Here is a 57,671-nt window from a genome sequence, read left to right as displayed (position 1 = left end):
CCAGCCAGCGCACTACCGTTGAAGCGGCTGGCTTGCAGGCGATATTCAATTGTGGCCTGCGGCGAAGGCTCGATCTGGCCATCCGCCTTGATCATGCCGGCAATCTGCCCTGCCGGCACTGCCGCCCAGTCAGACGGATTGAAATCCTTGAATTCGGCCTCGAGGCTGAAGTCGTACTTTTTCTCGAGGGCTACGCTGCCCTTGGCATTAATCAGGCTCTTGCCCTGCTGCAGCAACAGCGAGCGGACTTCGATGCGGCGTTCGCGCTCGGGATGAATCCAGCCCAGGTCGGTTCTGGCCTCCACCTTGCGCAGGCGGTCACGGATATCCAGCTTGATGTCGGGAGCAAGCCAGGGGCCATCGAGTTGCAGTTCGCCAGACAGCGCCGCGCGCGGCTGCCGCGACCACAGGCTGGCCGGATCAAGATCCGCGATTCCCAGCGTCAGCTTCATGGCACCGGCAGTCAGTCCGGCATCACCGGTAATGCGGCCACTACCAAGGGTATCCAGATGCAGCCTTTTTAAATGAAGGGCTTCATTTGCATACTCCAGCTGGGTATTGAGGTTTTTAACCGGAATTTTTCCTGCATCCAGCGTACCGGCATCCGCATTCTTCACCGCCAGATCACCGACGGCCCTGCCAGGTCCTTGCGGTGTGAGCCGCAAATGCACATCCAGGCGAGCTGATGGGAGTGTCGCGGCAAAGGCTTGCGGATTGATGCCGCGCAGCTCGACCTGGCCCGCCTTGAGAATCTGGTAGCCATGTTCGGCAAAGGCATCGATGGTCAGCCCGGCACTGGCGCGCAGGTCTTCACCATCCACCTGTAGTGCAAGACCGAGTTTACGCAGCGGCCCGTCGGCCCGGACGTGCCCTTTTACCGCCCGACCTTCGACCTTGCCATCAAAAACAAGCCTGCTGTTCAGCTGGAAAGGTTGACGCCCATCCAGATTGGCTACACCCGTAATGTCACCTTGTGGCAGCGTCAGGTTTTTCAGATTCAGCTGATGCTGCCTTCCGCTGCTCGACAGGCTGCCCGACAAGCCGGAGAACAGCGTCTCCTTGCCGGAACGGAATTGGGCCAGCGAGAACTGGTCGATCTGCAGGGTAAAGGGCAGGGTCAGGCTTTGTGGCGGTGGTGAGGCAGGTTTTGCCGGCGGCAGGGGCTTGGCCTGATAACTGAGCGTGCCCAGCTGCAGGTTTTCAATATCCAAACGCCGCAGCAATAGCGTGTATGGCACCCATTTCATGCGGGCATGATCAACGGCCAGAGTCTCGCTGCCTGTCTCGACTCGCACGCCCGACAGATCGAACTGCGACCAGAATGAACCGTCGATCCGCTCCACCCTCAGCACGCCACTCCGATTGATCTGGCCAAGCAGCCATGCCTTGCCTGCATCCGAATCCAGCCAGGCAAGTCCCAGCGTGAGCAGCAGCACGGGGAGCAGTACCAATGCCAGTGCGCCCCACACCACCCAGCGCAGGACACGCCGCCAGCGTGCCGGCTTGAGGCGATTCACAACGGTAACCGCTGCCTCGCTCATAAGGCCAGCCCCAGTGCCAGGCTAAGCCGCCACTGTCGTGCATCGATGCCGTAGGCAATATCGGCCCCCAGCGAGCCGGCCGGACTGATCCAGCGTGCGCCGATCCCTGTTCCCGTCACCGGATCAAGGCTGCTCCAGTTTTTCTCGGCGCCGCCGTAATCGACAAAAACAGCGGCACGCCAGTCCTTGTAGACGGGCTGCTGAATTTCCAGCGATGCCGTGGCCAGCACCTGACCGGGCAAGGTTGCCCCATTCCCCTGGATGCCCAGTGTCTGGTAGCCATAACCACGTACACTGTTTGTCCCCCCCGCCCGGAAAAGCCAGTTGGTCGGCACGGTACTTTCGTTGCTGGCAAAGGTCTGCCCCAGCTCCAGGCGGCCGATGACGACGCCATTGCCGGGCATTTTCAGATATTGGATGCCCCGTCCGTATACCCGAAGAAAACTGGTGTCGGACAGCAAGGCTTCGGTGGCGCCGCCGATTTCGACCTGTGCAAGCAAACCATCGCGCGGGTCGCGGATACTGTCGATTTCCCGGCTCTTCAGGATGTAATTGAAGGTCAGCGCCTGCGGATTCTGGCTGATGCCAGTGCTGGAACGATCTTCGGTCTGGTATTCCAGCACCATGGTCCGCTCCAGTCTGAATTCCTGCTTCATCCGGCTGGTGCCGACGGTGTAACTGGTAGTTTCCAGACCCGCGATGTCATTTTTCTTCAGGTTGACATAACTCGCAAAGTCATAACCGCGCGGATCGCGCGGAAAGAGAATATTGACGTCGATTGTCTGCTCTTTCTGCTCTAGGTTGAATTTGGAAGAAAAAGTCAGACCTTCGCCGAACAGGTTCAGGTAGCGGTAATCCAGTGTCGTTCGCAGGCCGGTATTGGTTGAATAACCGGCCCCCAGGCCAACTTTGTGCAGCGGAGCCTCGACAACCCGTACTGTCACAGGCGCGTTAAAGGGAGACTCATCGGCAAAATCGGGCTCAACCAGCACGGAGGAGAATTGGGGCAGATTCTGCAGATCGGTCTGCAGGTTCAGCATCTGGCGTCTGCGATAGCTGTCGCCTTCAGCGAACTTGACATGGTTGCGGACCATCTTTTCCGGATAGCGCTGCAATCCTTCAATTCTGAGGGGGCCGTAAGTGTAGGCCGGACCGCTATCGAGCGTAAGACTCAGTTGTGCAGTGGCAGATTCGGGATCGATCAATGCCTGGCTGGCCACAATGCGGGCAGTCGGATAGTCACGGGCAAGCAGGCGGTCCAGTGCAATCCGCTTGCTCTGGTCCCACAGTGATTGCTGGAAGCGCTGACCGGTTTCCAGCGCCCATCCCGATTCGATGCGCTCGTTCAGGCGGGATTCCTGCTCGGCCTGCTCGGTAATCGCTCCCTGCAACTGCACGTCGATCTTGCTGACCAGTACGGGGCGCCCCGGCTCGACACTGAGGATGATTTCCGGTTTGTCCGGCGTACCTTGCTGATTCACCCGAATATCCGGCGTGAAATAGCCTTCGGTTGCCAGCAGGGCTGCAGCGCCTTCCGGTGCAGTGGCAATCAGGCGCTCAAGCTGTTCCTGTGTCAGTCGCGGATCACCCTGCCATTTGACCAGATCAAGATGCTTTTCAAGCAGATCACGCAGATCGCCGGGCGCGACGATCTGCACCCGGTAATGGAGAACAGTCGCTGGTGCTTCGGCAGCACAGCAGACAGCTGACAGGCAGGCCAGTCCAAGGAAAGGGTACGCGTTGAGCATCCGTGAAGCTTCAAATCCAGGCAGAACGCCACTTTACCGGATAGCTGGCAGGAACAGAACAGGCAGAATGGCTTTATTCACCGGTCAGCACGCGCACATGTTCGGCGACACTGCGCCCCAGTGCAGACAACTCGTAGCCGCCCTCCAGCATCGACACGATACGGCGCGAGGAATGGACTTCGGCCACCTTCATCAATTGGCGCGTCACCCAGGCGTAATCAGCCTCGACCAGGCCCAGCGACCCCATGTCATCTTCAAGGTGGGCATCAAATCCTGCCGAAATGAACAGCATTTCTGGAGCAAACTCATTCAGTCGTGGTAGCCATTGCTCGCAGACTGCTTCACGGAACTGCTGACCGGTGCTGGCCCTGGGCAAGGGAACATTGTGCATATTGCTACCCTTGGGGATGTCGCCGCTGTAGGGATAGAATGGGTGCTGGAAAATGCCGACCATCAGCACGCGCGGATCACCGGCCCAGATGTCTTCAGTGCCGTTGCCGTGATGAACATCGAAATCGATGATTGCGACGCGCTCCAAGCCATATGCATCCATCGCGTGCTGAGCGGCAACCGCAACATTATTGAAAAAACAGAATCCCATCGAGCGAGCTCGCTCGGCATGATGCCCTGGCGGGCGGATTGCACAGAATGCATTCTGGGCTCTGCCGCTCATAATTAGATCTACCGCCTTGATGCCGGCTCCTGCCGCATGATATGCCGCACGCAAGGTGTAGGCATTGATGGCCGTATCGGGATCAAGCTGCACTGTACCCACCGCAGGACTGCGCCTGGCCAGGTCATCAAGATAATCGGCACAGTGCACACGTTCAATCTGCTCACGCAGGGCTGGTGGCGCATCAACATGCAGCAGGTAATCCCACAGACCCGCCGCAATCAGCCTGTCCTGGATTGCAGCCAGCCGCTCCGGACACTCCGGATGCCCCTTGCCCATGTCATGCATAGAACAGGATGAATGCGAAATATAAGCGGTTGCCCCACTGGCTTGGCCAGACCATTCAGACACCATGTTCTCCTGCGGATTTGGAATTGTTTTTATTGCACTGTGTTACAAATAAGTCTACGCCCGAGCCTGCCCGACTGGCAAACCCGATTCTTGGAGTGACAAGCCAGCCAGCACATGCAATTGTTAGGGAAGGTAATAATTCAGGGACGTACAATGACCCCGCTGCAGCAGGCTTTTCAACGCACCCTGGACACTCTTGACACCATTATTCTAGGCAAGCGTGACTTATTGCAGCTGGCACAAGCATGCCTTCTTGCTCGCGGACATCTGCTGATTGAAGGGCTGCCCGGGGTTGGGAAAACCACCCTTGCCCATGCATTGGCCCAATGCTGTGGGCTGGAATTCAGGCGTGTGCAATTTACCAGCGACATGCTGCCTGCCGACCTGATCGGCGTGACAGTCTACGAGCGTAGTAGCGAACACTTCCGCTTCCATCCCGGGCCACTTTTCTCGCAACTTCTTCTGGCTGATGAAATCAACCGGGCGTCCCCAAAAACGCAATCCGCGCTACTGGAAGCAATGGAAGAACATCAGGTCAGTGTTGATGGTTCCACACATGAACTGCCACAGCCTTTTTTTGTCATCGCCACACAAAATCCGCTGCAGCAGATCGGAACATACCCGCTCCCCGAGTCCCAGCTGGATCGCTTCCTGATTCGTGTCGAACTGGGCTATCCGGATGCGGCGGCCGAACGCCAGTTACTCCAGGGCATCAGTCGACGCGAGGCACTGCATTCACTGGCATCGGTTGTATCACCGGCCGAGTTGGCAAATGCACAGCAGGCTGTCCGCCAGGTTCATGCCAGTGCAGCATTGCTGGATTACATCCAGGCGCTCGTCGCTGCAACCCGGCAGCTCCAGGACGTTGCATACGGGTTGTCGCCGCGAGCAGCTCTGGGGCTGTTGAATGTCGCACGTGCCTACGCCTGGCAGTACGGTCGCGACCTGGTATTACCCGAAGACGTTCAGCAGGTTTTCCCCGGTGTTGCCAACCATCGCATGCTTCTACGGACTACCGGGCAGCCGGCTCATGGCGTGGCTGAACAGTTATTGCAGCGCGTTGCCGTACCGTGATGCCCATGCCCGATTTTTACAATCGCCTGCGCACTTCATTACGCTGGCGGCGAGAAGGACTCAACAGCCCGGCTCCCACTGAAACGGCAATGACACTCACCCGGAAACGCATCTACATCATTCCGACCATGTACGGATTCGGAGTGGTCGTGCTGGTTCTTGCACTACTGATAGGTGCACTTAACTACCAGATCAATCTTTTTTATTTTTTGGCCTTCATGACGATGGGTATCGCACATTCGATCTTATTGCGATCATTTCTGAATCTGAACACGATACATATCGAGATATTGCCCACATCACCGGTATTCAAAGGTGAAACGGCATTTTTCAGGCTCAGGATACAAAAACACCAGAATCGTGGTTGTCTACAATTGCATGTCGGAGCCCTGGGGCAGGATGAACAGGCTGACTTGCTCGAATTGCCTGCCGGACAGACTGCCCAGTTGCTTGTGCCTGTCAAGGCTGAACGGCGAGGCACACTGCAGCTGCCTCGCTGCAAGATCAGCAGTACTGCGCCAATGGGCTGGTTTCATTGCTGGGGATATGCCGAGCTATTTGGGCAGACGCTGATCTATCCCCAACCAGAAATTGCTGCACCGCCTCTTCCAGTGCAAATCGGCGCTGAATTCAACGGAAATCAGACCATCAGAGGCAGCGAAGAAATCAGCGGTTTGCGCCCATATCAGATTGGGGACGTGGCACATCACATAGCCTGGAAACAGAGTGCTCGCAGCGAGCAACTCAGCAGCAAATTGCTCGAAGCACCTGCTGGAGAGCAGTTGATTCTGAGCTGGGACAATCTTCTGCAGCTTGACCCTGAGCTGCGACTATCCAGGCTCTGTGCCTGGATACTGGCCGCAGAACAACAGGGACTCCTGTATGCCCTGCACCTTCCCGGATGTCATCTGGGTCCGGGGGGAGGTATTGGGCATCGTGACGCCTGCCTGGCACGGCTGGCTCTGTTCAACATGGACATGTCATGACAGCAAGTCCGACGCTAACCTGCGGCCAGCGGCTTGAACTGGATATTATGGCCCTGATCGTGGTGACGCCACACCTGATCAACTTTGCAAGCTGGTTCAGCATTTTCTTGCCTGTCGTTTTGCTCTGCTATTTATGGCGGGCCTGGCAAAAGAAGCCTCTATTACCTCGTATCTGGATCTGGTTGCTGGCAGGTCTATCTGCGTGGATTGTGTATTTTGAATTCAATACCCTGCTTGGCCGCGATGGCGGGCTGGCCATTCTTATCAGTCTGTTCTGTTTCAAGCTGTTCGAATCCCGCACACGCCGTGATGGCCGGCAGTTGATACTGCTTGCCTTGTTCTGTACCGGCACACAGTTTCTGCATGATCAAAATCCACTGATGATGCTGTCGGCTCTGGCTGGCATTGCAGCCATTACCCTGTGTGGCATGAGGATTGAACATCCGTCCGGGTATTTCAGGAGTCAGGGAAAAACAGTTATCCGCATGCTGCTGGAGGCATTACCCATCGCCTTGCTGCTTTTCGTGCTTTTTCCTCGGCTGCCATCTCCACTCTGGCGGGTTCCTGCCGAATCACAGGCGTCCAGCGGTCTGTCCGACAAGGCTCTCGACCCCGGCAGCATCAGCAAGCTGGCTCTGGATGAAAGTGTGGCATTTCGTGCCGAGTTTTCTGGTAGTCCCCCCGATCGCAATGCCATGTATTGGCGTGGACCGGTTTTTGGTCAATTTGATGGCCGCCGCTGGCTGGGCGCCGAACCGGATCTGGCCAGTGCCAACAACCAGTCTCTGCAGCCGCTGAGTTACCCTGTCGATTACACGATTACCCTTGAGCCACATCAGCAACGCTGGATGCTGGCTCTTGACTTGCCCGTGACCATCCCGCAAGGTGCCCGCATTTCCAGTGCCGGCCAGATACTGTCCGAGCAGAATATTGCGGTTCGGACTGTGTATTCCCTGCGCTCCAGCTTGCAGTGGCGAACTGTCGAATTGGGCTATCCGGCGGAGCAATTGCAGTTGCCCCAGGCTGGCAATCCCCGCACAAGGGAATACGCCAGAACCTTGCAAAAACTCCCGCCTCGCCAACGTGTTCTCGCTGCATTGCAATGGCTGAAATCAGGTAATTTTCGCTACACATTGAGTCCTCCTTTACTGACGAGCCAGGATTCAATCGATGAGTTCCTTTTCGAGAGCAAGCGCGGATTTTGCGAACATTATGCGGGCAGTTTTGCCGTTCTGATGCGCGCAGCCGGGGTTCCCGCACGGATCATCACCGGTTATCAAGGTGGCGAACGCAATGAAACGGGAAATTATTACATAATCAGACAGGCGGATGCTCATGCTTGGGTCGAAGTCTGGCTGGCTGACGAAGGGTGGCAGCGGGTTGATCCAACTGCAATTATTGCTCCGGCGCGCATTGACTCAGGTCTGGCAGAAAGCTTGCCCTCCGGTACACCGCTTCCCCTCATGCTGCAAAGTGACAGTAGCTGGCTGAAAAGCCTGCGGATGCAGAATGATGCGCTGATGTATCTGTGGAATCGCTGGGTGGTCGAATATGATGCCAAACGCCAACTGGATTTGCTGCGAAGAATGCAAATACCGGATATCGTATCCTGGCAGTTTCTGCTAATCCTAGTTGGTGGCTTATCTCTATTACTCTTTTTTGCTTATGCCTCGGTCGTTTGGCAAAAGAAAGCGAATATCAAAGTCAGCCGTGAGATACTGCTGTATGTTGAATTTTGCAAGATTCTTGCCAAAAAATGCCTTGCACGACACCCTAATGAAGGTCCGGATGCGTTTGCCCAACGAGCCATCGAGACATGGCCAGAGGCGGGTAGGCATATAAGGCAATTCATTGATGGATATATAGAGTGCCGGTATGGCAAGGGAGCTGATGAAGAACTTCTGGCCAATATGGCGGAACAGCTGCGGCGGCTCCGCCGGATGCCTTACCGGCGCTGACCCGTTCCCAGACCATGCTGGCGAACACGCTCGAACATGCAGATCGCGGCGGCAGCCGCTACATTCAGTGATTCAATCCCTGCCGCCATGGGAATGCGAACTCGCAAGGTAGCCAGTGCAGCGACCTCTGGAGAAACCCCTGCCCCTTCAGAACCCATGACTAGAACGACATCTCCTTGCCAATCGGCGTCATACAGCCCCACGGCGGCATCAAGCAGTGTGGCAGCGACCCTGCCCTGAAAGGACCTGCAGCCCTCTAAGAGCTCGCATCGCTCGACCAGATCCAGAACGGCATGAGCCCCCATTCCTGCGCGCAAGACCTTCGGCGACCACACATCCGCACAAGCGGGGGACAACCATACCTGATCAACCCCGGCTGCAGCAGCCGAGCGCAGAATGCTGCCGACATTTCCGGGATCCTGTATGCCATCCAGGGCAATACAAAATCCGCGCTGCAACGCCGCATTTTTCTCGGGGATAGTGACTTGGGAAAGCACACCCGTTGCGCTGGGCAGCTCGCTCAAGGTGCTGAATAGCGTTTCATCCAGTAGGCAAAGTGGGGCCGAGCAGCGTTGCAGCAAAGTGCTGATTTCCGGATTGTTCAGACTACTTGCGGTAATGAATACCCGTACAGGCTGCTGCCCCGCATCGAGCCAGCTGGAAAGCAGGTGCGATCCATCAAGCAGGGTTTGCTGCAATTTAAGGCGTTCGCGTCGATTGCTGGCCAGTTTGAGAGCCTGCTTGTAGGTTGGATTCTGTGCCGATTGAATAAGGGTTGTCACGGTTTCAGCGCTGTGAATAATGGGTTAGCGCACGACTAGTCAGCATGCAGATTTGTTTGAAGTGGTTATAGTGATCATCACCGGGTTCCTGCTGCCCATGCCTGTCAGCATAAATCAGGCCCAAGGGCTTGCTGCCGACAAAAATCGACATAAGGAAACAATTATCAGCGGCACACGCCAGAAAGGTTTCTGGCAGATGGTTGGCAAAGCGCTTGCGGCTATCAATGTTAAGCCAAACACTTTGTGGTTTTTGCAGCAACTGCGAGAAAAGACTGGGCTGTTCCAGATTGATGCACAAGCTACGCAAACCATCATTCGCCACCACACCATGCACATAACGGGTGCGCAGTACCTGCTCAACGGGCTGTACCAGCGTAAACGCAATCCGCTGCATCCCCAATCCTTCCGCCAAGGCCCGAACAGCCAAAGCCATGATCTGATTGGTTGGTGCCCCCTGCTTGCCTGCCAAGTGCAAGGCCTGCATGCGCTCGCTCAGCACATTAGGCACCATCTTTTCAGTCAGCAGTTCGCGGGCATCTGTCTGCACCTTGGAAGGTACTGGCCAGTCACCAGGCTGCATGGCGAGCCAGGTGGCTGCTGGCACGATTTGAACATATGGCCATCGTCGCGCCTGCCGGAGCATTTGCTTGCTGACGCGATCCCAAACGTGATCCAGCCCAATGCCCAGAGCACCTGCAATGGTTTCGAGTTGCGTGGATATGTCATCCAGCCACCAGCCCTGCTCAAGTAGCGAGCACAAACGGACAATGCTGCTTTGCAAGGCAACCCGCACGCTGGGAACTTCATTTCCACCCAGCAACTGAGTCAGAGCATCAGGTAGCTGCCAGGCGGCAATCAGAGCCCCTATCGTAGTTCTATCAGCTGCCGGTGCTTTTTCCGGCAAGTGGGAGCCCAGAAGATGCAGCATGTCCGGAACCACGGCAAGCAATGCCGCAGCCTGCAATTCTTCCGGATACGCGTCATTGCGTATAGTGCTCAGATCAAGTGATAGTGCACGCGAGAACCTCGCCCTTGCCAGTAACTGCAATAGCTGCTGATAGGCTTGCGGATCAGCAGGGAGCAGATATTGCTCGACCGTCGGCAAATGACTGCATCGTTCCAGAAAAGGGGCAACCCCCATCATCATTACGATGTGCTCAATTGCAACCACATCAGACGCCATGGCCCCGCGCTTGCGCTGGTTGATAAACCGCAGCACCTGAGCTGTCAGAAGCGGATCATTCCACACCAGCGCCTCAATATCTGTCGGCCGCAAGGAGTCGGTGCGCCGCAGCATTTGCTGTAGCTGTACCTTACTTTCTTGCAGAATCGGCAAGGCATGCTGCTGCCAGTATTTGATCCAGTTAGATGTCTGCATGCCTACATCCGCCAAAGCAAGAGCTGGCCACCTTTCCAGTCGCCATAGTCAATCATTTCATCAGGCTCAACACCGGGAACCGGAAACGAATTGCTGATGAAAAGGCTGCCCGGCCGCATTTCGCGCTTGGCCTTGCTCCACAGTTCCGGCATTGGCTCGGGGGAAAGAAAAGCATAGACACAATCGTAGCAGGCGAAATCCATCTTCCGGTAATCCTGTCTGTACCATTCCCGGCACCCACGCATGCGTACACTACCTATTAGCCAAGGGAACCATGCCAGTTCCGTTCCGGCCAAGATCAGGTCCGGCCTTGAACGCGCCAGCGCCTGTAAAACAGTACCTGTCCCTGCTCCGACATCGATAAACCGGGACCCATGCGGCAGCAGCTCACACAATGCGCGCAACGCGCCCTGACCACTGGTGTATAACGGAACCCGTTGCCTGACCGCCTGTCCTGAAAAAAGCCAGAGCACGACAAGAATGATCAAATACCAATAAGCTGGAACATCCGCTTGCAGCAAGAGAAGCAATGCTGGCAAAAACAGTGCATGAATTGGAATCCACCATCGTCCGTCATGCCAGAACACTGCGGCGATCGCAGCCCCCCCTCCCGCAGCAAAGGCGGCAGGAAGTGGCTCCAGAGTGACGCTGAGTACTCTCCAGATCGCACAGGCCATAGCCAGTAGAATCAGGAAGCGTGGCACTTGCGCCATTTTGTCGGGCATGGTCAGGGAGTGGCTGTCACGGGAGCAGAAGCTTCGGCTTCAGCTTTACTTTTTCCTGCCTGCTCCTTGATATCCTGTTCGGCTTCACGATTGAGTACAACAATGCTGATGCGCCGATTGACCGGATCGTAAATATTTTCGACGTTCAGGGGTACCTTGTCGCCGAAGCCGTTAACCCGGAGAACCTTTGCATCAGCCATGCCGCCAGTGATCAATTCACGACGTGATGCATTCGCACGCTCGGCCGAGAGCTCCCAGTTACTGAAGCCTGCGGCCCCTCCGGAAAAAGGTGTGCCATCAGTATGGCCGGACAGGGAAAGCGCATTTGGCACTTCATTCAGCAAGGCTGCGACTTCGTGCAGGATCTCTCTTGCATATGGCTCAAGTTCGGAACTGCCGGATTTGAACATCGGTCGATTCTGCTCATCGACAATCTGAATGCGCAAACCTTCGGCAACCATATCGAGCTTCAACTGGCTTTTGAACTGCTTGAGCTTGGTATTGGTCTGGCTTTTGTCATCCATCATGGCCTCAAAGCGCTTTTTCAGCTCTGACAGCCGCTTCCGGTCTTTGGCGGATTCTTCCTGCGGGGGGACCTCGCCTTTCTTGACTTGTCCGGCCTGTTTGGTCAGGTCCTGCCCTCCCCCCTGGATGATCGATTCTGCATCGCCAGCTCCGGAACCGCCGGCATTAGCAACCTTCAACGGGTTGGAAAAGTAATCCGAAATCCCTTTTAAATTTCCTTTGGAGACCGACCCCAAGAGCCACATCAGCAGGAAGAAGGCCATCATGGCCGTTACAAAGTCTGCATAGGCAATTTTCCATGCGCCACCATGGTGACCATGGCCGCCTTTCTTGATTTTTTTTACAACGATAGGACGTTGGGAGTCGTCGCTCATGATGCTCTCGAAAATACTGACTAGCCGTGATTGTCGTGGGGACTTTTATTTGTTTTTTGCGCTTTTCACGAATTCTTCCAGCTCCTGGAAGCTCGGACGCTCGGATGAGTCAAGCGCCTTGCGGCCGAATTCGACCGCAATTTGAGGTGCGTAACCATTCAGACTGGCCAGCAGGGTCACTTTGATGGTTTGGAAAACCTGTGATGATTCCTTTGCCTTGGTCTCCAGCAATGTACCCAGCGGGCCGACAAAACCATAGGCGAGCCAGATACCCATGAACGTCCCTACGAGCGCCGCCCCGATCAGTTTGCCCAGCTCACTGGGTGGCAAGTGCAGCGAACCCATCGTATGCACAACGCCCATTACTGCCGCGACAATACCAAAAGCCGGCAAGCCATCCGCCAGCTTGGTAATTGCTGTTGCTGGCAACTCAGCTTCATGATGGTGGGTTTCAAGCTCCACATCCATCAGGTTCTCGATCTCGAATGCATTCAGGTTGCCACCGACCATCAGCCGCAAATAATCGGTGATGAACTCGACGACATGATGGTCTTTGGAAATACCGGGATACTTCGAGAAAATCGGGCTTGAGTGCGGGTCTTCCACGTCATTTTCTATGGACATCAGACCCTCCTTGCGAACCTTGGACAGCAGTTCGAACAAGCAGGCAAAAAGATCCATGTAGAACGCTTTGGTGTAGGCACTTCCTTTGAAGATGCTTGGCAGTGCTTTGATGGTTGCCTTCAGAGGCTTGCCCCCGTAGCCGGCAATCATCCCGCCCAGCGCACCGCCGAAAATGATGACAATTTCGCTCGGCTGCCATAGCACTCCCAAGTGACCGCCGTGCCAAGCGTACGCACCCAAAATGCAGACACACATGAAAACGTAGCCAACGATGACAAACATGTGTCCAGAATTCCTTTTCGAATATTCACGCTGAGAAAACGGAAGCGTCAGATAAAGATGGAGTCTCTACGGATAGTAGAAGCTAAGTTCACGTGCGACAACCTCTCCAGCTTACCAGAGACTGGACTGGAGCGTGTATTGCCTGACGGGACCGAAGCTGCGGCGATGATCCTCCAGCGGGCCATGCATTGCCAAGGCGGCCAAATGGCGTGCCGTAGGATACCCCTTGTGTTCATCGAAGCCGTATTCCGGGTGGCGGCTATGCAATTCGTGCATGGAACGATCTCGCGCAACCTTGGCCAGTATCGAGGCAGCCGAAATCGCTGGAATCAGGGCGTCACCTTTGACAATAGCGCGAGCTGGGGCAGACAGGCCGGAAGGAATACGGTTGCCATCGATCAGGATTTCATCCACAGGAACAGTAAGTTGCTGTACAGCTCGCTGCATGGCCAGCATGGTGGCCTGCAGAATATTAAGCCGGTCAATCTCTGCCGCACTCGCCTCACTGATGGCCCATGCCAGTGCTGTTTGCTGAATCAGTGGGAATAGCGCTTCCCGTTTTTTCTCGGTCAATTTTTTGGAGTCGGTCAACCCGGGCAGATCAAAGTGCTCGGGCAAAATGACGGCAGCAGCAAACACTGCACCAACCAGAGGCCCCCTGCCCGCCTCATCAACGCCGCAGATAGCAAGACCGTGGTTCATACGGATTGCAGCACTTTTGCAACAGCCTCTGCCGCCCGCTCGGCAGCCGAACATTGCAGGCGCTGGTGTTCGGCGGTGAACAGGCTTTCCAGATCGATTGTCAGTGACTTGTTGTTCAGGTAGTTCAATACCGCCTGACACAAGTTGATTGCTGTTGCTTCATTTTGCAAGAATTCCGGGACGACGTAGCGGCCAGCAATGATATTGGGCAGGCTGGCATATGGCAGAATGAATTTGCCACGAATCATGCGGTAGGTGAGCGGCGAGACGCGATAAGTGACTACAGCCGGGCGTTTCACCAGCATGGCTTCGAGGACTGCAGTTCCGGATGCCTGCAGGACGACATCAGCAGCGGCCATTGCTTCATGGGAATGGCCGAACATCAGGCGCCAATTCAGTGCCTGCGCATTTTGTGCCCAGATTTCTTTTTCGAAACGGGTACGGGTCTCACGGGAAATGAGGGGTACAAGGAAAATCAGGTTTGGATCATGCTTGGCCAGCAGGTGCGCGGTTTCTACCATAAGGGCAGACAAGGCCTCGAGTTCACGCATGCGGCTGCCGGGCAGGATGGCGATTACCCTTGCCGCTTCTGCGAGCTGCAATTGTTCCCGGTATGCATTCTTATTGATGACAAGCGGAATCTGATCGGCCAGCGGGTGACCCACATAGGTCGCCGGCACACCTGCCTGATCATAGATGGCCTGCTCGAAAGGCAGAATTAGCAGCATGTGGTTTACGGCTGCGCGGATGCCCTTGATGCGCTGCGGGCGCCATGCCCAAATCGAAGGGCTGACATAATGGATGGTCAGGATGCCGGCTTGCTTCAGTTTCCTTTCGATACCCAGATTGAAATCTGGCGCATCAATCCCGATGAAGACATCCGGCCGCTCATTCATGCAGAGTTTGAGCAGCGCTTTGCGGAGCTTGAGCAGGCTGGGCAAATGTCGCAGGACCTCTACAACTCCGCCTACGGCCAAGGTCGACATGGGGGCAATGGTGCGAGCTCCTGCTGCCTGCATTTTCGGGCCGGCGACACCATAAAACTCGGCATCGGGATAGCGAACCCGCAAGGCATTGATCAGGGCCGCTCCCAGCAGATCACCCGAGGCTTCGCCTGCCACAATGGCGATACGTGGACCAGTATTGGCCCGAGGCTTTTGATGCTGCATGGCTAGCGAAGGATACCCCTGGAGGACAGGGCAAAGAAATCAATAAAGGGCTGCAATGCGCTCTCACTGAGTGCCGCTTCCCGGATACTGGCTACGGCTTCGTCATAGCTCACGCCAGCACGATACAGCAGCTTATAGGCACGCTTGATGGCGAGGATCTGCTCTGCCGAGTAACCCCGCCGCTTCAAGCCTTCGCTATTAATCCCGCGCGCGATGGCCCGGTTGCCCTCGCAGATGGTAAAGGGGGGCAAATCCTGCACGATGATCGAGCCGCCGCCGGCCATTGCGTGCGCGCCAATCACACAGAATTGATGTACGGCGCTCAGACCGCCAAGAATTGCATAGTCGTGCACATGAACGTGTCCGCCCAGAGTGGCGCTATTGGCGAAAATGGTATGGCTGCCAATACGACAATCGTGCCCGATGTGTGCATAAGCCATCAGCCAGTTGTCGTCACCAATGCTGGTCAAGCCTTCATCTTGCGCTGTTCCCACTGCGACAGTGACGCTCTGGAAAAACGTGTTGCCATCCCCAATGGTCAGACGGGTCGGTTCATTGCGGTACTTTTTGTCCTGCGGCGCACAGCCGATCGAGGCGTGGGCATGGATAACATTATTCTCACCCAAGCTGGTGTGGCCATCGATAACGGCATGCGCACCGACCCGGCTGCCCGATCCGATCCGGACATGGTCGCCAATAATGGCATACGGCCCAATCTGCACATTATCACCCAGCTCTGCGCTGGAGCTGACAATGGCAGTAGGATGAATCATTGTTGTCATAGCTAAGCCGGTTATTTTTCGATGCTCATTGTGTCGATCAAGCCAGATCAACTTCCCGCTGCGCGCACATCAGATCGGCTTCTGCGGCAATGTCACCGTCCACCAGGGCTCGGGCGGTGTATTTCCAGATACCGCGTTTGCTGGCCACGATTTCAGCCTCCAGGATCAGTTGATCACCCGGCACGACCTGACGCTTGAAGCGCGCATTATCAATGCCCGCATAAAACAGGATGGTATTGGGAGAGGGCGCAGGTTCGATGCTCTTGAAGGTCAGTACCCCTGCAGCCTGAGCCAGCGCTTCAAGAATAAGCACTCCTGGCATGACCGGATAGGATGGAAAGTGTCCCTGGAAAAACGGCTCGTTGATGGTGACGTTCTTCAAGCCACGGATCGACTTGCCTACTTCGAGGTCAGTAACCCGGTCAATCAGCAAAAAAGGATAGCGATGCGGCAAATGCGCCATGATCGTGCGAATATCCATTGGTGTCATTTATTCACTCCCAGACTCATTATCGTCGTTCAACGACTTTTCAATTTTCTTCAGGCGTTTGGCAATATCATCCAGATTTCGCCAGTGCACCGTGTTGCGCAACCAGTTCGCATGCGGGATTGATGGAAGACCGCTGGCATAAACCCCGGGCTCCTTGATGTTGGAGCCGACCCCTGAGCCGCCCAGCAGGGTGACCCTGTCGGTGATTTGCAGGTGGCCGCTGATTTTGCACCCTCCACCGATCAGACAGTTCGCGCCGATTTCGGTAGACCCGGCAATACCAACGCAGGCAGCAATGGCGGTGTGCGCCCCGATCACCACATTGTGCGCAATCTGGACCAGGTTATCGATTCTGGCTCCCGCATTGATGATCGTGTCACTTGCGGCGCCGCGGTCTATGGTTGCGTTCGCACCGATCTCGACGTCATCGCCAATTACAACGCGACCGATTTGCGGGATTTTTTCCCAATGATCGCCTGCCCAAGCGTTCCCAAAACCATCCGAGCCGATAATGGCACCTGAATGGATGATGCAGCGATTGCCGATTACGCAATTTGCATAAATTACCACCCTCGGATAAAGCCGGACATTGCTTCCGATTGTGGTCCCCGGACCAATCGAGCTCCCGGAGCCAATGACACAATCGGCGCCGATGACTGCATCACGCTGGATATGCGCAAACGCTTCAATTTGCGCGGAAGGATCAATTTTTGCTCCAGGCTCGATTACTGCTGTCGGGTGGACACCTGGAACTACCGGTTCTGCGGGATGGAAAAGCTGCAATATTCTTGCAAAATAGAGCTGCGGATCCGGAAAGATGATCCTGGTGCCGTCAAATAGCCCGGAATCCTGTGCGCGCACAATCAGCAGCGAGGGTCGGCTTGATGCCAGCTGTTGTCTGTATTTGGCAGAAACCAGAAAAGTAACGTCACCCGTTGCTGCTTCAGCAAGCGGAGCACAACCGGAAACCTGAACATCTTCGCCACAGAGTTCACCGCCAAGTCTGCTGACCAGTTCATGCGCTGAGAATGATTTCGTCCCCATTACTTGTCAGCCAGCATCTTGATGATCTTGTCGGTAATATCCAGCTTTGGATTGCGATACACCGCATCCTGCAGGATGACGTCGAATTTTTCGGCTTCTGCAATCTGCCGGATCACTGCGTTGACTCGCTCCTGCATTCCCGCAAGCTCTTCGTTGCGGCGGGCATTCAAATCTTCATTGAATTCGCGCTGCATGCGCTGAAAATCCTGATTCAGCTTGATGAGGTCACGCTCTTTATTCTTGCGGTCAGCCTCGGCAAGGCCGCCTTTATCAAGAGCAGCCTGAAGTGCCTTGCCTTGGGCAGAAGCACGCTGCAACTCCTGCTTTCTGCCATCAAATTCTTTTTCAAGGCGCTTGGCGGCGCGTACCGCAGGTGACGACTCGCGCAAAACACGCTCGGTATCGACAAACCCGATTTTGACATCTGCGGCAAATGCGAAAGAGGATACCAGCAGGAAAAACGCAGAAAGCAACAAACGCATGGCTTTGTCCTATTAAAACACCTGACCCAGTTGGAACTGGAATTGTTCGGTCTTGTCACCGTCTTTCGAGTTCAGCGGGTAAGCATAAATCAGTTTGATGGGACCAATTGGCGAAACCCATGTAAAGCCGAAGCCAGTTGAGTAGCGCACTGCATTGCCATCTAGATCTTGGCCCGGCCCCCAAATACCGCCCGCATCCACAAATGCACTCAATCGCATTGACTGGTCATCTTTCATACCCGGCACAGGAATAAGGAACTCCAGGTTGTTCACAAAACGGCGATCACCCCCCATGCTGTCGCCATTGCTGTCCTGCGGCCCAAGACTGCCGGATTTGAAACCACGCACCGAGTTGACACCACCTGCGAAGAAGTTCTTATAGAATGGCAGCTCACCGTCACCATATCCATCTGCGTAGCCGAGCTCGAAATTCCACATGAATGTCAGAGATTCAAATGGCGAGTAGAAGAAACGATTCTGAAGATTAACCTTGTAGTATTCAATTTCCGACGGTGGGATGGCAATATCAGCGGCAACCTTGAACATGTTGCCTTTCTTGGGATAAATGACGGAGTCGCGCGAGTCGGATACAAAACTCAGCGAGGCTGTGTAGGTCTGATTGTCCGGCCCCCATTTTTTCACAAATTCATTGACGTGATTCGGGCTGTTCTGATTGGTCTTGATATCAAGATTTTCATAGTCGAAGCGGAATTGCAGACTGTTGTAATCGCTTACCGGCAAGCCAAAGGAAATGCCGCCACCCAAAGAGTCCGTAGTGTAATCGCCCTGCTCCAGGTCGTTCGCATTAGGGTCCGTTGACCGTTTGTAGACTCCCCATCCAAAAGAAACGCCATCCGGCGTGAAGTATGGATTAAGGACATTGAACGTATAGTTCTGGTCGGTCTGGCTGGTGTTCGCCTCGATCGTTACGCGTTTGCCGCTTCCGAGGAAGTTATTCTGGGAAAGGCTGGCCATCACAAGAAAGCCTTCGTCCTGGCCATACCCGGCACCGATGTTGAAATTGCCGGTTTTCTTTTCCGCCACCTTCACGTTCAGATCAACCTGGTCCACTGCATCAGGCACTACGGCAGTATCAAGATTGACTTCGCTGAAATAGTCAAGCTGCTGCAGACGCTCCTTGGAGCGCTTTATCTTGCCGAGGTCAAACTGTGCCGATTCAATTTGTCGCAATTCTCGCCGGATCACTTCATCCTTGGTCAGGGCGTTTCCGGAAATATTGATGTTGCGGACATAGGTTTTTTTGCCAGGATCAACGAAGAAAGTAAATCCTACCGTGTGCTTTTCCTTGTCGACATCCGGGACCGGGTTGACGTTGGCAAACGCATATCCTTGCTCGCCCAGCATCTCACTGATCCGGGCAACAGTTTTGTTGATTTTTTCACGTGAAAAGACATCGCCAGTGTTTATGGCAAGCAGAGGCTGCAGCTCTTCGTCGGGGATGGGATACTCACCCGCAAACTTCAGAGAGTTGATCGTATATCGCTCACCTTCACTGATGTTGATGGTGAGAAACATCTCGGTTTTGTCTTCAGCCAGAGAAACCTGAGTCGAGTTGATCGCGAAATCAAGATAGCCGCGATCCATATAGAAGGATTTCAGCTTTTCAAGGTCAGCAGTCATTTTCTGCTTGGAGTACTGGTCTGCTCGCGTGTACCAAGTCATCCAGCCCGAAGTTTCCAGCGACATTTTTCCGATCAGATCATCCTCGGAAAAAACCTTGCTGCCCACGATGTTGATCTGCTTGATCTGGGCAACATCGCCCTCGGAAATGTTCAGCTCGATGCCGACGCGATTGCGATCCAGCTTGGTGACGCTGGGCGTAATCAATACCGAGTAGCGCCCGCGCGCATAATATTGCTGCTTGAGTTCGTTGATTGCAGCATCAAGGGTATCCTGCTGGAAGATACGCCCTTCGGCGAGATTCTGACTTTTGAGGGCAGACTTGATCTGGTCTTTTTCCAGCAACTTGGCGCCGTTCACATTGATCTGGGCAACGGTCGGCCGCTCCTGAACCGTGATGATGATTGTATCTTTGTCAGTTTCAATGCGTACGTCATTGAAAAAGCCTGTGCCAAACAGGACTTTGATCGATTCGCGGGCCTTGGCATCGTCAAAACTCTCACCGACCTTGACCGGCAGATAATTGAAAACAGTGCCAGGGTCAGTACGCTGCAGGCCTTCAACCTTGATGTCCGCGACGGTGAACGCTTCAAATGCATGAGCAAATGGGGTACCCAGGGCTGCGACAAGCAGCATGATCATTGGTTTTAATTTCATCGTTCCGGTTCTTCTTGGCGATCAGCCAGTAATCAGGCGGTTAATGTCGTTATAAAAGGCCAGAGCCATCAGGCTGAGCAGCAGTGCCACTCCCAGACGCTGTCCCCACTCCATGCACCAAAGCGGTAGAGGACGACCTCTCAGCAACTCGGCGGTATGATACAGGAAATGCCCCCCATCAAGAACCGGCACAGGCAGCAGGTTCAGGATGGCCAGACTCAAGCTGATGAAGGCAATGAACTGTATGTAAGCAAGAAGCCCGATCGAGGCGCTTTGTCCTGCATATTCGGCAACACCAATCGGCCCGCTAACCTGCTTGAGCGACGCCTCACCGGTCAGCAACTGGCCAATCATTCGAATACTCAGCACCGACATCTGCCAGGTGTAGGCAGCCGAGCGCTGAACAGCCTCCAGCGGCCCGTTCCGGTCAACAAAGGTCAGTTTCTGATAGAGAACCGGGTCGGTACGAGGGCCTAGCCCGATACGCCCGAACTGCTTGCCGCCCTGCTGCACGCGCTCGGGTTGCAATTGCGTCGTCAGGGTTTCGCCCCGGCGTGAATAACTGATCGTCAGCGACTTTCCCGCTGATTGCTGGATCAGCTCGTGAAAAGCCTGCCAGCCTGCCAAGGGCTGCCCATCAATACTGAGAATGCGATCCCCTTCCTGCAGTCCGGCGCGATTTGCCGGGCCATCCTTGCTGACATGCCCCAGCAAGCCGGTCCAGGGCAGGATTTCAATCCCCAGGTTACGCAGCAAGCGGGCATCATAGGCAGCATCTCCCAGTCCGGCGAGATTCAGCAGCAGATTCGCCTCACCACCTGATGCGCGCTGAACTTGTACGGGCACACGCGCTTCACCAACATGGGCCAGCAATTGCATCTGCGCCATCTCCCAGCTTGCCACGGGAGTGCTTGCCACCGCCATCAGCCTGTCACCCGCACGCAAGTCGGATTGTTCCGCGACACTGCCTGCTTCAACCGCACCAACAAACGGACGCAGCGCTGTTTGCCCATGCATGAACACGCCTGCGAATAGAAGCCAGGCGAGCAGCAGGTTTGCCAGTGGTCCGGCTAATACAATCGCCATTTTCTGCAAGGGATGCTTGCTTGAAAAAGATGATGCCGGATCATGGAGTCCACCCCCTCCGTCCTCCGGCGACTCACCCTGCATCTGCACGAAGCCGCCAAGAGGAATCAGTGCAATCTGCCAGGTCGTACCGCCTCGCTGCCATTGCACTAACGGCTTGCCAAATCCGATGGAAAATTTCAGGACACGCACGCCGCAACGGCGTGCAACCCAGTAGTGGCCGTACTCGTGGAAAGTCACGAGTACGGCAATCATCAGGACGAACGCGCCCAGAGTCAGCATGTGCAGGTCGCCAACTCTTGCGAGGCAACACGCCGTGCCTCGCCATCTGCGGCAAGCAGCGACTCGATCGAGTCCGCCGGAAGGCAAGGCAATGCGCTCAGTGTTTTTTCAATCAAAACCGGAATATCCGTGAAGCGGATCTGCCCGGACAAAAAGGCTGCAACGGCGATTTCATTGGCGGCATTCAAAACGGCCGTCGCTGCGCCACCAGACTCCAGTGCGGCGAAAGCCAGTGCAAGACAGGGAAATCGCTGCAAGTCTGGTTCTTCAAAATCCAGTCGGCCAACCTCAAACAGATTAAGGGGCCTCACTCCGGTTTCGATACGGTGCGGGTATGCCAGGCCATAGGCAATCGGAATGCGCATATCGGGAGAACCCAGCTGCGCCAGAACCGAGCCATCCTGGTATTCGACCATTGAATGAACGACGCTTTGCGGATGCACTACGACCTGGATCTGTGATGCGGGGGCATTGAACAGCCAGTGCGCCTCGATCACTTCGAGCCCTTTGTTCATCATACTGGCCGAGTCGACTGAAATTTTCTGCCCCATCGACCAGTTGGGGTGGCGCACGGCCTCCTCTGGTGTAACGCGATGGAGGCTATCCAGACTGCGTGTCCGGAACGGGCCGCCAGAGGCTGTCAGCAGCAGCTTGGAGATACCTGCAGCTGCAAGTGAAGTGCGATAAGGATGCTCGCGGAATGCGATTGGCAGCACCTGGTAAATCGCATTGTGTTCGCTATCGATAGGCAGCAGTTCGGCGCCGGAATCCCGCACGGCATTCATGAACAGGCCCCCGGCCAGCACCAGCGTTTCCTTATTGGCGAGCAGTACGCGTTTTCCGGCCCTTGCCGCGGCAAGTGTCGCCGGCATGCCGGCCGAGCCGACAATCGCCGCCATGACGGTATCCACCTCGGGCAATGTTGCCACTCGTGTCAGCGCATCAGCACCGCACAGCACACAGGTGTCCGGTGCATGATCGGCAAGCATACCCTGCAAGCGATCGGCAGCCTGCTCGTCCAGCACGACGGCATAAGCAGGCTGATGGTCTATGCAGGCCTTGGCAAGCCGTTCGATTTGGCTGGAGCCGGTCAGGGCGACCACTTTGTACTGCTCCGGATGCCGGCTGATCACATCAAGGGTGCTGGTGCCAATACTGCCCGTTGCACCCAGGATGGTGATATGGCGAACTTGGACGGTCATGATTATTCTCAGTGGGAATAGGTTAGCAGCACGGAGAGTAGCTGGACGGCAGCAGCAACGGGCAGCAAGGCTAGCAGACTATCGACCCGGTCCAGAATGCCGCCATGCCCCGGCAACAGGTTGCTGCTGTCTTTCATGCCGGCCTGGCGCTTGAATAGCGACTCAAGCAGATCGCCAACCACACTGACGACCAGCAGCAGCAGGGCAAAAACAATCCAAATCAGCACCTGTACACCTTGCGATTGGGCCCACGGTAAAAAACCGAACAATAATACCTTCCCAGGTATTATGCTGATATACAAGGCTACAGCTAGGCTGGCGCCCCATACCCCCTCCCAGCTCTTCCCGGGGCTGATCAGAGGAGCCAGTTTTCTACGGCCAAATGCCTTGCCGGAAAAATAGGCCGCCGAATCGGCAACCCAGGCGATGGCGAGTATGGCCAGCAGGCTCCAGCCATTGCCGCGAAAGACAGCCAGTACCATGGTGGCTGGTGCAATCAGTGCCCAGCCGAGAAGAATGTTCAGATTACCCGCGGCACGAAGTTGCCATTTGTACCGCAACCAGAGCGGAGCCAGTACACACCAGAACGCTGTTGCCCCGATCAGCATGCCGAGCAAGGGGGCAACACCGGGACGCAGTGCGATAAATCCCGCTACCAGCAAGGCGGTTAAACCAGGATAAATCTGGCGCAGAACGCCCTTCAGGCCGGCAAGCCGTGCCCACTCCCAGGCAGCAAGGCCACTCAACAGCACACAGACAAGCGACCAAGCCGACGCCGGCAACCACAGAATGGCCGCCAGAAATACTGGCAGCAGCAGCAAAACAGTCAATATTCGGGTTTTTAGCATTGCATCAGGCCTGGTCAGGCGCCTCACTGGAAAGTTGCTCGCTGATTCGGCCGAAGCGCCGCTCGCGCCCTTGGTACCAGGACAGCGCCTGCAACAAGGCTGTGCGGTCAAAATCCGGCCAGGCCAGATCAGTAAAGTAGAGTTCGGTATAGGCCAGCTGCCAGATAAGGAAGTTGCTGATACGCTGCTCGCCGCCGGTACGTATGAAGAGATCAGGCTCGGGGGCATAAGCCATGGCGAGATAGGGAGCGAGGTCTTCTTCGGTCAGGCTGGTTGCGCAGGCAGGATTTGCCGCCAGCAGCTGCCGGGTGGCATTCATGATGTCCCAGCGGCCACCGTAATCGGCGGCCACGGTGAGCGTCAGGCCATCGTTGCCCGCCGTACCCGCTTCTGCCGCCTCGATCAGCATGACCAGTTCCGGAGAAAAACGCGCGCGGTCGCCAATAATCTTCAGGCGAATGTTGTTGCGCTTCATTTTTTCCACTTCGGTCTGCAGTGCCTGCAGGAAAAGCCCCATCAGAAAGCTGACCTCATCCGGAGGGCGCCGCCAGTTTTCACTGGAAAAGGCGAACACGGTCACGAAGCGCACACCGAGTTCGTCGCAGGCACGAACCACATCGCGCAGCGTCTCGACGCCCTTCTTGTGGCCAAATACCCGCGGCATCAGACGCTTTTTGGCCCAGCGGCCATTGCCATCCATGATGATGGCAATGTGCCTGGGTACCGGGCCGATTTCCTCAGGCACAGCCCGGGTCGTACTGGAGAACAACGCCATTGCAGTCCTAGCCTTAAACAGCCATCAATTCCTTTTCTTTTTCGGCCAGCTGCTTGTCGATTTCGGCAACGTACTTGTCTGTCAGCTTCTGGATTTCATCCTGACCACGGCGCTCGTCGTCCTCGGAAATATCCTTGTCCTTCAGGAGTCGCTTCAGTTGCTCATTGCCATCACGACGAACGTTGCGAACGGCTACACGAGCCTCTTCTGCCTCGCCACGAACCACCTTCACCAGATCACGGCGGCGTTCTTCTGTCAGCATCGGCATCGGAACGCGGATCAAATCACCGTTGGTGGCCGGATTCAGTCCGAGGTCGGCATCGCGGATGGCCTTCTCGATCTTGCCCACCATGTTTTTTTCCCACGGTTGCACAGCCAGCGTGCGAGCATCCGAAGCAGTCACGTTGGCGACCTGGCCAAGAGCGACCATGCTGCCGTAATACTCAACCTGCACCTGATCCAGAAAACCCGGATGAGCGCGGCCGGTACGAACCTTGCCAAGATTGGTTTTCAGGGTTTCGACCGATTTCTGCATTTTGTTTTCGGTATTTTGCTTGATTTCTGCAATCATTCTCTGTTCCTCGCAACAACAAAAACAGGCGGCCCTTGCCGCCTGTCAGCATACGGACACTCAAGCTCAGCAGTGTACCAGTGTGCCCTCGTCTTCCCCAAGCACTACGCGCTTTAGAGCGCCCTGCTTGAAGATGCTGAACACGCACAGATTCATTTTCTGGTCGCGGCACAGGGCAAACGCAGTGGCATCCATGACCTTCAGATTGCGACCGATTGCCTCGTCAAAAGTGAGGGTGTGGTAGCGCACCGCATCGGCGTTCTTTTTCGGATCATCGGTATAAACGCCATCAACCTTGGTGGCCTTCAGTACGATGTCTGCACCCATTTCCATGCCGCGCAGCGCCGCTGCGGTATCGGTAGTAAAGAAAGGATTGCCGGTGCCGGCACCAAAGATGACCACCTTGTTTTCTTCCAGATAGCGGATCGCCTTGCCGCGAACATAGGGCTCGGCAACCTGCTGGATGGTCAGCGCGGACTGGACACGGGAAATGATGCCGGCGTGACGCATGGCATCCTGCAAGGCCAGTGCATTCATGACGGTTGCCAGCATACCCATGTAATCAGCCGTGGCGCGGTCCATCCCCGCGGCAGCCGGAGCCACGCCACGGAAAATATTGCCGCCACCGATCACTACGGCCACCTGGACACCAAGATCAACCACCGATTTCACTTCCTGCACAATGCGCTCGATGGTGGCACGATTGATGCCGTAGCTATCATCGCCCATCAGCGCCTCACCGGAGAGTTTCAGCAAAATGCGTTGGTACTTGGGTGCTTGGCTCATGTGATTGTCCTCGTTCTAATTGGGTATATCTGATGGAATGGCGCGTACACAAACGCCGCGCGTGACCGCGCGGCGTTATCTTTACTACATATAGCTCAAAAATCAGAGCTTGGCTGCGGCAGCAACTTCGGCTGCGTAATCCACAACCTTCTTCTCGATGCCTTCACCGACAACCAGCATCGCAAACTGGTTGATCTTGGCGGACTTGGACTTGATCAGCTGTTCGATGGTTTGCTTGCCATCTTCGGCCTTCACGAAGACCTGATTCAGCAGGGTCACTTCCTTCAGGAACTTCTGTACGGTGCCCTCGGCGATCTTTTCCAGCATTTCTGCGGGCTTGCCGGCTTCCTTGGCGCGTTCGATGGCAACGCGGCGCTCGGTTTCGATCAGCTCGGCATCAACACCGGAAGCGTCCAGCGCCTTCGGCTTGCTGGCAGCGATGTGCATGGCCAGATCCTTGCCCAGCAGCTCGTCGCCGCCTTCAAGGTCAACCAGAACACCGATCTTGGCGCCGTGCAGGTAGGCAGCCAGATGGCCTTCGGTGGTGTAGCGCACGAAACGGCGCAGGGTCATGTTTTCACCCAGCTTGGCGATGATGGCCTTGCGCAGGTCTTCCACGGTTTCGCCGGAGTCGGTCTTGGCTGCAGCCAGTTCTTCGACGTTGGCCGGGTTGGCATCAACCACAGCCTTGGCTACGGTACGGGCAAAAGCTGCAAAACCTTCATCCTTGCCAACAAAGTCGGTTTCACAGTTGACTTCGACGATGGCGCCGGTTTTCTTGTCATCGGTGATGAACGCAACAACAACGCCTTCTGCGGCGGTGCGGCCAGCCATCTTGGAGGCCTTGTTGCCGGACTTGATGCGCAGCAGCTCTTCAGCCTTGGCCACGTCACCTTCGGTTTCAACCAGAGCCTTCTTGCACTCCATCATGCCCAGGCCAGTCAGCTCGCGCAGCTCGGCAACCATCTTTGCGGTGATATCCGCCATGATCCATCTCCAAAATTCGGGTTAATCAGTGTAGTCGGCAGTCATTACGATTCGACTGCACAACAAGAATTCTTACCTTGCGAAAAAGGGGCTGTTCGCCCCTTTTTCTTTACCGGCATTCAGGCCAATCAGGCTGCGGAGCCTTCTTCGCTGGCAGCAGCTGCTGCAACGATTTCCTGAACCGCCTGGTTGCGGCCTTCCAGGATCGCATCAGCGATGCCACGGGCATACAGGCGGATGGCGCGGGACGAATCGTCGTTACCCGGGATCACGTAGTCGATGCCTTCCGGATTGTTGTTGGTATCAACAACACCGATAACCGGGATGCCCAGCTTCTTGGCTTCAACGATGGTGCCCTTCTGGTAACCGGTGTCGATCACGAAGATCGCGTCCGGCAGACCGCCCATGTCCTTGATACCACCGAGCGAACGCTCGAGCTTCTCAACTTCGCGGGTCATGTCCAGCAGCTCTTTCTTGCCATAGCCACCGTTTTCATCGGCCAGCACGGCCTTCATGTCGTTCAGGCGCTTGATGGATTGCTTAACCGTCTTGTAGTTGGTCAGCATGCCACCCAGCCAGCGGTGATCGACAAACGGAGCGCCTGCGCGTTGAGCTTCTTCAGCCACGATTTCGCGGGCAGCACGCTTGGTGCCGACAAACAGGATGTTGCCCTTGTTGGCGGACAGACGGCGCACGAAAGTCAGTGCGTCGTTGAACATCGGCAGGGTTTTTTCCAGGTTGATGATGTGAATCTTGTTGCGAGCGCCGAAGATGTATTGGCCCATCTTCGGGTTCCAGTAACGGGTTTGGTGGCCGAAGTGAACGCCGGCTTCCAGCATATCGCGCATGCTAATGGACATCTAAAACTCTCCAATTTGTCACAAGGTTAGGACTACCTTCCGCAGGAACGCTCAGCACATCAGCACGGCGCACCCGTGACGGTACGGAAGGGAGATTGACCCGCACCCGAACCATTCGAGCGCGGAAAACGGCGGATTATACGCCGGCGGGGGCGGGAATTTCAAGGTGTGCCACACACCTTTTCATCCAGCGCGCGGCACAGGCTCTCGATCCGCCAGCGGCTTTCCCTTTCCAGCGCCAGATTCCCGGTTGCACTGGCAATTGCCAGCTGCAGCCGATAATCATCGAGCAACCAGAGTGGCTCGCCGATTTGCCGGTCAATCACCAGCGCATCACCCAGCGCCGGCAAGGCCTGCAGGGCCCGCCCCATGGCGAGCAGTGCTTCCGCACGAGTTCGCAGGGCATGGCTGCGCTCGGCCAGAGCGAGCTCGGATTGCAGCAGAACACCGTCGGCAATCTGAAGGGCCCGCACCGGGTCCTGCTGCTGCAAGGCCAGCCGTGCCTCGACATTGCGGATTGCCGGCTGCCACGCGCACGCTGTGCTGCTGCAGAACGATGCAGCTCCGGCAATGGCTGCGGCCACATCAACACCCTGGATGCGCAAACCTGCCCGTGCCAGCAACAATGCGGCCTGCGCCCTTTGTTCATCAGAGTAGAGGGTATTTTCCCGTAGCCCTTTCAGACCAATGGCTGCAGCCTGATACTCCCCGTTCCTTATCAACAGCTGGGCCAGTCCCAGTTGCGCTCGCCCCTGCGCTTCCCAGTCATCCTGCAACCTGGCAAGCTGAATCGCGCTCTGCCATTGTTGTGCTGCCACTGTCGGGCGCCCTTGCCGCTCGGCCTCTAGTGCCCGCTGCACAGCCTGCCTTTGCCGGGACGTCTGTACAGACATTTCAGATTGCGGGCTTCCGGCGCAGCCGGCCAGCAGCAAGATGGGAATCAGCCATTTCATGGGCGACTCTCCGGAATGAATTCATTGCCGGGAGGTGGTGGTAGCATGGAGCGCAAAGGCCAGCTCTGCTGGACGCCCTGCAGGGTGTAATCCGCGTCGTACAGAAGATTGTCGGCATTGCGCAATATGCCGGGCATCTGCGGCGCCACCTGCTCGGAAGTCCGGCGCAGGGTCTGCATGGTTGCACTGGCATCAGCCGCTGTCTGCTGCAAGCTGCGCACTCCTGATGCTGCATCCGCTAGCATCGCCGGTAGATGCTGCTGTACTTCGGCCGCCATTGCATCAGCGCGCAGCAGCAGTTCGCGCGTTTGGACGAGCGTTTGCCGAACATCCTTGTCAGCCAGCGTATTCACATTGGCCAGCAGGGCATCAAGCTGTTTGCGGGTTTCGCGCATTTCGGCCGTCATCGTCTGGATATTGGCCACTGTCTTGCGCACATCCCCTTGCGGGTCGTTCACATAAAGCATGCTCTTCTGGAATTCATCCAGCAGTGGCAGTGTGCGGTTGCGCAAATCCTGTGCGATGTCGGCAAAACTCATGGCCGGCACGAAAGTCAGCACACCGTCCTCGGCCAGCGGCGCAGCCTTGGCGGAACCTCCGGCAATCTCGATGAAATGGTCTCCAACGAGTCCATCCTGCTGCAGGATGGCCAGCGCATCGGTTTTTACCCACTTCATGTAGCGGGTTTCGATCAGCAATTCGACATCGACTCTGGCCTCGCTATTGAGCTGTACCTCATCGATAACTCCAATCCGGAAACCGGAAAGACGCACCTGCAGGCCTGGAAGAAGGCCGGTGCCATTTTCGGCGACCAGATGGACGCGGGTCTTGTGCTCGAAAAGACCACTGCGCTCACCCAGGAAGGCAGCCAGAGCCAGCAGCATAATCAACAGGGCAAAACCGGTCAGGCCGACCCGCCACCCCAGGAACCGGAAACGTGGATCACGGTCACGCATCAACGCCAGCGTCATTTCTTCATACCTTGTAATGAATCTGCGGATAAAGCTGCGGCGAACTCCTGCTCGTCGGCATAGGCACGAAATCCGGCCGGCACTTCGTGATGAGCCACCACCAGAATTGGCAGCTTCGGTGCACACGCATTCAGCAGCTGGGCCAGCTCGCACTTTTGCGAGACCTGCCGCCACCAGTCTGCATCAGCCATCAGCAACAAGGGGTTTGCCAGCAAGCCACGCATCAGCTGAGCCAGTCGACGATCTGCGGCACTGAGGGCTTGCGGCAGACTGGCGACAAAATTCTGAATGCGTTCATCATCCCAGCCCAGCGGCTCCAGCATGCGCAGCAAATGCGGCTCAAGCTGCGCGGGGTCTTGCCCGAGATGGTACCACGCAGGTAGAGCCAGGTTTTCCCAGATCCGCAAATTGCTGATCAGTACGGCGCGCCCTTCCTGAACGCTGACATAGCCGCCACTTTGCTTGCGCCAGTGGGCAGCGAGCCGGTCGATATGCTGTTCAACCGATTCGTGGGCTGCAACCTGCAGCCAGAACAACGGCGGGGTTTCAGCACTCATCCGATAATCGCCCACAACAGATCCAGCACGAAAAGCGCTCCCATTCCGTGCATGACGGCCATTGATGTTGCACGCGGGACTTCAGTGGGCAGCGGAGCGACAGAAAGTCCGGCGCGACAGGCCAGAACAGCGGCAGCCAGCCCGAACGACAATGCCTTCGCGGGCAGCAAGAGTACCGCACTCCAGGAAAGTACCCGTTCCAGCGTGATCAATTGGTAACTGATATTGCTGCCGGCGGCCACGATCAGCCCCCCGGTCAGCGCCGCCAGCGCCATGCAGCAAGACAGCAGGACACACGCAAGCGCCATGCCGGCTACGCGCGGCAGCAGGAGGTAAGCGGCAATATCGATATCCATCAGCCGCAGGGAGCGAAATTCGCCATGCATGCGCATATTGGCCAGTTCGCTGGCTACGGCGGACGAAGAGCGCGCGATCATCACCAGCCCTGCCAGCAAGGGGGCGAATTCGGCAAAGGTCAGCGAACCCAGCAGGCGCAAGGCCGTATCCCGGCTTTGCCCATACTCGACATGCAGCAGCACGACAATGATGGCACCCAGCGCAAAACCGATCAGTGCCACCAGCAGATAGGCCTCATTGGCGGTGAAATAGAGCTGTTTCAGAAGAATGCGCCGGACCGGCTGCATGCGCAGCGCCGGCAACTTCCGCCAGACAGACCACATTGAAATGGACGCATCGGTATTCTGCAAACCCCAACTCCGGCAGGCGCTATATAATTTGCCCATTTTATACCGAGTACGCCTGCAGATGTCGCCACTCGCTTTCCTGATGATCGGGCTTGGAGCCGCTGCCGGAGCCTGGCTGCGCTGGCTGCTGAGCATCTGGATCAATCCCTTCTTCCCGACCATACCTCTTGGCACCCTTGCCGCAAATCTGCTTGGTGGCTACCTGATGGGGGTTGCTCTTGGCGCCTTCCAGCACTGGCCGGCACTGAGCCCCGAACTGCGCCTGTTGATCACCACCGGTTTTCTGGGAGGCTTGACGACGTTTTCCACGTTCTCGGCCGAAACCACCACCCTGCTCCTGCGACAGCAATACGCCTGGTGCGCTTCTGCCATAGTCATGCATGTTGCTGGCTCCCTGCTGATGACCTGGCTGGGCCTGCTTTCCATCAACCACCTGCTTCAGCGAGGCTGAACATGGAATTACTGCGCTTTTATGTCCAGCAAAACCAGCGGCACGCGGGCATGCCCATTTACGAATGGCTGCTAAAAGAGGCCCACACGCTGGGTGCATCAGGTGGAACAGCATTTCACGCTCTGGCCGGTTTTGGTCGACACGGCTGGCACAGCCAGTCCTTTTTCGAGCTGGCCGGCGATGTCCCGGTTGCCGTCGAAATCATAGCCGCCCCCGAGTTGCAGGATGTCCTGTTACAAGTTATCCGTACAGCGAAGCTGAACCTGCCCTGGCTGCGAGTTCCTGTTCAGCATGGCTACACGGGTCAAGACACTTAATACCGCTATGGTGCTTATTGTTTTTTTCGATTAGCACCCCATAGTCATACTCAACTAGACTATCGCCAATTTTCAGACCGGTGCAGTATTGCTCCGGCTTTTGCATGCCATTCAGGAGGAGTTTTCATGGCCAGTATCCATCATCCGCTGCTGATTCTCGGCTCCGGCCCTGCCGGCTATACCGCTGCCGTTTACGCAGCTCGCGCCAACCTCAAACCGGTGCTCATCACCGGCATGGCACAAGGTGGCCAGCTGATGACCACCACCGAAGTGGACAACTGGCCTGCCGATGCCGATGGCGTGCAGGGGCCGGAACTGATGGCGCGCTTTGAAAAGCATGCCCGCCGTTTCGGCACCGAAATCATTTTCGACCATATCCACACAGTCGACCTCAAGTCCAGCCCGAAAAAGCTGATTGGCGATGCCGGCGAATACACCTGCGATGCACTCATTATCGCTACCGGTGCGTCTGCCCAGTATCTCGGCCTGCCGAGCGAAGAAGCCTTCTCGGGTCGTGGCGTTTCTGCCTGCGCAACCTGCGACGGCTTTTTCTATCGCGGCCAGAAAGTCGCAGTGGTGGGTGGCGGCAACACCGCCGTTGAAGAGGCTCTGTATCTGGCCAACATCGCCGAGCACGTCACACTGATCCATCGCCGCGACACCTTCCGCGCCGAAAAGATCATGGTCGATCACCTGATGGAAAAGGTTGAGGCTGGCAAGATCAGCCTGGCACTCAACAGCACGCTGGATGAAGTACTGGGCGACAGCAGCGGCGTCACCGGTGTGCGCCTGAAATCCACCAGCGACGGCAGCACCCGTGAACTGGCACTGACTGGTGTGTTCATCGCCATCGGTCACAAGCCGAATACCGACATTTTCAAGGGCCAGCTCGACATGGACGAAACCGGCTACCTGATCACCAAGGGCGGTCGTGACGGCAATGCCACTGCCACCAGCGTCGCGGGCGTGTTTGCTGCCGGTGACGTACAGGACCACATCTATCGTCAGGCCGTAACCAGCGCAGCTTCCGGCTGCCAGGCGGCACTGGATGCGGACCGTTACCTGGAAAGCCTGCGCTAAGCAGAAGGCAAACCGGTGCAAAAAACCCGCCGCGGCGGGTTTTTTGCTGTCAATCCAAATAATACCCGTGATGGTATTTATACAGGAGCTTTTATATAAAGATGCTGCATGCATATACCCCGCATCATAATTCCATCGGTGCGCTGATCCAGATCAGATCGACGCCATTGGCCGGGGTGGCGAAATCCTGAATGGTTACATTCCGATACAGGCAGGCAAACTGCAGGAAACCGGATATTGCCCACAGGAGCCCGCATGCCCCACAGTCACGTTCTTGAGCCCACCCCCGCCAGGCCCGCCTCGCTGACCAATCGCCTGCTCGATGGCATCGAGCGGGTTGGCAACGCCCTGCCCGATCCCGTCACGTTATTTGTACTGCTTTGCCTGGTCGTCGTACTGGGCAGTCACTGGGCAGCAAGTACCGGCATGAGCGTCATCAAGCCGGGCACTGACGACGTGATCACGCCGGTGTCGCTGCTCAGCGCCGCCACCCTGCAGCAATGGCTGGTCGACGCCCCGAAACATTTCGCCACCTTTCCGCCACTCGCTACCGTGCTGGTGGCTCTGATCGGGGTCGGCGTTGCCGAGCGCAGCGGACTGCTGGGCACCGTCCTCGCCCGTATTGTCATGTGCGCACCGCGGCGACTGATGACCCCGATTGTCGTGCTGGTCGGCATCATGTCGAACCTTGCCTCCGACGTCGGCTATGTGGTCGTCATTCCGCTGGCCGCCATGATCTTCGCCAGCGCCGGCCGCCACCCGCTGGCCGGGCTCGCGGCGGCCTTTGCCGGTACATCGGCGGGTTTTTCGGCCAATCTGCTGGTATCCACGCTTGATCCCTTGCTGGGCGGGCTGACCGAAGCCGCCGCACACCTGATCGACCCGGCCTGGCAAGTCAGCGCCCTGGCCAATTACTACTTCATGGCCGCATCAGCCATCGCCCTGACGGCTGTTGCCTGGTATGTCACCGACCGGATCGTCGAGCCACGCCTGCCTCAATGGCAGGGCAACGCAAGCGCAGCCGATACGCCGCAAGCCGATGCGGCAAGCCGTGCAGCCGAACAGCGCGGCCTGCGTGCGGCGGGGCTGGTCGCCCTGCTGACCACCGGCCTGCTGCTGGCCCTGTGGCTGCCCGAAGGCGGCATCCTGCGCGACCCGGTCAAGGGTACGCTGCTGCCCTCGCCTTTCATTAACGGCATCGTCGTGGTCATCATGGTGGTTTTCCTCCTGCCCGGCATTGCCTATGGGCTGGCAGCCGGCAGCATAAGCAACGACCGCGACGTTGCACGCGCCATGGGTGATTCACTCTCCGAAATGGGCTACTACCTGGTGATGGTGTTCTTCGCGGCACAGTTCATCGCCCTGTTCGGCCAGAGCAAGCTGGGCGTACTGCTGGCCGTCAACGGCGCAGAGGCCATCAGTGCCAGCGGCCTTTCCGGCATGCCGTTGCTGCTGACCTTCGTGCTCTTCACCGCCGCAGTCAATCTGGTCATCGGTTCTGCCTCGGCCAAATGGGCCTTGCTCGCGCCGATTTTCGTGCCAATGCTGATGCTGCTGGGCTTCACCCCGGAAGCCACCCAGCTGGCCTACCGCATTGGTGATTCGGTCAGCAACATCATCAGCCCGATGATGGTGTATTTCCCGATCGTGCTGGTTATGGCCAAGCGTTACCTTCCCGAATATGGCCTCGGCAGCCTGATCACCCTGATGCTGCCGTATTCGCTCGCCTTTACGCTGGCTTGGTCACTGCTGATGACGGTATGGATCGGTCTGGACATCCCGATCGGCCCCGGGATTGCCATCCATCTGCCGGCAGCACTGCACTAAACGTAAATACCGTAAAAACAAAAAGCGCCTTGAAGGCGCTTTTTGTTGCGGGACAGGCTGATTGCCTATACCTGCACGATCATTCCCACTCGATCGTCGCCGGCGGCTTGCCGGAAACGTCGTACACCACGCGGTTGAGACCACGCACTTCATTGATGATGCGGTTGGACACACGGCCCAGCAGGCTGTAGGGCAGCTCGGCCCAATGCGCCGTCATGAAGTCGCTGGTCACCACGGCACGCAGTGCCACCACATAATCGTAGGTGCGGCCATCGCCCATCACGCCAACGGACTTCACCGGCAGGAAAACCGCGAAGGCTTGCGAGGTGAGGTCGTACCAGGACTTGCCAGTCTTTTCATCCACCGTGTTGCGCAGCTCTTCGATGAAGATGGCATCGGCGCGACGCAGCAGATCCGCGTATTCCATCTTCACTTCGCCCAGAATGCGCACGCCCAGGCCCGGGCCCGGGAAGGGGTGGCGATACACCATTTCATGCGGCAGGCCGAGGGCCACGCCCAGCTGGCGCACTTCATCCTTGAACAGTTCGCGCAGCGGCTCCAGCAGCTTGAGGTTCATGTCGTCCGGCAGGCCGCCGACGTTGTGGTGGCTCTTGATTGCATGGGCCTTGCCGGTTTTGGCGCCGGCCGATTCGATCACGTCCGGGTAGATGGTGCCCTGAGCCAGCCACTTGGCGGTGGTCAGTTTGCCGGATTCCTGCTGGAAGACTTCGACGAATTCGCCGCCGATGATCTTGCGCTTCTTCTCCGGGTCGGTGACGCCAGCCAGCTTGCCCATGAACTGCTCTGTAGCGTCAACACGGATCACTTTCACGCCCATATTGCGCGCGAACATGTCCATCACCATGTCACCTTCGTTCAGACGCAGCAGACCGTGATCCACAAACACGCAGGTCAGCTGGTCGCCGATCGCGCGGTGGATCAGCGCAGCTGCCACCGATGAATCGACGCCGCCGGACAGGCCGAGAATCACCTCCTCGTCGCCCACCTGCTCGCGGATCTTCTTGATGGCTTCGTCGATGTAGTTCGGCATGGTCCACGATGGTGTGGCATCACACACGTGCAGGACGAAGCGGTGCAACATTTCACTGCCGCGCTTGGTATGGGTCACTTCGGGGTGGAACTGCACCGCGTAGAAGTGTCGCTTCTCGTCGGCCATCGCCGCAATCGGGCAGGACGGCGTCTCGGCGATCACCTTGAAGCCTTCCGGCAGCGCAGTGACCTTGTCGCCGTGGCTCATCCACACGTCGAGGAAGCCGTTGCCAGCGTCATCGACACGATCCTGCAGGCCTTCGAAAAGCTTGGAGTGGTGCCGCGCCTGGATTTCGGCATAGCCGAATTCGCGCTTGTCGCCACTTTCCACCTTGCCGCCCAGCGTCTGCGCCATGAACTGCATGCCGTAACAGATCCCCAGCACCGGAATGCCCAGGTCGAACAGCGCACGATCAGCCTGGTAGTCGGATTCGTACACCGAATTCGGGCCGCCGGACAGGATGATGCCCTTGGGATTGAAAGCCCTGATGTCGTCCAGCGACATGTCGAAGGGATGCAGTTCGCAATACACGTGGGCTTCACGCACGCGACGCGCGATGAGCTGGGAGACCTGGGAGCCGAAGTCCAGAATCAGAATCTTGTCCATGCCGGGCAATTCCTGGTGGTGGAGAAATGTGAACCCGGTATTTTACTGCAGAGCGGCGCTGCCAGCGAGGCTTGATTGCGCTGGGGCTGCCGGCCAGGAAAAAGTGGCGGGTATATGTCTGCAGCCATTACTTGAAAATGGCTGCAGGCATATATCCATGCATGTATTTAAGGGCGCCACTGCCCCTGCTGCAGACTGCGGATCAGGGAGTCCAGTACCGGAGCGCCCTGCATGGCATCGGGGTGATTGAGAATGCCGACTACCACCCAGTTGCGGCCCTTGTCATCGCGCACATAGCCAGCCACGGCCCTTACATCGCGCAGGGTTCCAGTCTTGATGTGCGCCATTCCCGCACTGCCCGGCTGCGCAAGACGCTTCTTCATTGTTCCATCCATCCCGACGATGGGCAGCGACGAGACAAATTCGGCCGACCACGGGCTGCGCCAGGCCATCTGCAGCATTTCTCCCAGATGGCGTGCAGCAATGCGCTCGCGGCGGGAAAGGCCCGAGCCGTTTTCGAGCACCAGCTCGGGCCAGTTCATGTCATTGCTGGTCAGCCATCCCTTCACCGCAGTCACGGCGGCAACGTCGGTCGCAGCGCCATTGGGCTGGCGTGCACCGATGGTCAGAAACAATTGCCGTGCCATCACGTTGTTGCTGTATTTGTTGATGTCGCGAATGGTGCTGACCAGATCGGGCGAGCGGCTGGATGCCAGCAGCACGGCCGTATCGGGCACCGCCTTGCCAGCCGGTTTTTCAGTCTGCCCCGAGCCCTTGCCGCCCTGCTGATACCACAGATACCAGAACAGGGCCGCCGTGTAATCACGTGAATTGAGCACCGGCACATAGCGCTCGGCCTTGCAGCCCGGCGGCATTTCGCCGATGAACTGCACGATGTACTGGATGCCACTGACCTGCCCGGTGCGCTGCTGCACGCGCTTGCTCCAGGCGGCACAGTCCCCGCCGCTGCCCACCGCCAGATCATTGCTCACACGGACCTGGTTGAGCGGTGGTTCCACCACCAGCTTTACCTTGTCACCCGTGCTGTCAAAACCGATGCGCAATGTGCGGAAATTGCTCAGCAAGCCATCGGGCGGCACCAGAAAAGCCCGTTCGCTATCACCGTCATCCTCGTAGTCCTGCGGCAGCGCCAGATCACTGAAAACGCTGCCATCGAGCACCAGCGGACCGCGGATATCCTCGACGCCGGCATTGCGCAACTCGCGCACCAGCAACCACATGCGCTCGATCGTCAGCTTCGGGTCGCCACTGCCGCGCAGGTAGAGATTGCCTTCCAGCGCACCACCAGCCGGTTTGCGATCTGCCAGCAGATCGGTCTGCCACTGCCAGGTCGGTCCCAGCATGTTCAAGCCAGCCCAGGTAGTCACCAGCTTCATGGTCGACGCCGGGCTGACGCTTTCATCGGCCCGATGGTAGAAGGCCTTGCCACCATCCAGCGGAATGACGGCCACACTGAGCGCATCCGCCGGCAACTTGGCCGCCTTGAGGCTCTGCTGCACCGGCGCGGGCAGATCGGCGGCAAAGGATGGTGCTGCGGTCAGCAGCAATGCGGCACAAAGAATGGGGCGAATGATCATGGCTGATTTTCCTTGCGTTCTTGCTGACGCGCCTGCCAGGCCTGCAGGTCGCGGCGGTATTGCTGCAGTTCTTCCGCATAGGTGTCGAAAATGCAGGGGTTGCAGCCACTGGTGCAGCAGGCTTCAAGTGGGGGCTCGACCGGGGGCTGCGGCGCAGGATCATCGGCCGGCACGGCATCAAGCGGTAAGGCACTGGGCAGGGTCATGTGATCCTCGATCAGGTTGGCCGGCAAGCCGGCGCGATGATTTTTCCGGCAATAGTACATGCACGCAAGGCAAAAACGCCAAAGCACGCACGAGTCGGGTGGCGCGCTCGTCATTTCGTCATGCCCTTCTGCTAGAATCGCAGCCTATGGCCTATCAAGTACTCGCGCGCAAATGGCGCCCACGCAATTTCGCCCAGCTCGTCGGGCAGGAACACGTCATCAAGGCACTCGCCAACGCGTTTGCCAATGAGCGCCTGCACCACGCGTATTTATTGACCGGCACCCGCGGGGTGGGCAAAACCACCATTGCGCGCATCATGGCCAAGGCACTCAACTGCGAAACCGGCGTCACTGCCGAGCCCTGCGGAGTTTGCTCGGCGTGCACGCAGATCGATGCGGGCCGCTTTGTCGACCTGCTGGAAATCGATGCCGCATCGAACACCGGCATCGACAATATCCGCGAAGTGCTCGACAACGCGCAGTATTCGCCCACCGCCGGCCGTTTCAAGGTCTACATCATCGATGAAGTGCACATGCTCTCGAAAAGTGCCTTCAATGCGATGCTGAAAACGCTGGAAGAGCCGCCCGGCCATGTGAAATTCATTCTGGCGACCACCGACCCGCAGAAAGTACCGGTCACGGTGCTGTCGCGCTGTCTGCAGTTCAGCTTGCGCAACATGACGCCGCAGCAGGTGATTTTCCACCTCGGGCGCGTGCTCGATACCGAGCAGATCACTTACGAAGCCGGTGCGCTCAACCTGCTAGGCCACGCCGCGCACGGCTCGATGCGCGACGCTTTGTCGCTGCTCGACCAGGCCATTGCCTATGGTGCCGGCAAGGTCGAAGAAGCCGGCGTGCGCGCCATGCTCGGCGCCGTTGACCAGAGCTACCTGTTCGAGCTGCTGGACGCCCTCGTCGCGCAGAATGGCGGCCAGCTGATCGCTGCCGCCAACGCGATTGCCGGGCGCGGGCTTTCTTACGAGGCTGCGCTGCAGGAGCTCGCGCACCTGCTGCACCAGATCGCCATGGTGCAGATGGTGCCCGGCGCGCTCGCCGATGACCTGCCTATCCGCGACGACATTCTGCGCATCGCCCAGGCAATCAGCCCGGAAGACGCCCAGCTGTATTACCAGATCGCCATTCACGGCCGCAATGACCTCGCGCTGGCGCCGGACGAATACGCCGGCTTCACGATGACCCTGATGCGCATGCTGGCCTTTGCACCGGTTCCCGCCGGGCAACTGCCCCTCGCCCAGTCTGGCACGGCGGCGACTGCGGCACCAGCCAGCCGTGCGCCCGTCGCGCAGCAGTCACCTGCTGCAGTGACTGAGAACAGCGCTGAAACACCTTCCGATGCGCCAGCAAGCACCCCGGGCCTGATTCCGGTGCGTGCCGCCGGCTCGAACAGCCAGAATTCCGAGACGTATCCAGCTGAAGCCTCTGCAGAAAAAGGGCCAGAAAGCAATACAGGCGAAGGCATGCCGTGGCAGGACGAAAGTGCAGCAGCCGCGCCGCCGCCAGCGCGCCCCACCGAATTCGATGGAGACTGGCGCGGACTCCTGGCCCAATTGCGCCTCGGAGCCGCCGGTATGCTGGCCCAGCACGCCGAGTTGCTGCGCCATGAAGGCGACTGCTACTACCTGCGGGTGGCCGAAGAACACCAGGCGGTCGCAACGCGCGATTTCCAGGAAAAACTGCGCGAAGCCATCAGTGACTACTTTGGCCGCGAACAGCAGCTGAAAGTCGAAATCCAGCAGCAGACCGGACAGACTCCGGCGCAGCTGGCGCAGCGCGAACGCGCAGCCCGGCAGGACCAGGCCATCGAGGCCATCCAGCAGGATCCGTTTGTGCAGACCGTGGTGCGCGACTTTGGCGGCACGGTCATAGCGGATTCGATTCGCCCCCTATAACCATCGCAGTACCGCGCCGGCGACTGCCGGCAAGTCATTTTTCAAGGAGTTGAACCATGTTCGGTAAAGGCGGCCTGGGCCAGATGATGCAGCAAGCCCAGAAAATGCAGGAAAACATGAAGAAGGCGCAGGACGAACTGGCGCAGATTGAAGTCGAAGGCCAGTCCGGTGCCGGTCTCGTGAAGATCACGATGAGCTGCGGGCATATCGTCAAGCGTGTCAGCATCGATGACAGCCTGCTCGCGGATGACGACAAGGACATGCTGGAAGACCTGATCGCCGCAGCGTTCAATGATGCATTGCGCCGTGTCGAAAGCACCTCGCAGGAAAAGATGGCAAGCGTTACCGCCGGCCTGCCCCTGCCGCCGGGGATGAAATTCCCGTTCTGATGAACGCTGCCCTTGCAGTACGCACATGAAAAAGCCCGGCAATCAGTGCCGGGCTTTTTCATGTGCGGTACGGATTACTGGCAGTTCTTGCTCAGGAATTCGTTGGTCGTGCGGATTTCATCCTGCTTTTTCTTTTCGTCGATGAACTCCATCTGGCCCTTGTCGTTTGACACATTCCTGTAAAGCTTGGAGCCCTGCAAGAATGCCAGGCGCTTGCGGGCATCCACGCAGGCCTGCGAATTCGGATCCTTTTTCTCGGCGGGAGCGGAAGCGGCCTGCGAAGCCGGTGCGGCCGCAGCGGGAGCCGCCGGTTTGGCCCCCTGAGCCGAGACAGCGGAAACTGGCGCATCCTTGGTATTCACTACCTTGGCCTGGCTGGTCTTGCCCGCCGGCGGCTGGTCGGAATAATGCACCACACCCTTTTCATCCTTCCAGGTATAAATCTGAGCCTGTGCCCCCGCAGCCAGCACGCAGAGCAGCAGTAGCCATCCAGTCCGTTTCATTCTTGGTACTCCCCTAAGCAAATCCGTCTCATCGGCTTTCAATCTAACGACTAGGTTACGCCATGACAAGGGATTTGCGTTCATTCGGTCACAAGTTGCACTGAAAAAATCATATAAATTGCCGTTCTGTTCCGCCGCGCAAGACACACCACCATGTCCCGATCATCTTTTCTGCTGGCAAGCCTCCTGCTGCTTGCCGGCTGCGCCAGCACTTCTTCCGCTCCGGATGCGGCAAGTACGCCCGCAATCACCGCTGCACCTATAGCAGAAGTCACACCCACTCCAGTCACGCCGCCGGCCAGCGAGCCGCAGACTGCAACGCCAGTACCCACACCAACGCCAACGCCTGCCGCTCCGACGCCAAGGCCGGTCAGCGAAGCCGATGCCCGCGCCCTGCTCAACCGCTTGCTGCCGGCGCAGATCAAGGATCGCAGCGGCTGGAATGCCGACATTCTTGATGCGTTTACCGCACTGAAGATCCCTTATACCGCCGAGAATTTCTGCGCAGCAGCTGCCGTCATCGAGCAGGAATCAAGCTGGCAGGGTGATCCGGTCGTACCCGGGCTGGATCGCATTGTCTGGCGCGAAATCGAGGAAAAGGCCGAGCGCTTCAAGCTCCCGATGGTGGCCGTCAAAACCGCCCTGCTGAAACCCTCACCCGATGGCCGCAGCTACAAGGAACGCATCGATACGCTGCGCACCGAGCGCGAGATGAATGCGCTGTATCAGGATCTCGCCAGCGAAGCGCGCAGCATCGGCTTGCCGATCGCGCAGAAAAATCCGATCCGCACCGGCGGGCCGATGCAGGTCAGCGTGGCCTTTGCCGAATCGCACGTCAAGGTATGGCCTTACCCTTACACTCGCCGTGGCAGCGTGCGTGACGAAGTCTTTACCCGCCGCGGCGGCACTTACTTTGGCATCGCCATCCTGCTGCAATATCCGGCACCGTATGGCCGCGACATGGTGTATTACTTTGCCGACTTCAATGCCGGCCGCTACGCCAGCCGCAACGCCGCTTTCCAGGCCGCACTCAACCTGCTCACCGGCAGCAGCATGGATCTGGACGGCGACCTGCTGCGCTATGAAAACGGCCAGCCTTCCGGCAAATCAAGCAGCACACAGGTTGCGCTGGCAACACTGGCGCCAAGGCTGGGGCTCACCAAGGATGCCATCCAGCGTGATCTGCTGCAGGAAAAGGTCGCCAGCTTCGGCAGTACCCCCACCTGGCAGAAGGTGTTTGCGCTGGCCGAGCAGCAGACCGGCAAACCTCTGTCCCGTGCCAGAATTCCGCAAATCGACCTGAAAAGTCCGAAAATCACCCGCAAACTGACCACCGAATGGTTTGCCAAACGGGTTGAATGGCGGTACCAGACCTGCCTGGCACGCCAGTAATCAGCGCGGAAAACCACAAGCAAAAGGGGCCGCTCCTGTGATGGAGCGGCCCCTTTGCATTAGGACAGCGGCAACTGTTTACAGCGCAGCCACTACGGCGTCGCCCATGGCGGAGCAGCCAACCCGCGTCGTGCCTTCTTCGAAGATGTCACCGGTACGCAGGCCGTCGGCCAGCACCTTCTTCACGGCATTTTCGATGCGTTGTGCGGCGGCTTCTTCGTTGAAGGTGTAGCGCAGCAGCATGGCGGCAGAAAGGATGGTCGCCAGCGGGTTGGCGACGTCCTTGCCGGCGATGTCCGGTGCCGAACCGTGGCTGGGCTCGTACAGGCCCTTGTTGTTCGCATCCAGCGAGGCACTGGGCAGCATGCCGATGGAGCCGGTCAGCATCGAGGCTTCATCGCTCAGAATGTCACCGAAGATATTGCCGGTCACCATCACGTCGAACTGCTTGGGCGCCTTCACCAGCTGCATCGCGGCATTGTCGACCAGCATGTGGGAAAGCTCCACATCCGGGTATTCCTTGGCTACGTCAGTGACGATTTCTTTCCAGAATTCGGTGGTTTCCAGCACATTGGACTTGTCGATCGAGCACACTTTCTTGTTGCGCTTCTGTGCGGCCTGGAAGGCAACGTGCGCAATGCGGCGGATTTCGGATTCGGCGTAGAGCATGGTGTTGAAGCCTTCGCGCTCGCCGTTGTCGTTCACGCGGATGCCGCGCGGCTGGCCGAAGTAGATGTCGCCAGTCAATTCGCGCACGATCAGGATGTCCAGACCGGACACCACTTCGGGCTTGAGCGTCGAAGCATTGGCCAGCTCCGGATACAGAATGGCCGGGCGCAGGTTGGCAAACAGGTTCAGATCCTTGCGGATGGCCAAGAGGCCGCGCTCCGGACGCAACGGACGCTCCAGCTTGTCGTACTGCGGGCCGCCGACGGCACCCAGCAGAATCGCATCGGCTTCACGTGCCAGCTTCTGCGTGAATTCGGGATACGGGCTGCCAAATTGGTCATACGCTGCGCCCCCCAGCGGGGCCTCGGACAGCTCGATGGGCATGCCCTCAGAAGCCAGCTTGTTGAGGACTTTCTTTGCCTGCGCCACGATTTCGGGGCCGATGCCGTCACCCGGCAATACCAGAATCTTCATTTTTATCTCCAGCCTTAACAAAATACCAGACAGGGTATAGCCATGAGACCATTGCATTAAAATGGCTGTGTGGATATACCCAACTTAGAAATCAAACCATTTCAGCCGCCTACCTGCTGGGGCAAAAAGAAAGAGGGGCGCGCCCCTCTTTCCTGTTTCAGCGGCACACGGCTCAGCTGTGGCTGCGCTTGTATTCCACGTCGCAGTCGGTCATCACGATGACGCGCGGGTGGGTTTGCAGCAGCGAGGCCGGAACTTGCGTGGTGATCGGGCCGTTGAGTGTTGCATCCAGAATGGCAGCCTTTTCGGCGCCCTTCACAACCAGCAGAATCGCCTTGGCCTGCATGATCGAGCCCATGCCCATGGTGACAGCGTGAGTCGGAACCTGGTCGATGCTATCGAAGAAGCGCTTGTTGGCTTCGCGGGTTTCTTCCTTCAGGGTCACCTTGTAGGTGAAACGCGACAGCTTGTCGTCCGGCTCGTTGAAACCGATGTGGCCGTTGTGGCCGATGCCCAGCAGCTGCAGGTCAACCGGACCTTGCTGGTACATCATTTCGTCGTAATTCTGGCATTCGGCATCGATGTCGGCCGCATTGCCGTTCGGTACGTGGGTATTTTCCGGCTTGATGTCGATGTGGTCGAACAGGTTGCGCTGCATGAAGGCGCGGTAAGATTCCGGGTGAGTCACCGGCAGACCAACGTATTCGTCCAGGTTGAAGGTGCGGGCTTCCTTGAAGCTCACCAGACCTTGCTGGTAGGACTTGACGATTTCCTTGTACAGACCAACCGGAGTGCCACCGGTCGCCATGCCCAGAATGGCATTCGGCTTGGCACGAACGGCGGAAATGATGAGATCGGCTGCGGCGCGATCGAGGTCGGCCTGGTTTTTGAATTTATGCAGGATCATGTGAATGGTTTCCGGTATTGACGGGTGACTAAAAAAGAACAGCGTAACTATACGGCAAAAATGCGGCTGAAAAGTTGACGTAATCGAAATCCGCCAGTTTCAGCTGTGTTTTCGCCGCACCGCTCGCAATCAGGCAAAGAGCCAGGGCTGTTCAAGCTTGCGTTTTTCTTCAAAGGCCCGGATTTCATCGGCATGGCGCAACGTCAGCCCGATTTCGTCCCAGCCATTCAACAGGCAGGCCTTGCGGTGTTCGGTGATCTCGAAGCTGAACACCTGGCCTGATGGCGTCGTGATGGTCTGGCTGGCCAGATCGATGTTCAGGCGATAGCCCTCGCAGGCAGCGGCTTCCCGGAACAGCTGATCCACTACGTCTGCCGGCTGCACGATGGGCAAGAGGCCATTTTTAAAGCAGTTGTTGAAAAAGATGTCGGCAAAGCTCGGCGCGATCAACGCGCGGAAGCCGAAATCCTCGATGGCCCACGGTGCGTGTTCGCGGCTGGAACCACAGCCGAAGTTGTCGCGCGCGAGCAGAATCTGCGCGCCCTGGTAGCGCGGCAGGTTCAGTTCGAAATCGGGGTTGAGCGGGCGCTGGCTGTTGTCCATGCCCGGCTCGCCGTGATCCAGATAGCGCCACTCGTCAAACAGGTTCGGGCCGAAGCCGGAGCGCTTGATCGACTTGAGGAACTGCTTGGGGATGATCGCGTCGGTGTCGACATTGGCACGATCCATCGCGCAGACCAGCCCGTCGAGTTGGGTAAATGCTTTCATTATTTCGCTGCCTTCTCAATAGCCTGACCGCCCTTCTTGATGTCTTTGCCTACGCCTTCGATGGTGTTGCAGGCAGTCAGCATCAGCAACAGGGAACCCAGAATCAACATAGCTCGCATGGCAAATCTCCCTTGGTCAGGCAAAAGTACGGATATCGACAAAGTGGCCGGCAATCGCTGCGGCGGCGGCCATTTCCGGGCTGACGAGGTGCGTGCGGCCACCCTGCCCCTGCCGGCCTTCGAAGTTGCGGTTCGACGTCGACGCGCAGCGCTCGCCCGGCTCCAGCCGGTCGGCATTCATGGCCAGGCACATCGAACAGCCCGGCTCGCGCCACTCAAAACCGGCCTCGATGAAGATCTTGTCCAGACCTTCCTCTTCGGCCTGACGCTTCACCAGACCCGAGCCCGGCACAATCAGCACCTGCTTGACGCTGTCAGCCTTTTTCTTGCCCTTGACCACCCCGGCGGCGGCGCGCAGGTCTTCGATACGGCTGTTGGTACAGGAACCGATAAACACCTTGTCGACCGGAATGGAAGTAATGGGGGTATTGGCCTGCAGCCCCATATATTGCAAGGCGCGCGCATAGCTACCCTGCTTGACTGGATCAGCCTGTTCAGCCGGATCGGGAACCACGGCAGTCACCGGCAGCACCTGCTCCGGGCTGGTGCCCCAGGTCACTTGCGGCGCAATGTCTTCGGCCTTGAGTTCGACTACGGCGTCAAATTGCGCACCCTCGTCGGAAACCAGCGTGTTCCAGTAGGCCACGGCCTTGTCCCACAGCTCGCCCTTGGGCGCGAACTCGCGCCCTTTCAGGTACTCGGCAGTCTTTTCATCAAATGCCACCATGCCGGCACGTGCGCCACCTTCGATGGCCATATTGCACAGCGTCATGCGGCCTTCGATGGAAAGGCTGCGGATTGCGCTCCCGCCGAACTCAATGGCATAGCCGGTACCGCCTGCAGTGCCGATCTTGCCGATGATGGCGAGCGCCACATCCTTGGCGGTCACGCCAAAGCCGAGTTCGCCGTCAACGCGCACCAGCATGGCTTTCGACTTCTTGGCAACGAGGGTCTGCGTGGCCATCACGTGCTCGACTTCCGACGTGCCGATGCCATGCGCCAGCGCCGCAAACGCGCCGTGCGTGGAGGTATGGCTGTCACCACAGACAACGGTCATGCCCGGCAGGGTGGCGCCGTTTTCCGGGCCGACCACGTGCACGATGCCCTGCTTGATGTCCTTGAACGGGAAATAGGCCAGCGCACCGAATTCCTTGATGTTCGCATCCAGTGTTTCCACCTGGGTGCGCGAAATCGGGTCCTGAATGCCCTTGTCCCACTCGTTGGTTGGCGTGTTGTGGTCAGCGGTCGACACGATCGAGCTCTTGCGCCAGAGCTGGCGGCCGGCGAGCTTCAGGCCTTCGAAGGCCTGCGGGCTGGTGACTTCATGCACCAGATGACGGTCGATATAGATCAGACAGGTGCCGTCGGCTTCCTGGCGCACAATGTGCGATTCCCACAGTTTGTCGTAGAGCGTTTTACAGGACATGGCGCATTCCGGACGTTGAATTGTTAGAGAAAGCTGCGGCAGATCATGCTGCCTTGCTGGTACGTTTGGCTTGCCGTACTACACATTGGCAACAAGCATACTTCGGGAGCGATACCGGAACAAGACCAGAGTTTATACTGGTATAAATGCTAACAGCCTCTAGCCGGATTACATCATGCCCAGCCGCTCGCAGGAACTCGCCGATTTTCTGAAAACATTGCGACAACGCTGTGACCCGGCGAGCTTCGGCTTTGCCAGTGGCAGCCGCCGGCGCACCCAGGGGCTGCGGCGGGAAGAGCTGGCGCAGCTCGCCGGCATCAGCCCCACCTGGTATACCTGGATCGAGCAGGCGCGCGAAGTCAGCATGTCGGCAGCCGTTCTGGACCGGCTGGCAAGCGCACTGCGCATGGACAAAATGCAACGAGGGTATCTCTTTGAACTGGCCGGAAAGATTGACCCCCAGCCATATACCCCAAGCGAAGAGCTCAACCCCCTGCTGATGCAGCAAATCGTCGACCAGATCGCCAGCCCGGCCTACCTGCTGGGCCGCTATTGGGATGTGCTGGCATGGAATACGGCCGCCGCGCGGCTGTTCCATAACTGGCCACGCGATGGCAGCCGCATCAATCTGCTGGAATACGTGTTCTTTGATGCCATGGCGCGTACGCTGGTCGCCGACTGGGAAACGCGCAGCCGCCGACTGGTCGCCGAATTCCGCGCCGAAAGCCGCAGCCTGCTGGATGATCCGCAATTCTCGCTCTTGCTGCAGAAGCTGGAAAAGGACGAACACTTCCATGCCTTCTGGCGGCAGCATGACGTGCTGGAGCGGCAGGGCGGAGAGCGGCTTTTCAGTCATCCTGACGAAGGGATGCTGAGCTTTCAGCAAATCAGCTTCGGGCTCGAACAGCCGGGTGGCGTAAAGCTGGTCATGCTGATCCCGGCCAGCGCCGGGTGAGCTGCATAAAAAATCAGAACCCGGCCTGCCCGGGTTCTGATGTTACTGCGAAACAATCATTTTACTTGGCAACTTCGGCCATGGCCTTGGTCAGTGCCGCATCTGCCGTATCCGCATCCAGCGACCAGCTCATCAGGCCATTCAATCCCTTGGCCTTCAGATACTGGATCTTGCTGGCGATGGTGACCGGATCGTCATAGCTCCACCAGTTGCTGCCGTCGTACAGGTACAGCTGCTTGGTGACCGGATGATATTTGCGTGTGCCCGGAGCGCTGACCAGGGCACGGTAATCGCCATATCCGGCTTCAGTGCTCACACCCACCTTGGCCGGCGCGCCATTGCCTTTCTGGTACAGGCCGTCACCGTTCGGGCCGGCAACCACGCCACCCCAGCCACGACCATAGTACGGGATGCCCAGCACGATCTTGCTGGCTGGCAGGCCGCGCTCGATCAGCTTGTTTACCGCACCATCGATGTTGTAGCTGCCGGCAATTGTCCCGGCCGCCGGATCGGCGGGATCGGGGAACAGGTGGGAATGGAAGTTGGTATTGCCTTCCCAGTTGCCATGGAAGTCATACGTCATGACATTTACCCAGTCCATGTAGGGGCTGTAGCCGGCCGGGTCGGTGTTGTCGATCTTGTCGGCACCGGCACCGATCGCGGCGGTCAGGTACAGGTGCCTGTTGCCATTGGCCGCGCCGTAGGCATCAAGCTGCTTGCGGAATTCGGCCATCAGCAAGGTGAAGTTCTGCTTGTCGGCAGGCGAAGCCACATTGCCGTCCAGACCACCACCGCCCGGGTATTCCCAGTCGATGTCGATGCCGTCAAAGATGCCCGCTGCAGCACCAGCACCACCCGCCGGATCTCCCCCGCTCTTCTTCAAGTTGCCCTTCAGATAGACGTCGATGCACGAAGCCACCAGCTTCTGCCGATTGGCATCGGTCGCCGCTGCGGTCGAGAAATACTTGGACCAGGTCCAGCCGCCCAGCGAAATCATGATTTTCAGATTCGGGTATTTCTTCTTCAGCTTCTTGAGCTGATTGAAGTTGCCCTTCAGCGGATTTTCCCATTCATCGCCAACGCCATCGACGGAATCGCTGGCCTTGTAGTCCATCTGGTAATCCGCCCAGGCATCGCCACCATCACCGGCCGCGTTGTTTTCATTGGCCTTGTTGATGCCGCTGTCGCACTTCACGCTGCCATCGGCCTGCTTGTAGATATTGCCGAAGGCGTAATTGATGAAGGTCAGCTTGGCAGCGGCACCACTGGTATCGACGTGTTTCACGAAGAAGGCGCTGTCATAGACGCCCCACTGGGTGAAGTAGGCACCGACCTGGGCCGTGGCGGGAGCTGGCACACCACTTGGCACCGGGGTCACTGTCGGCGTAATTACCGGTGTAGGTGTCGGGCTGGCAGTCGGCGTTGCCGTTGGTGTTGCAGTTGGCCTGGGGGTTGCCGTGGCGGTCGGGGTCGGAGTGGGAGTGACCGTCGGTGTGGCCGTCGGGGTAGTGCTCGGCTTGGCAGTTGGCGTTGCGGTTGCTGTCGGGGTCGGCGATGCGGTGGCACAGGCCCCCAGATCCTTCCAGACGCCCCATTCACCGGATTTGCCCGGGTCGTCACCCTGCGTCCACCATTTTGCTTCGTAATTGCGACCATTGAAGGTAACACGCTGCCCGCCACTGTATGCCGTACCGGCAACCCAGCCCGCATAGCAGCCTGCAGGTGCCGCTGTCGGCGCCACCGTCGGAGTGGCCGTGATGACGGGTGTTGCAGTTGGAGCTGGTGTCGGTGTTGCGGTTGGAGCAAGTGTCGGTGCCGCAGTCGGTGTCAGTGTAGGCTGCGGTGTTGTCGTCCCGGATGCCAGCTTCCAGAGTGTCGGCGATGCGGCCGGATTCCAGTTGGTGCCGACATAGGCCGTGTGTGTAACCAGTGACTGGTAATCCTGTCCGGCATAGCTTACAAAAGCACCAGCCTGATAGGTATTCCCTTCAGTCCATTGCGGATAACTTGCTGCAGAGGCTGCAACAGCAAATGCTGTTGATAGCAAAGAGAAAATTAGCCTATTCTGATTCATATCATCCCTCCAAGGATATTATTGGTATGAATCTCGATTATGCTTCAATACCAGATACCGGAAAGATTAACCGTAATTAATGTGCTCCGGATCAGCCATAAAAAAGCGCGCCCGCAGGCGCGCAGAATCGGCATGACGCACATCCGCACGTCCTGCCCGAAATGGGGTAAAACAAATAACCACTACGTATATTGCCACAGCCCTTTTATGGAAATGGCTGCAGCGCAATACCTTGCTATGTAATCTGGTCAAGCTGCTCGTGCAGCTCCAGCCAGCGCAGTTCGCATTCATCGAGTTGCATTTTTACCTCAGCTTCGCGGCGCAGGGTCTGCTGCAGCTCATCCTTGCGCTCGGGTGCATACAGACCCTCATCACCCAGCTTCGCACTCAGACTGGCATGCTCGCTTTGCAGTGGCAGCATTTTCCTGTCCAGCTGCTGCAGCTCTTTTTCCAGCGGCTTGCGCTGCGCGGCCAGACGCTGGCGCAACTCGGCCTCTTCGCGTTTTTGCGCCTTCCGGTCCTGCACGCCGGAAGAAGAACGCAACTCACCCTGCTCGGCCTGGCGCACTTCCTGGCTGTAGCGCGTGTAGTCATCCAGATCGCCATCGAAGGGGCGCACGCTACCATTCTCGATCAGCCAGAAATCATCCACCGTGGCGCGCAGCAGGTGACGATCGTGCGACACCACGATCAGTGCCCCTTCAAAATCCTGCATGGCCAGTGTCAGCGCCTGCCGCATTTCGATGTCCAGATGGTTGGTCGGCTCGTCCAGCAGCAGGAGATTCGGTTTCTGCCAGATCAGCAATGCCAGCGCCAGCCGCGCTTTCTCGCCGCCGGAAAAAGGGGCAATCGGCCCGGTCGCCATTTCGCCATGAAAATCGAAGCCGCCCAGATAATTGCGGTGATCCTGCTCGCGCGTTGCCGGGTCGATCTTCTGCAGGTGCCACAGGGGCGATTCATCCAGCCGCAAGTGTTCCAGCTGGTGCTGGGCGAAATAGCCGATCTTGAGCCCCTTGCCTTCGACCAACTGGCCAGCCAGCAGCGGCCTCTCGCCCGCCAGCGCCTTGATCAGGGTGGACTTGCCGGCGCCATTCACGCCCAGCAGCCCCAGGCGAGCGGTTTTTTCCAGGCTGAGATTCAAATTGCGCAGGATCGGCCTGGCGACATCGTAACCAGCCTCGCCATTCTCGATCCGCAGCAACGGATTCGGGCTGGAATCCGGCTGGCGGAAGGCAAATGTGAAGGGTGAATCAACATGCGCCGCGGCAATCCGCTCCATGCGTTCCAGCGATTTCACCCGGCTCTGCGCCTGCTTGGCCTTGCTGGCCTTGGCCTTGAAGCGGGTGATGAAGGATTCGAGATGGGCGATTTCGCGCTGCTGTTTCTCGAAAGCAGCCTGCTGCAGTGCCAGGCGCTGGGCTTTCTGGTCCTCGAAATCGGCATAGTTGCCGGTGTAGAGATTCAGCTTGGCGCGCTCGATATGCAGGATCTGCTTCACGGTATTGTCGAGAAAATCGCGGTCATGCGAGATCACGACCAGCATGCCCTGATAGCTGTTGAGCCAGTTTTCCAGCCAGACCACGGTTTCCAGATCCAGGTGGTTGGTTGGCTCATCCAGCAGCAGCAGATCGGAGCGGCACATCAGCGCCTGCGCCAGATTCAGCCGCATCCGCCAGCCACCGGAAAAACTCGACACCGGACGGCTCATTTCATCCTGCGAAAAACCGAGACCCGCCAGCAGCTTGCCGGCGCGCGCACGCGCCGAATAGCCATCAATGGCCTCGAGCTTCGCCAGCAGCTCGGCATGCTCGTGCCCCTCGTGGTCAGCAATGGCGGCCAGCGCGGTTTCGATCCGGCACAGCTCGGCATCACCTTGCAGGACATAATCAATGGCGGAAATCGCCAGTGCCGGCGTTTCCTGTGCGACATGAGCGATCGTAATCCGCGGCGGCATTTCCAGATCGCCCGAGTCGGCATGGATTTCGCCGCGCAGCATGGCAAAAAGGCTGGATTTGCCGGCACCGTTGGCACCAACCAGACCTGTCTTGCTGCCGGGATGAAGGGTGAGGTCAACGTGGTCGAGCAACTGCTTCGTGCCACGCAAGAGAGTGAGGTCTTTGAATCGGATCATGGGGCGGGAGTTTACCAGAGCCAGCCGGCCACCCCCAGCAGAAGCTGACAGCAAGCACTGGCAGAGCGGCAACCACGTGGTTGGGCCGTCACCTCATGCGCAGGACGCAGGCCGAGCGCTCCAGCGACTTCGTGGACGATCAGGCGGCGAGGGTCTGCCGGACGCCATCCAGCGCGCGGTCGGTGAGGCTGCCATCCGCATTGAGGCGGCGAATCAGCCCCTTCTTCAATGCGGCATGCAGTTCGTGCCTGAGCAGTGTCTTGCCATTGCCGCCGCTGCGATTGGTCAGCAGGAAGCGCGTGCCCTGCGGGCTGATCCACGATACGCGCAAGCGCAGTATCTCGTCTTCGCCCTCCATGCCCCACTCCACCCATTCGCCCCGCTGCGGCAGGACATCCTGCGGCACAGGAGCCAGCGCAGGGGCCGGCTCCGGCTCCGGCAGCAGGGCAACCTGTTCCTGCAGGATGGGGACAGCCAGATCCAGCATGTCCTCGGTGGGTTGCGCCTTCAGGCCAGCACGGATGGCAGCCGCATGGCAATGCACCAGTTCGGAGAAAAAGGCGCGGCATTGCTCCTCGGAAAAGTCGGCAACCCGGGCACCGTCTTCCAGTGTCCTGAGCATCTCGGGAAGGATATTGACAAGTTTGAGGCGCTCCTCGGGGCCGGACTTGGGTTGCACACTCCAGATCAGCTGATCCATGGCCGACAAGCGTCCGGCAAAAACGGGGTCTGCTTCGCCTTCCAGTCCGTATGCCTTCTCGAGCGCAACGCGCCAGACATGGGCAAGAAAATCCGCCACCAGCGGGGGCATTTCGCGAGTGCTCAGACGTACGCGAACCAGGGTATCAGCGGTAACCCGCCCGATTTCGCTGACTTCCTTGTCCAGCAATTCCTGAGCGGCAGACGCGGTCTGCTCTTCCAGCTCCTTCAGCTCGGACGCCAGATAGCCTTCAAGTTCCTGCAATGCCAGCTCGAACACTTCGACGTTGTCGTCGAAATGCGCCACGACCCAGGCCACAACGGTTGCCAGTTTTTCAAAACGCTCGTCGCCGGCTTCCATCTTGTCGGGCGCATCCAGCGCGGCATCGGCAATGCAGTCGAGCAGGCGGCGTGCCGGATGATTCTTCCGGGAAAAGAAACTGCCATCGAGCATGGACACTTTCAGAACCGGAATCTGCAGACGGCCGATCAGGCCCTTGATCGTAGCCGGCAGGCGCTCGTCATTGAACATGTGCTCGAAAAGCAGCGCCACCAGATCCAGCGTCATGCCGTCGACCTGCGGCAGTTTCTTCGCCCACGGCGTTGCCCGCAGCATCGCAACCATATTTCGGCCAGCCAGCGGATCGCGCATGATTTCAGTCGCGTTCGAATCCACACTCTGGCCAGAAGGGATGCTGCGTTTTTGCAGGGCGCTCAGGAAATCGAGCCAGGCTGGCGGCTGCTGAGAAATCGTAGCAGGGGCTTCCTGCTCACCGAATTCAAGCTGTTCCAGCGCGGAAAAATGCGCGGCAAGCTGGGGCAAAATCGCCTGGGCAATTCCGCCAGCAAGCGTCGGTGCAGCATCGCCTGCCGGCGCTGCTATCTCCTGCGCAGCCTGCGTTTGTTGCGGTAATTTGGGTGGGGTATCGGCAGCGTTAGCTGCAGAGCTACGCGCCCCTCCACCCTGATTCGGGTTTTTCACCCGAACAGCGACGGGCTCGACATGCTGCTGGATCAGGAACTGGTTGACGCTGCGATAGACTTGGGCCACCTGCCCAGAAAGCTCTTTCTCGAATGATTTCAGTGCAACAAGGCGCGCATCCAGCCCGCTTTCCAGCTGTCGGCAGGCCGTCAGGAATGCTTCGCATATTGCCTCCGGGCTCATCGGATTGGCGTTGCTTTCATCCGGGGAGATCAGTGTCGCAAAGCGCTGCTCGAGCTGCTGCAGTTCTTCACCACCATCGGATTTCAAGGTCTGAGCCAGATTGGTGGCCGACAGGTTTTCTTCGTATTCCTCATTGGCAACCAGTGCCAGCTTGGTTTCCGGCGCGCTGACCTTGTAGAAGGCGGCCTTGGCCTGCTCGGCCTGATTGTGGAGCAGGCGGGCATTGAATGCTTCGATGAAACAGACCCGGAATTCGTCTGCAAGCAACGCACGTTTTTTCTGCATTTCCGCGCGGGCGGCGAAATAGGTATCGCGCAGGTTGCGATCATGGGTTTTGTCAGCGAGCTCGAGGTAGGTCTGCTCCAGCTTGACGAAAAAACCTTCCAGCGACTGGCTCAGCAACTGGATCGCCAGGTCGCGGCACGCCGCCAGCATCGGGTCGGAGACGAGCATGTTGAGCTTGTGAGCGGAAATCTCGGCGGACTGCGAGGGTTGCAGGTTCATGGGGAACTCCCTGATTGGGAAGAGCACCGATTAATATGCTCACATCCTATATTAGCATAAGTTAATACGATTTGGCTTGACCGTCAATCAGGTGAGTCCCGCATCCCGTCTGCTGTGGCAGGAATGCCATAGTCACCAACACGGCTTGCCGCCAAGTCCCGCCCCGCCTAGATTTCAACAACAAACCTGTAACACGAGGAAAAGCCATGCCCGCTCTGCTAGACACCCTGTATGGCCTGACCTCCCGTCAGGATACGCCTTCCCTGCAACGGTGGTTGCAGAATTATTTCAAGGACCTGCCAGAGTCCGATGTACCACTGCGCACACCCGACGAGTGGCTTGCGCTGTTTCTCATGCATGTGCGGCTTGCCGATCACCCCGGCAATACGGGCGACCACCTGCTGAATATCAGCAATCCGGACCTGGCCGAGCATGGCTGGCAGGGCAAGCACACCGTTATTGATCTCGTTGTTCCGGACATGCCTTTTCTGGTCGATACCGTGTCGATGGCCATTACCCGGCAAGGACTGCGGGTGCACCTCCTTATCCATCCGGTCATGAAAGGAATACGTGATGAATCCGGCGCCCTGCAGGAGAACATGGCCGGCAGCCGCAGCGAAGCCTGGATGCATTTCGAAGTCGACCGTATTTCCGGTGCACGCATGGATCAGCTGGCTCAGGAAATCCGTTCCTCCCTCGACGCACTTGCCACGGCAGTCAGGGACTGGCCCGCCATGGTACGCCGGGTCGAAGCCGAACGTGAGCGCCTCGCGCCCGCACACCTGGAAGCCGCGGAATTCCTGGACTGGCTGCTCGCCGGCAATTTTGTATTTCTCGGTAGCAGGGATTACCACTTGCAGCAGGACGGGCTTGACATCATCCCCGACTCCGCACTTGGCATCATCTCGGCAAGTCCTGCCAGTACTGTTTCTCGGGTTTGGCAGCACCTGAGCACCGAGCAGCGCCAACTGGCCTATGCGGCAGACAGGCCGGTCCAGCTGACCAAGTCAGAGCGTCGCTCCATCATTCACCGACCGGCCTATCTTGATCTTGTCATGTTGCGGCGCTTTGACGGGCAAGGTGTCCTTCTTGGCGAACTGAGACTTTTCGGGCTGTATTCCGCCAGCGCCTACAACACGCCTTCCCGTCAGATTCCGATCATCCGGCAGAAAATCAGCGCAGTCATGCAGCAGCTTGATGCGGACGGCAGTGGTCACCGCCACAAGGCACTGCTGAACATACTGGATACGTATCCGCGCGACGAACTCATCGAAATCGACACCGAAAATCTTGCCCGCATCGCAGTTGGCATTCTGGGCCTGCATGAACGACAGCACGTGCGGGCTTTTTTCCGTGATGACCTCTATCAGCGCTATACCTCGGTAATGGTTTATGTGCCACGCGACAACTATAACTCCGACATCCGGCAGAAAATGATTGAACTGCTGCGCGAGGAGCTGCATGGCGACCGTGTCGAATTCAGTGTCACGATGGGCGACAGCCCGCTGGCGCGCATTCATTTTCTCGTCCACCGCAAGCCCGGCGCGCCGGCCCCTGCCAGCACAGCCGCCAGTATCGAGCAACGCATCACAGCCATTGCCCAGCGCTGGCAGGATGGTCTGCTGCAGGCACTGCTTGCCAGTCATGGCGAAGAAGACGGCAACCGCCTCTTCCAGAAATACCAGCATGCATTCAGCACCGCCTATTGTTCGGAACACCCCCCTGAGCTTGCTGTCCACGACATTGCCCATGTCGAGGCGGCCCGCCGGCTGCAAAGGCTCCAGCTGACACTGCACCCGGCCGGACCGCTGGACAGGCAGCACTGGCGAATCAAGCTCTACCATGCGCATGCCATCACGCTTTCCGCCTGCCTGCCCCTGCTGGAGAATCTCGGTCTGCAGGTGCTCGATGAACGTCCGCATGCCGTGAATGCCGGAGATGGCAGCTGCGCCTGGGTCATCGACATCGGCATTGCTCTGCCTGCCGGTGCTTCACTGGAGAACGCCGAGGACCGCCAGCGCATTCTGGATGGGTTTGCCGCTACCTTTGCCGGACTAGCGGATAACGACAGCTTCAACCGCCTGCTGCTCAGCGGCCTCGACTGGCCCGATGTGCGGCTATTGCGCGCCTATTGCCGCTACCTCAAGCAGCTTGGCCTCAAGTATTCGGCAGACATTCTGGCCGACACCCTGCTCAAGCACGCCAGCATATCTCGCCAGCTGGCGCTACTGTTTCGCCTGCGTCACTCGCCGGACAACCCGCAGGATGCAGTTGCCGACCTGCTGGCCGAAGAAATAGCACAGCAATGCATGGCCCTGCCGAATATCGATGACGAACGCATCCTGAGCAGTATCCTTTCCGCCATCGAAGCCACCCTGCGCAGCAATTTCTTCCAGCGCGGCAAAGATGGCGGCTGCAAGCATTACCTCGCGTTCAAGCTCGAATCCGCCAGGGTGCTTGGCATGCCGCAGCCGGTTCCGCTGTTCGAGATCTTTGTCTACGCCAGCGATTTCGAAGGCATCCATCTGCGTGGCGGCAGGGTTGCACGCGGCGGACTGCGCTGGTCGGACCGACGCGAGGATTTCCGCACCGAAGTCCTGGGCCTTGTCAAAGCGCAGATGGTCAAGAACACCGTCATCGTCCCGGTCGGCTCGAAAGGCGGTTTCGTGCTCAAAAATCCGCCCACGGAGCGCGAAGCCTGGCTGGAGTGCGGCAAGCGCTGCTATCAGGATTTCATCCGCGCCCTGCTCGACCTGACCGACAACCTGCAGCAAGGCACCGTGATTCCGCCACCGTCGCTGCGCCGCCGTGATGCGGATGACCCCTATCTGGTCGTCGCTGCCGACAAGGGGACGGCCAGCTTTTCCGATCTCGCCAATGCAGTCAGCCAGGAGTACGGCTTCTGGCTCGATGACGCCTTCGCTTCGGGTGGTTCGGCCGGCTATGACCACAAGAAGATGGGTATCACCGCGCGCGGCGCCTGGGTGTCGGTCGAGCGCCATTTTCTGGAGCTGGGCCATGACACGCGCACCCAGCCATTTTCCGTGGTCGGCATTGGCGACATGTCGGGCGATGTCTTTGGCAATGGCATGTTGCTGTCGCCCCGGATCAGGCTGCTGGCTGCCTTTGACCACCGGCACATTTTCCTCGACCCCGATCCGGACCCGGCCGTTTCCCTTGCCGAGCGGCAACGCCTTTTTCTGCTCCCTCGCTCGTCCTGGGAAGACTACCAGCCTGCGCTGATTTCAAAAGGCGGCGGGGTATATTCACGTAATCTCAAGAAAATAAAGCTCTCTGATGAAATACGGAGCGCCCTATCCATTGATGACAGCGAACTCGAACCAAGCCAGCTGATCCAGCAGCTGCTCAAAGCCCCGGTCGACCTGCTCTACAATGGCGGCATCGGCACCTATGTCAAAGCCAGCAGCCAGAGCCATGCGGAAGTCAACGATCGCGCCAATGACGCGGTGCGCATCGACGGTCGTGACCTGCGCTGCCGGATGGTGTCCGAAGGCGGCAACCTTGGCTTCACCCAGATGGGGCGCATCGAATACGCACTCAATGGCGGACGCATCCACACCGACGCCATCGACAATTCGGCTGGCGTCGATTGCTCCGATCACGAAGTCAACATCAAGATCCTGCTCGGTGGCGTGGTGCGCGATGGCGATCTGACCATCAAGCAGCGCAACGAGTTGCTGGCCAGCATGACCGACACCATCGCTACACAGGTGCTGGCTGATAATGCCGCACAGACACTCGCGCTCGCACTGGAAGCCGCGCAGGGCGCATCGCTCCTGCCGGTACACCAGCGCCTGATGCAGCACCTCGAAAGCACCGGCAAGCTTTCACGCCGGCTCGAATACCTCCCGTCCGACAG

Annotated in this window: 51 protein-coding genes (2 of these 51 only partly in view); 12 read left to right on the top strand and 39 right to left on the bottom strand. The window is 58.0% G+C overall.

Annotated elements, in window-relative coordinates; all coding sequences use genetic code 11:
- The 3 genes from H559_RS0101390 to H559_RS0101380 form a co-directional block, all read right to left on the bottom strand.
- Window positions 1-1,541, bottom strand: partial view of a translocation/assembly module TamB domain-containing protein gene (locus H559_RS0101390; RefSeq protein ID WP_028451209.1) — the 5' portion only. Its footprint begins 2,293 nt before the window's first position; the window shows 1,541 of its 3,834 coding nt (coding positions 1-1,541); the start codon lies at window positions 1,539-1,541; its stop codon lies off the left edge, out of view.
- Complete coding sequence (locus tag H559_RS0101385; RefSeq protein ID WP_028451208.1) at window positions 1,538-3,289, bottom strand: autotransporter assembly complex protein TamA; 1,752 nt, start codon at window positions 3,287-3,289, stop codon at window positions 1,538-1,540. Before H559_RS0101385 ends, H559_RS0101390 begins: the two co-directional genes overlap by 4 nt.
- A gap of 73 nt (window positions 3,290-3,362) precedes the next feature.
- Entirely contained in the window at window positions 3,363-4,241 is an 879-nt protein-coding gene (locus H559_RS0101380; protein ID WP_034639425.1) for a histone deacetylase family protein, read from the bottom strand.
- A gap of 225 nt (window positions 4,242-4,466) precedes the next feature.
- Between H559_RS0101380 and H559_RS0101375 the strand changes: the two genes are divergently transcribed.
- From H559_RS0101375 to H559_RS18310, 3 genes are read left to right on the top strand one after another with little or no spacing between them, the layout of a single operon-like run.
- Window positions 4,467-5,387, top strand: coding sequence for an AAA family ATPase (locus H559_RS0101375; protein ID WP_034639265.1), 921 nt, complete (start codon window positions 4,467-4,469; stop codon window positions 5,385-5,387).
- 5 nt (window positions 5,388-5,392) lie between these two features.
- On the top strand, window positions 5,393-6,373 hold the full coding sequence (locus tag H559_RS21220) for a DUF58 domain-containing protein (protein ID WP_162143280.1): 981 nt from the start codon (window positions 5,393-5,395) through the stop codon (window positions 6,371-6,373).
- Window positions 6,370-8,331, top strand: a complete 1,962-nt coding sequence (locus H559_RS18310; RefSeq protein ID WP_081412812.1) for a transglutaminase TgpA family protein — start codon at window positions 6,370-6,372, stop codon at window positions 8,329-8,331. Before H559_RS21220 ends, H559_RS18310 begins: the two co-directional genes overlap by 4 nt.
- Here H559_RS18310 and H559_RS0101360 read toward each other — a convergent pair.
- The 24 genes from H559_RS0101360 to H559_RS0101245 all read right to left on the bottom strand — a co-directional run bounded on the left by H559_RS0101360 (window position 8,319) and on the right by H559_RS0101245 (window position 30,510).
- On the bottom strand, window positions 8,319-9,113 hold the full coding sequence (locus tag H559_RS0101360; protein ID WP_211230870.1) for a TrmH family RNA methyltransferase: 795 nt from the start codon (window positions 9,111-9,113) through the stop codon (window positions 8,319-8,321). The two genes, H559_RS18310 and H559_RS0101360, sit on opposite strands and share 13 nt — an antisense overlap.
- 4 nt (window positions 9,114-9,117) lie before the next feature.
- Window positions 9,118-10,491 carry a hypothetical protein gene (locus tag H559_RS0101355; RefSeq protein WP_028451204.1) on the bottom strand — a complete coding sequence of 458 codons (1,374 nt, stop codon included), beginning with the start codon at window positions 10,489-10,491 and terminating at the stop codon, window positions 9,118-9,120.
- Window positions 10,492-10,493: 2 nt separating this feature from the next.
- Entirely contained in the window at window positions 10,494-11,216 is a 723-nt protein-coding gene (locus H559_RS0101350; RefSeq protein ID WP_028451203.1) for a class I SAM-dependent methyltransferase, read from the bottom strand.
- A 2-nt stretch (window positions 11,217-11,218) separates the two neighbouring features.
- Complete coding sequence (motB, locus tag H559_RS0101345; RefSeq protein WP_028451202.1) at window positions 11,219-12,115, bottom strand: flagellar motor protein MotB; 897 nt, start codon at window positions 12,113-12,115, stop codon at window positions 11,219-11,221.
- 45 nt (window positions 12,116-12,160) lie between these two features.
- The gene (gene motA, locus H559_RS0101340) at window positions 12,161-13,021 is read right to left on the bottom strand and encodes a flagellar motor stator protein MotA (RefSeq protein WP_028451201.1); all 861 of its coding nucleotides are present in this window, start codon (window positions 13,019-13,021) and stop codon (window positions 12,161-12,163) included.
- Window positions 13,022-13,132: 111 nt separating this feature from the next.
- Complete coding sequence (gene rnhB, locus H559_RS0101335; protein WP_034639258.1) at window positions 13,133-13,723, bottom strand: ribonuclease HII; 591 nt, start codon at window positions 13,721-13,723, stop codon at window positions 13,133-13,135.
- Window positions 13,720-14,892, bottom strand: a complete 1,173-nt coding sequence (gene lpxB / locus H559_RS0101330; protein ID WP_034639256.1) for a lipid-A-disaccharide synthase — start codon at window positions 14,890-14,892, stop codon at window positions 13,720-13,722. The genes rnhB and lpxB overlap by 4 nt, the downstream gene beginning before the upstream one ends.
- 2 nt (window positions 14,893-14,894) lie before the next feature.
- Window positions 14,895-15,725, bottom strand: coding sequence for an acyl-ACP--UDP-N-acetylglucosamine O-acyltransferase (lpxA, locus tag H559_RS0101325; protein ID WP_308417164.1), 831 nt, complete (start codon window positions 15,723-15,725; stop codon window positions 14,895-14,897).
- The gene (fabZ, locus tag H559_RS0101320) at window positions 15,712-16,164 is read right to left on the bottom strand and encodes a 3-hydroxyacyl-ACP dehydratase FabZ (RefSeq protein ID WP_245579314.1); all 453 of its coding nucleotides are present in this window, start codon (window positions 16,162-16,164) and stop codon (window positions 15,712-15,714) included. The genes lpxA and fabZ overlap by 14 nt, the downstream gene beginning before the upstream one ends.
- Window positions 16,165-17,208 carry a UDP-3-O-(3-hydroxymyristoyl)glucosamine N-acyltransferase gene (lpxD, locus tag H559_RS0101315; RefSeq protein ID WP_028451196.1) on the bottom strand — a complete coding sequence of 348 codons (1,044 nt, stop codon included), beginning with the start codon at window positions 17,206-17,208 and terminating at the stop codon, window positions 16,165-16,167.
- Window positions 17,208-17,690 carry an OmpH/Skp family outer membrane protein gene (locus tag H559_RS0101310; protein WP_028451195.1) on the bottom strand — a complete coding sequence of 161 codons (483 nt, stop codon included), beginning with the start codon at window positions 17,688-17,690 and terminating at the stop codon, window positions 17,208-17,210. The genes lpxD and H559_RS0101310 overlap by 1 nt, the downstream gene beginning before the upstream one ends.
- Before the next feature lie 12 nt (window positions 17,691-17,702).
- Window positions 17,703-19,988 (bottom strand): outer membrane protein assembly factor BamA, encoded by a 2,286-nt coding sequence (gene bamA, locus H559_RS0101305; protein ID WP_028451194.1) that lies wholly within the window; start codon window positions 19,986-19,988, stop codon window positions 17,703-17,705.
- A gap of 21 nt (window positions 19,989-20,009) precedes the next feature.
- Window positions 20,010-21,356, bottom strand: a complete 1,347-nt coding sequence (rseP, locus tag H559_RS0101300) for an RIP metalloprotease RseP (RefSeq protein WP_028451193.1) — start codon at window positions 21,354-21,356, stop codon at window positions 20,010-20,012.
- A complete protein-coding gene (gene ispC, locus H559_RS0101295) occupies window positions 21,350-22,558 on the bottom strand; it encodes a 1-deoxy-D-xylulose-5-phosphate reductoisomerase (RefSeq protein ID WP_028451192.1) in 1,209 nt (402 codons plus the stop codon). Before ispC ends, rseP begins: the two co-directional genes overlap by 7 nt.
- Before the next feature lie 8 nt (window positions 22,559-22,566).
- The gene (locus H559_RS0101290; protein WP_028451191.1) at window positions 22,567-23,406 is read right to left on the bottom strand and encodes a phosphatidate cytidylyltransferase; all 840 of its coding nucleotides are present in this window, start codon (window positions 23,404-23,406) and stop codon (window positions 22,567-22,569) included.
- Window positions 23,407-23,410: 4 nt separating this feature from the next.
- A complete protein-coding gene (uppS, locus tag H559_RS0101285; protein WP_028451190.1) occupies window positions 23,411-24,181 on the bottom strand; it encodes a polyprenyl diphosphate synthase in 771 nt (256 codons plus the stop codon).
- 13 nt (window positions 24,182-24,194) lie between these two features.
- On the bottom strand, window positions 24,195-24,752 hold the full coding sequence (frr, locus tag H559_RS0101280) for a ribosome recycling factor (RefSeq protein WP_028451189.1): 558 nt from the start codon (window positions 24,750-24,752) through the stop codon (window positions 24,195-24,197).
- Window positions 24,753-24,818: 66 nt separating this feature from the next.
- The gene (gene pyrH, locus H559_RS0101275; RefSeq protein WP_028451188.1) at window positions 24,819-25,538 is read right to left on the bottom strand and encodes a UMP kinase; all 720 of its coding nucleotides are present in this window, start codon (window positions 25,536-25,538) and stop codon (window positions 24,819-24,821) included.
- Window positions 25,539-25,640: 102 nt separating this feature from the next.
- The gene (tsf, locus tag H559_RS0101270; protein ID WP_028451187.1) at window positions 25,641-26,525 is read right to left on the bottom strand and encodes a translation elongation factor Ts; all 885 of its coding nucleotides are present in this window, start codon (window positions 26,523-26,525) and stop codon (window positions 25,641-25,643) included.
- Window positions 26,526-26,653: 128 nt separating this feature from the next.
- Window positions 26,654-27,385: a 30S ribosomal protein S2 gene (gene rpsB / locus H559_RS0101265; RefSeq protein ID WP_028451186.1), complete on the bottom strand. Its 732-nt coding sequence runs from the start codon at window positions 27,383-27,385 to the stop codon at window positions 26,654-26,656.
- A gap of 161 nt (window positions 27,386-27,546) precedes the next feature.
- A complete protein-coding gene (locus tag H559_RS0101260; protein WP_028451185.1) occupies window positions 27,547-28,338 on the bottom strand; it encodes a hypothetical protein in 792 nt (263 codons plus the stop codon).
- Window positions 28,335-29,309 (bottom strand): MlaD family protein, encoded by a 975-nt coding sequence (locus H559_RS0101255; protein WP_028451184.1) that lies wholly within the window; start codon window positions 29,307-29,309, stop codon window positions 28,335-28,337. The genes H559_RS0101260 and H559_RS0101255 overlap by 4 nt, the downstream gene beginning before the upstream one ends.
- The gene (locus tag H559_RS0101250; RefSeq protein ID WP_028451183.1) at window positions 29,306-29,866 is read right to left on the bottom strand and encodes a hypothetical protein; all 561 of its coding nucleotides are present in this window, start codon (window positions 29,864-29,866) and stop codon (window positions 29,306-29,308) included. Before H559_RS0101250 ends, H559_RS0101255 begins: the two co-directional genes overlap by 4 nt.
- Window positions 29,863-30,510 (bottom strand): ABC transporter permease, encoded by a 648-nt coding sequence (locus H559_RS0101245; RefSeq protein ID WP_028451182.1) that lies wholly within the window; start codon window positions 30,508-30,510, stop codon window positions 29,863-29,865. The genes H559_RS0101250 and H559_RS0101245 overlap by 4 nt, the downstream gene beginning before the upstream one ends.
- A gap of 121 nt (window positions 30,511-30,631) precedes the next feature.
- On the opposite strand from H559_RS0101245, the gene crcB reads away from it, so the two are divergent.
- The 4 genes from crcB to H559_RS0101225 all read left to right on the top strand — a co-directional run bounded on the left by crcB (window position 30,632) and on the right by H559_RS0101225 (window position 34,245).
- A complete protein-coding gene (gene crcB, locus H559_RS0101240; protein WP_028451181.1) occupies window positions 30,632-31,021 on the top strand; it encodes a fluoride efflux transporter CrcB in 390 nt (129 codons plus the stop codon).
- A 2-nt stretch (window positions 31,022-31,023) separates the two neighbouring features.
- Window positions 31,024-31,338 (top strand): DUF190 domain-containing protein, encoded by a 315-nt coding sequence (locus H559_RS0101235; RefSeq protein ID WP_155845242.1) that lies wholly within the window; start codon window positions 31,024-31,026, stop codon window positions 31,336-31,338.
- 126 nt (window positions 31,339-31,464) lie between these two features.
- The gene (gene trxB, locus H559_RS0101230) at window positions 31,465-32,418 is read left to right on the top strand and encodes a thioredoxin-disulfide reductase (RefSeq protein ID WP_028451179.1); all 954 of its coding nucleotides are present in this window, start codon (window positions 31,465-31,467) and stop codon (window positions 32,416-32,418) included.
- A 255-nt stretch (window positions 32,419-32,673) separates the two neighbouring features.
- Window positions 32,674-34,245, top strand: a complete 1,572-nt coding sequence (locus tag H559_RS0101225) for an AbgT family transporter (protein ID WP_051278795.1) — start codon at window positions 32,674-32,676, stop codon at window positions 34,243-34,245.
- Between the two features lie 79 nt (window positions 34,246-34,324).
- On the opposite strand, the gene guaA is transcribed toward H559_RS0101225, so the two are convergent.
- The 3 genes from guaA to H559_RS0101210 all read right to left on the bottom strand — a co-directional run bounded on the left by guaA (window position 34,325) and on the right by H559_RS0101210 (window position 37,706).
- Complete coding sequence (gene guaA, locus H559_RS0101220) at window positions 34,325-35,902, bottom strand: glutamine-hydrolyzing GMP synthase (RefSeq protein WP_028451177.1); 1,578 nt, start codon at window positions 35,900-35,902, stop codon at window positions 34,325-34,327.
- 167 nt (window positions 35,903-36,069) lie between these two features.
- Window positions 36,070-37,500, bottom strand: a complete 1,431-nt coding sequence (gene dacB / locus H559_RS0101215; RefSeq protein ID WP_028451176.1) for a D-alanyl-D-alanine carboxypeptidase/D-alanyl-D-alanine endopeptidase — start codon at window positions 37,498-37,500, stop codon at window positions 36,070-36,072.
- Window positions 37,497-37,706 (bottom strand): oxidoreductase-like domain-containing protein, encoded by a 210-nt coding sequence (locus H559_RS0101210; protein ID WP_028451175.1) that lies wholly within the window; start codon window positions 37,704-37,706, stop codon window positions 37,497-37,499. Before H559_RS0101210 ends, dacB begins: the two co-directional genes overlap by 4 nt.
- Window positions 37,707-37,852: 146 nt before the next feature.
- Between H559_RS0101210 and dnaX the strand changes: the two genes are divergently transcribed.
- Both dnaX and H559_RS0101200 read left to right on the top strand, forming a co-directional pair.
- Window positions 37,853-39,616, top strand: a complete 1,764-nt coding sequence (dnaX, locus tag H559_RS0101205; RefSeq protein ID WP_028451174.1) for a DNA polymerase III subunit gamma/tau — start codon at window positions 37,853-37,855, stop codon at window positions 39,614-39,616.
- Between the two features lie 56 nt (window positions 39,617-39,672).
- Complete coding sequence (locus tag H559_RS0101200; protein ID WP_028451173.1) at window positions 39,673-40,005, top strand: YbaB/EbfC family nucleoid-associated protein; 333 nt, start codon at window positions 39,673-39,675, stop codon at window positions 40,003-40,005.
- A 74-nt stretch (window positions 40,006-40,079) separates the two neighbouring features.
- Here H559_RS0101200 and H559_RS18305 read toward each other — a convergent pair whose 3' ends face one another.
- The gene (locus tag H559_RS18305; protein ID WP_034639252.1) at window positions 40,080-40,508 is read right to left on the bottom strand and encodes a DUF4124 domain-containing protein; all 429 of its coding nucleotides are present in this window, start codon (window positions 40,506-40,508) and stop codon (window positions 40,080-40,082) included.
- Between the two features lie 153 nt (window positions 40,509-40,661).
- On the opposite strand from H559_RS18305, the gene H559_RS0101190 reads away from it, so the two are divergent.
- Window positions 40,662-41,900, top strand: coding sequence for a DUF1615 domain-containing protein (locus H559_RS0101190; protein ID WP_028451172.1), 1,239 nt, complete (start codon window positions 40,662-40,664; stop codon window positions 41,898-41,900).
- 78 nt (window positions 41,901-41,978) lie between these two features.
- On the opposite strand, the gene leuB is transcribed toward H559_RS0101190, so the two are convergent.
- The 5 genes from leuB to leuC form a co-directional block, all read right to left on the bottom strand.
- Window positions 41,979-43,043 carry a 3-isopropylmalate dehydrogenase gene (gene leuB / locus H559_RS0101185; protein ID WP_028451171.1) on the bottom strand — a complete coding sequence of 355 codons (1,065 nt, stop codon included), beginning with the start codon at window positions 43,041-43,043 and terminating at the stop codon, window positions 41,979-41,981.
- Between the two features lie 172 nt (window positions 43,044-43,215).
- Window positions 43,216-43,950: a glucosamine-6-phosphate deaminase gene (gene nagB, locus H559_RS0101180; RefSeq protein ID WP_028451170.1), complete on the bottom strand. Its 735-nt coding sequence runs from the start codon at window positions 43,948-43,950 to the stop codon at window positions 43,216-43,218.
- A gap of 129 nt (window positions 43,951-44,079) precedes the next feature.
- Window positions 44,080-44,718, bottom strand: coding sequence for a 3-isopropylmalate dehydratase small subunit (gene leuD / locus H559_RS0101175; RefSeq protein ID WP_028451169.1), 639 nt, complete (start codon window positions 44,716-44,718; stop codon window positions 44,080-44,082).
- Window positions 44,718-44,837, bottom strand: coding sequence for an entericidin A/B family lipoprotein (locus H559_RS22085; protein WP_081412809.1), 120 nt, complete (start codon window positions 44,835-44,837; stop codon window positions 44,718-44,720). The genes leuD and H559_RS22085 overlap by 1 nt, the downstream gene beginning before the upstream one ends.
- A gap of 16 nt (window positions 44,838-44,853) precedes the next feature.
- Window positions 44,854-46,263, bottom strand: coding sequence for a 3-isopropylmalate dehydratase large subunit (gene leuC / locus H559_RS0101165; RefSeq protein WP_028451168.1), 1,410 nt, complete (start codon window positions 46,261-46,263; stop codon window positions 44,854-44,856).
- Between the two features lie 175 nt (window positions 46,264-46,438).
- Here leuC and H559_RS0101160 point away from each other — a divergent pair, with 175 nt between their 5' ends.
- The gene (locus H559_RS0101160) at window positions 46,439-47,218 is read left to right on the top strand and encodes a helix-turn-helix transcriptional regulator (protein WP_028451167.1); all 780 of its coding nucleotides are present in this window, start codon (window positions 46,439-46,441) and stop codon (window positions 47,216-47,218) included.
- Between the two features lie 61 nt (window positions 47,219-47,279).
- On the opposite strand, the gene H559_RS0101155 is transcribed toward H559_RS0101160, so the two are convergent.
- The 3 genes from H559_RS0101155 to H559_RS0101145 form a co-directional block, all read right to left on the bottom strand.
- Window positions 47,280-49,292: a glycosyl hydrolase family 18 protein gene (locus tag H559_RS0101155; protein ID WP_051278794.1), complete on the bottom strand. Its 2,013-nt coding sequence runs from the start codon at window positions 49,290-49,292 to the stop codon at window positions 47,280-47,282.
- Window positions 49,293-49,527: 235 nt separating this feature from the next.
- Window positions 49,528-51,423 (bottom strand): ATP-binding cassette domain-containing protein, encoded by a 1,896-nt coding sequence (locus H559_RS0101150; RefSeq protein WP_028451165.1) that lies wholly within the window; start codon window positions 51,421-51,423, stop codon window positions 49,528-49,530.
- 139 nt (window positions 51,424-51,562) lie between these two features.
- Complete coding sequence (locus tag H559_RS0101145; protein WP_028451164.1) at window positions 51,563-53,791, bottom strand: DUF1631 family protein; 2,229 nt, start codon at window positions 53,789-53,791, stop codon at window positions 51,563-51,565.
- A 206-nt stretch (window positions 53,792-53,997) separates the two neighbouring features.
- Here H559_RS0101145 and H559_RS0101140 point away from each other — a divergent pair, with 206 nt between their 5' ends.
- A protein-coding gene (locus H559_RS0101140) for an NAD-glutamate dehydrogenase (RefSeq protein WP_028451163.1) crosses the window boundary here: on the top strand, window positions 53,998-57,671 show its 5' portion. The gene runs 970 nt beyond the window's last position; only the first 3,674 of its 4,644 coding nucleotides appear in the window; the start codon lies at window positions 53,998-54,000; its stop codon lies beyond the right edge, outside the window.

The organism is Chitinilyticum aquatile DSM 21506 (assembly GCF_000430805.1).
GTDB classification, from domain to species: Bacteria; Pseudomonadota; Gammaproteobacteria; order Burkholderiales; family Chitinibacteraceae; genus Chitinilyticum; species Chitinilyticum aquatile.
The sequence above is the reverse complement of the archived record's forward strand: the minus strand, read 5'-3'. Positions and strand labels throughout refer to the sequence as shown.

Excerpts from the sequence above, each read along its gene's own strand:
- leuB (WP_028451171.1), bottom strand. The coding sequence starts at position 43,043 with ATGAAGATTCTGGTATTGCCGGGTGACGGCATCGGCCCCGAAATCGTG.
- H559_RS0101250 (WP_028451183.1), bottom strand. The coding sequence starts at position 29,866 with ATGAGTGCTGAAACCCCGCCGTTGTTCTGGCTGCAGGTTGCAGCCCAC.
- pyrH (WP_028451188.1), bottom strand. The coding sequence starts at position 25,538 with ATGAGCCAAGCACCCAAGTACCAACGCATTTTGCTGAAACTCTCCGGT.
- bamA (WP_028451194.1), bottom strand. The coding sequence starts at position 19,988 with ATGAAATTAAAACCAATGATCATGCTGCTTGTCGCAGCCCTGGGTACC.
- H559_RS0101260 (WP_028451185.1), bottom strand. The coding sequence starts at position 28,338 with ATGAAATGGCTGATTCCCATCTTGCTGCTGGCCGGCTGCGCCGGAAGC.
- guaA (WP_028451177.1), bottom strand. The coding sequence starts at position 35,902 with ATGGACAAGATTCTGATTCTGGACTTCGGCTCCCAGGTCTCCCAGCTC.
- H559_RS18305 (WP_034639252.1), bottom strand. The coding sequence starts at position 40,508 with ATGAAACGGACTGGATGGCTACTGCTGCTCTGCGTGCTGGCTGCGGGG.
- H559_RS0101235 (WP_155845242.1), top strand. The coding sequence starts at position 31,024 with ATGGAATTACTGCGCTTTTATGTCCAGCAAAACCAGCGGCACGCGGGC.
- dacB (WP_028451176.1), bottom strand. The coding sequence starts at position 37,500 with ATGATCATTCGCCCCATTCTTTGTGCCGCATTGCTGCTGACCGCAGCA.
- H559_RS0101225 (WP_051278795.1), top strand. The coding sequence starts at position 32,674 with ATGCCCCACAGTCACGTTCTTGAGCCCACCCCCGCCAGGCCCGCCTCG.
- H559_RS0101160 (WP_028451167.1), top strand. The coding sequence starts at position 46,439 with ATGCCCAGCCGCTCGCAGGAACTCGCCGATTTTCTGAAAACATTGCGA.
- H559_RS0101210 (WP_028451175.1), bottom strand. The coding sequence starts at position 37,706 with ATGACCCTGCCCAGTGCCTTACCGCTTGATGCCGTGCCGGCCGATGAT.
- tsf (WP_028451187.1), bottom strand. The coding sequence starts at position 26,525 with ATGGCGGATATCACCGCAAAGATGGTTGCCGAGCTGCGCGAGCTGACT.
- leuD (WP_028451169.1), bottom strand. The coding sequence starts at position 44,718 with ATGAAAGCATTTACCCAACTCGACGGGCTGGTCTGCGCGATGGATCGT.
- H559_RS0101375 (WP_034639265.1), top strand. The coding sequence starts at position 4,467 with ATGACCCCGCTGCAGCAGGCTTTTCAACGCACCCTGGACACTCTTGAC.
- ispC (WP_028451192.1), bottom strand. The coding sequence starts at position 22,558 with ATGACCGTCCAAGTTCGCCATATCACCATCCTGGGTGCAACGGGCAGT.
- fabZ (WP_245579314.1), bottom strand. The coding sequence starts at position 16,164 with ATGACACCAATGGATATTCGCACGATCATGGCGCATTTGCCGCATCGC.
- H559_RS0101310 (WP_028451195.1), bottom strand. The coding sequence starts at position 17,690 with ATGCGTTTGTTGCTTTCTGCGTTTTTCCTGCTGGTATCCTCTTTCGCA.
- H559_RS22085 (WP_081412809.1), bottom strand. The coding sequence starts at position 44,837 with ATGCGAGCTATGTTGATTCTGGGTTCCCTGTTGCTGATGCTGACTGCC.
- H559_RS0101290 (WP_028451191.1), bottom strand. The coding sequence starts at position 23,406 with ATGCTAAAAACCCGAATATTGACTGTTTTGCTGCTGCTGCCAGTATTT.
- H559_RS0101150 (WP_028451165.1), bottom strand. The coding sequence starts at position 51,423 with ATGATCCGATTCAAAGACCTCACTCTCTTGCGTGGCACGAAGCAGTTG.
- crcB (WP_028451181.1), top strand. The coding sequence starts at position 30,632 with ATGTCGCCACTCGCTTTCCTGATGATCGGGCTTGGAGCCGCTGCCGGA.
- H559_RS0101385 (WP_028451208.1), bottom strand. The coding sequence starts at position 3,289 with ATGCTCAACGCGTACCCTTTCCTTGGACTGGCCTGCCTGTCAGCTGTC.
- H559_RS0101190 (WP_028451172.1), top strand. The coding sequence starts at position 40,662 with ATGTCCCGATCATCTTTTCTGCTGGCAAGCCTCCTGCTGCTTGCCGGC.
- uppS (WP_028451190.1), bottom strand. The coding sequence starts at position 24,181 with ATGGCGTTGTTCTCCAGTACGACCCGGGCTGTGCCTGAGGAAATCGGC.
- dnaX (WP_028451174.1), top strand. The coding sequence starts at position 37,853 with ATGGCCTATCAAGTACTCGCGCGCAAATGGCGCCCACGCAATTTCGCC.
- motB (WP_028451202.1), bottom strand. The coding sequence starts at position 12,115 with ATGAGCGACGACTCCCAACGTCCTATCGTTGTAAAAAAAATCAAGAAA.
- H559_RS21220 (WP_162143280.1), top strand. The coding sequence starts at position 5,393 with ATGCCCGATTTTTACAATCGCCTGCGCACTTCATTACGCTGGCGGCGA.
- H559_RS0101145 (WP_028451164.1), bottom strand. The coding sequence starts at position 53,791 with ATGAACCTGCAACCCTCGCAGTCCGCCGAGATTTCCGCTCACAAGCTC.
- trxB (WP_028451179.1), top strand. The coding sequence starts at position 31,465 with ATGGCCAGTATCCATCATCCGCTGCTGATTCTCGGCTCCGGCCCTGCC.
- rpsB (WP_028451186.1), bottom strand. The coding sequence starts at position 27,385 with ATGTCCATTAGCATGCGCGATATGCTGGAAGCCGGCGTTCACTTCGGC.
- H559_RS0101155 (WP_051278794.1), bottom strand. The coding sequence starts at position 49,292 with ATGAATCAGAATAGGCTAATTTTCTCTTTGCTATCAACAGCATTTGCT.
- frr (WP_028451189.1), bottom strand. The coding sequence starts at position 24,752 with ATGATTGCAGAAATCAAGCAAAATACCGAAAACAAAATGCAGAAATCG.
- H559_RS0101380 (WP_034639425.1), bottom strand. The coding sequence starts at position 4,241 with ATGGGCAAGGGGCATCCGGAGTGTCCGGAGCGGCTGGCTGCAATCCAG.
- H559_RS0101200 (WP_028451173.1), top strand. The coding sequence starts at position 39,673 with ATGTTCGGTAAAGGCGGCCTGGGCCAGATGATGCAGCAAGCCCAGAAA.
- leuC (WP_028451168.1), bottom strand. The coding sequence starts at position 46,263 with ATGTCCTGTAAAACGCTCTACGACAAACTGTGGGAATCGCACATTGTG.
- rnhB (WP_034639258.1), bottom strand. The coding sequence starts at position 13,723 with ATGAACCACGGTCTTGCTATCTGCGGCGTTGATGAGGCGGGCAGGGGG.
- H559_RS18310 (WP_081412812.1), top strand. The coding sequence starts at position 6,370 with ATGACAGCAAGTCCGACGCTAACCTGCGGCCAGCGGCTTGAACTGGAT.
- H559_RS0101350 (WP_028451203.1), bottom strand. The coding sequence starts at position 11,216 with ATGCCCGACAAAATGGCGCAAGTGCCACGCTTCCTGATTCTACTGGCT.
- nagB (WP_028451170.1), bottom strand. The coding sequence starts at position 43,950 with ATGATCCTGCATAAATTCAAAAACCAGGCCGACCTCGATCGCGCCGCA.
- H559_RS0101245 (WP_028451182.1), bottom strand. The coding sequence starts at position 30,510 with ATGCAGCCGGTCCGGCGCATTCTTCTGAAACAGCTCTATTTCACCGCC.
- motA (WP_028451201.1), bottom strand. The coding sequence starts at position 13,021 with ATGTTTGTCATCGTTGGCTACGTTTTCATGTGTGTCTGCATTTTGGGT.
- lpxD (WP_028451196.1), bottom strand. The coding sequence starts at position 17,208 with ATGGGGACGAAATCATTCTCAGCGCATGAACTGGTCAGCAGACTTGGC.
- rseP (WP_028451193.1), bottom strand. The coding sequence starts at position 21,356 with ATGCTGACTCTGGGCGCGTTCGTCCTGATGATTGCCGTACTCGTGACT.
- H559_RS0101255 (WP_028451184.1), bottom strand. The coding sequence starts at position 29,309 with ATGACGCTGGCGTTGATGCGTGACCGTGATCCACGTTTCCGGTTCCTG.
- lpxB (WP_034639256.1), bottom strand. The coding sequence starts at position 14,892 with ATGCAGCATCAAAAGCCTCGGGCCAATACTGGTCCACGTATCGCCATT.
- H559_RS0101355 (WP_028451204.1), bottom strand. The coding sequence starts at position 10,491 with ATGCAGACATCTAACTGGATCAAATACTGGCAGCAGCATGCCTTGCCG.